The following is a 56,858-nucleotide window of genomic DNA, read 5'->3' on the forward strand; positions in this document are numbered from 1 at the left end:
GAAGGGGAGTGAAATAGATCCTGAAACCGTGTGCCTACAAGTAGTTAGAGCCCGTTAATGGGTGATAGCGTGCCTTTTGTAGAATGAACCGGCGAGTTACGATTACATGCAAGGTTAAGGTGAGAAGCCGGAGCCGCAGCGAAAGCGAGTCTGAATAGGGCGAATGAGTATGTAGTTGTAGACCCGAAACCAGGTGATCTACCCATGTCCAGGGTGAAGGTAAGGTAACACTTACTGGAGGCCCGAACCCACGCACGTTGAAAAGTGCGGGGATGAGGTGTGGGTAGCGGAGAAATTCCAATCGAACCTGGAGATAGCTGGTTCTCTCCGAAATAGCTTTAGGGCTAGCCTCAAGAAGAGAATCCTGGAGGTAGAGCACTGTTTGGACTAGGGGCCCATCCCGGGTTACCGAATTCAGACAAACTCCGAATGCCAGTGATTTATACTTGGGAGTCAGACTGCGAGTGATAAGATCCGTAGTCAAGAGGGAAACAGCCCAGACCACCAGCTAAGGTCCCCAAATATCCGTTAAGTGGAAAAGGATGTGGCGTTGCTTAGACAACCAGGATGTTGGCTTAGAAGCAGCCATCATTTAAAGAGTGCGTAATAGCTCACTGGTCGAGTGACACTGCGCCGAAAATGTACCGGGGCTAAACGGATTACCGAAGCTGTGGATGGACATCGTAGATGTCCGTGGTAGGAGAGCGTTCTAAGGGCGTTGAAGTCAGACCGGAAGGACTGGTGGAGCGCTTAGAAGTGAGAATGCCGGTATGAGTAACGAAAGACGGGTGAGAATCCCGTCCACCGAATGCCTAAGGTTTCCTGAGGAAGGCTCGTCCGCTCAGGGTTAGTCGGGACCTAAGTCGAGGCCGATAGGCGTAGACGATGGACAACAGGTTGATATTCCTGTACCACCTCCCCGCCGTTTGAGTAATGGGGGGACGCAGAAGGATAGGGTGAGCGTGCCGTTGGTTGTGCACGTCCAAGTTGTGAGATGAGAAACGAGGCAAATCCCGTTTCTATATACATCAAGCAGTGATGGCAAGAGGTTTACCTCAGAGTCCCTGATTTCACACTGCCAAGAAAAGCCTCTAGCGAGGCGGGAGGTGCCCGTACCGCAAACCGACACAGGTAGGCGAGAAGAGAATTCTAAGGTGAGCGAGTGAACTCTCGTTAAGGAACTCGGCAAAATGACCCCGTAACTTCGGGAGAAGGGGTGCTCTGGTAGGGTGTTAAAGCCCGAGAGAGCCGCAGTGAATAGGCCCAGGCGACTGTTTAGCAAAAACACAGGTCTCTGCAAAACCGTAAGGTGACGTATAGGGGCTGACGCCTGCCCGGTGCTGGAAGGTTAAGGGGAGTGCTTAGCGCAAGCGAAGGTGCGAACCGAAGCCCCAGTAAACGGCGGCCGTAACTATAACGGTCCTAAGGTAGCGAAATTCCTTGTCGGGTAAGTTCCGACCCGCACGAAAGGCGTAACGATCTGGGCACTGTCTCAACGAGAGACTCGGTGAAATTATAGTACCTGTGAAGATGCAGGTTACCCGCGACAGGACGGAAAGACCCCGTGGAGCTTTACTGTAGCCTGATATTGAATTTTGGTGCAACTTGTACAGGATAGGTAGGAGCCAGAGAACCCGGAGCGCCAGCTTCGGGGGAGGCGTCGGTGGGATACTACCCTGGTTGTATTGAACTTCTAACCCACAAGCCTTAGCGGCTTGGGAGACAGTGTCAGGCGGGCAGTTTGACTGGGGCGGTCGCCTCCTAAAGAGTAACGGAGGCGCTCAAAGGTTCCCTCAGAATGGTTGGAAATCATTCGCAGAGTGTAAAGGCACAAGGGAGCTTGACTGCGAGACGGACAGGTCGAGCAGGGTCGAAAGACGGACTTAGTGATCCGGTGGTTCCGCATGGAAGGGCCATCGCTCAACGGATAAAAGCTACCCCGGGGATAACAGGCTTATCTCCCCCAAGAGTCCACATCGACGGGGAGGTTTGGCACCTCGATGTCGGCTCATCGCATCCTGGGGCTGTAGTCGGTCCCAAGGGTTGGGCTGTTCGCCCATTAAAGCGGTACGCGAGCTGGGTTCAGAACGTCGTGAGACAGTTCGGTCCCTATCCGTCGCGGGCGCAGGAAATTTGAGAGGAGCTGTCCTTAGTACGAGAGGACCGGGATGGACACACCGCTGGTGTACCAGTTGTTCTGCCAAGAGCATCGCTGGGTAGCTATGTGTGGCCGGGATAAGTGCTGAAAGCATCTAAGCACGAAGCCCCCCTCAAGATGAGATTTCCCATTGCGCAAGCAAGTAAGATCCCTCAGAGACGATGAGGTAGATAGGTTCGGGGTGGAAGCGTGGCGACACGTGCAGCTGACGAATACTAATCGATCGAGGACTTAACCAATAACTGAAATGCGTTTCCATAATCCAATGTCGATTTATCCAGTTTTGAAAGAATAAGATAATATTTTTCAAAAAAATGCTTGAAATAATCGGTATTATTGATATAATAAATCTTGTCTTTCAAATTAATACAGTCTAGTGATGATGGCAAAGAGGCCACACCCGTTCCCATCCCGAACACGGAAGTTAAGCTCTTTTGCGCCGATGGTAGTTGGGGGTTTCCCCCTGTGAGAGTAGGACGTCGCTAGGCTGGATATTATTCCGAAGTAGCTCAGTGGTAGAGCACCGCACTGTTAATGCGATGGTCGTAGGTTCGAGTCCTACCTTCGGAGCCAATTTTGGAGAGCTGTCCGAGTGGCCGAAGGAGCATGATTGGAAATCATGTAGGCGGGCAACCGTCTCAAGGGTTCGAATCCCTTGCTCTCCGCCAGTATCTTAAGCTCAAAATTAAAGGCCCCTTGGTCAAGCGGTTAAGACACCGCCCTTTCACGGCGGTAACACGGGTTCGAATCCCGTAGGGGTCACCATTTCATTTTCACGGAGGATTAGCTCAGCTGGGAGAGCATCTGCCTTACAAGCAGAGGGTCGGCGGTTCGATCCCGTCATCCTCCACCATTTCTTTCAAATTTACAAAGAGAAAGTGAAATATCATTATCGCGGGGTGGAGCAGTTCGGTAGCTCGTTGGGCTCATAACCCAAAGGTCGCAGGTTCAAATCCTGCCCCCGCAACCAAATGGTCCCGTGGTGTAGCGGTTAACATGCCTGCCTGTCACGCAGGAGATCGCCGGTTCGATCCCGGTCGGGACCGCCATTTTTATTATTAATATGGGTCAGTAGCTCAGTCGGTAGAGCATTAGATTGAAGCTCTAAGTGTCGGCGGTTCGATTCCGTCCTGACCCACCATATTTTTATCTCCATGCCGGAGTAGCTCAACTGGTAGAGCAACTGACTTGTAATCAGTAGGTTGAGGGTTCAAGTCCTTTCTCCGGCACCATTAGGTGGGGTAGCGAAGTGGCTAAACGCGGCGGACTGTAAATCCGCTCCTTCGGGTTCGGCAGTTCGAATCTGCCCCCCACCACCAGTTTTTAGGGGCATAGTTTAACGGTAGAACAGAGGTCTCCAAAACCTCCGATGTGGGTTCGATTCCTACTGCCCCTGCCATTTTTTAAAATTATATGTTGGCGGTCGTGGCGAAGTGGTTAACGCACCGGATTGTGATTCCGGCACTCGGGGGTTCAATTCCCCTCGTCCGCCCCATGATTTTCTTGAAAATTTTATTTCATACATAATAATAACGTGGCGGTCGTGGCGAAGTGGTTAACGCACCGGATTGTGATTCCGGCACTCGGGGGTTCAATTCCCCTCGTCCGCCCCAGTATTATTGGGGTATAGCCAAGCGGTAAGGCAACGGGTTTTGATCCCGTCATGCCCTGGTTCGAATCCAGGTACCCCAGCTTTTGCGGAAGTAGTTCAGTGGTAGAACGCCACCTTGCCAAGGTGGAGGTCGCGGGTTCGACCCCCGTCTTCCGCTCCATTATTTAGGCGGCATAGCCAAGCGGTAAGGCATGGGTCTGCAACACCCTTACCACCGGTTCGAGTCCGGTTGCCGCCTCCAAACTATTTTGCCGGCGTGGCGGAATTGGCAGACGCGCGGGACTCAAAATCCCGTTCCTTCACGGGAGTGTCGGTTCGACCCCGACCGCCGGTATCATGATCATCACTCTGCCAAGTGATGAAAGCTAAAACCCTCGACTTCAATAGTCGAGGGTTTTTCTTTTGAGCAATTAATGAAGAAAACAACCAGTGTGTATTAAAGGTAAGAAGTTTTTCAAAAAAATAACGTATACCCCTTGCAAAATAAACGATTTACTAATATAATAATAAATGTTCCTGAAAGCAATATGAAATGCTTTGGGAGTTAATTTTGCCGGCGTGGCGGAATTGGCAGACGCGCGGGACTCAAAATCCCGTTCCTTCACGGGAGTGTCGGTTCGACCCCGACCGCCGGTATCATAATTATTGCTCTGCCAAGCAATGAACAAAGTCCTGACATTTGTCAGGGCTTTTTTATTTGCATTGTCGCTAGCTTTTTTAGTAAAGCTTATTAATAGTAGAAGAGTTGCCGTCTTTTAGGAGAGGGGATATTTCTCTATATTCATGTATCAGAATTGGCTGAAGAACTTTTTTCAGGGCTGAGTGCTGGTAAAGCGCTGAGCTTGAAGTTTCCTTATCCGCGTTCCATTGAAAGACAGCTACTAATAGAAGTTGTCTTTTGGGTGTTCTAGAACATTTAAAGGCAGCAAAGTTGTTTTAAATTGAATACGGTAAGGCACGTGCAAACTATTCAAAATGATTAATTGTAATTTTTTTCAAATAGTCTTATGGTGTGTTAATATATGTGTGATTAATATCCCTAGCGATTCCAGTTGAATGGATCTTGTATTCATATAGATCCTATTTGATTTCTGCAATAGGTATGAGCTGGTTTTATGGGAACGTAAGGGTCTTGCTCTTATGAAGCTATTCAAGACGATTTAAGAAGATAGACTTCAGGAAATGATGAAGAGCCAGCCCGTCATTTAAAACGCGTTAAATGCCTTCTGGTACCTGATTAAACGGCAGTAGATTGCGAGCTAGAGGTATTAAGGCGAGAAGCTCTGTAATGAACGGCTTCAGAGAATATTAAACTGAACCGTAAGTCTTTTTTAATAAAGTGACTTGTATCGTTTTGAAAAATTGGTTTAGTTCAGTTTTCGACTGCACTAGATTAGTGAATGTGATATTAAGTAAGCGTAGATGTGCTGATAGGGTTGAAAAATACAATGATCTTTAAAAATGAACTGAGTTGTTAATGGAGGAGAAGTTATGCGGAAGATACATAGTGAAGTCGTCGAATTTAGAGGCAGCCATTATGATTATGGAGTGATGCAGGGCAGTGCGCTCAAAGAGTCAATTACGCTGCAGAACCGCAGGGGTCAATGGAAGAGCAAGAGGCCGCGTTTTGCCATCGATCCATTAGAAGCTCAAGCTGCATTTAATGAATATGCTCCTAACTTGTGGGAGGAGTTGAAAGGCCTTGAGGACAGCCTCAAGTTGCCGACTGAAGAAGTGCTTCGTGATTTCGGCGGTTACCGAATCGACGCTCCACCATCGGGCTGCTCGATTGTCAGCGGTGAAGATTTTCTGGTGCGCAATTATGACTTTCATCCGCAGACGTATGAAGGCAGGTTCTGCTTATTTCAGCCTGATAAGGGAAATGCTATTATTGGGCCGAGTCAGCGCATCCTGGGCCGCATGGATGGTATGAACGAGCATGGTCTTGTAATGGGTTATAACTTTATGCACCGAAAAAATCCGGGTGATGGCTTTGTCTGTTACATGATCGGGCGCATCATTCTAGAGAGCTGCTCGACTGTCGATGAAGCTGTCGCTTTAGTCAAAGATATTCCGCACCGTGGATCGTTCAGCTACGTCGTGACAGATAAGAGCGGCGCGACAAAAGTTATTGAAGCGACACCGCGTAAAGTAGTGGTGCGCGATGCTTCGGCCTGTACGAATCATTTTGAAATTCAGCAACAAGAAAATCGCAATTATTTGAAAGACTCCTATGAACGATTATCGGTCATTGAGCGAAATGCGGGAGAAGTGGCGGAAGCCTATCGTGCCTACCGGCTATTTAATGACACTGGTCGAGGATTGTTTTCGGATCTCTACAAGAGTTGGGCTGGAACCATCCATACATCTGTCTATTTACCAAATGAGGGGGAAGTGTGGTTCGCCTTGGGTGGTGACCAGGAGCCTGAAGTGTTCCATTTTGAGAAATGGCTTGCCGGCAATCCTGTCCGTACTAAATCCATTCATGGACAAATCGATACCGGCATCGGGTTTGCCCATACCGATGCTTTGTTCAAATGAAAAACGGCTAGAGCACTCGCATGCTCTAGCCATTTTTTTGCTGTAATGAAGACAGGTCGTCAAGATATGGAAACGGAAAATGGGTATCGATTTTCCCGTTAATGCGTTTTGCTAGCAAGCGTTCGCCTTGAAGCCATTTTTGAAAATCGAACATGAGCGGCAAACGATCAGGACCGATGGCAAAGCCGACTTCTAGGCTGTTTGGGAAATAGGAAGCAGTATGCAAGGTGCCGGATGCGGTGCTGTATTTAGTAGAAAATACGCCTTGGTCCGAGTCGTTCAATAACCGAAATGCCGAATACGCATCGTTTGAAGTAGTAGTGTGAGTAAGCAGCGCATCTTCACGGCGTTTGGAATCGTCGATCTGGTAGCGGTTTTCTTCTGATAATACTTCAAAATGGTTTGTTGATACGGCTGCTTCCCGGACGATGACATTGCGCGGAGAAGTTTCAGCTACGACCGAACGCCCGCTCTTATCAAGCAATACATAGCTAAACGAGCGACGGTGGGGCAGCTCTTTCAATAAATCGACGGCTTCTTCGATGGTTGCGCAATGTTCAAGGATCAAGCGGCCGATCATATTGCAGATAAATCCGTCTGCGGAGTTGCGGCGGTTGATGAAATTATAGCCCATGGCGAGCCCTTTCTCGTTAAGTCCATCCGTCCGCCCGGTAATTTGCATGGACGGCCCGATGGATGCATAGCCCCCGTCAGTTGGTTCATATAAGGCGAACCTGCCTTCGTAGCCTTGTGGAGAACTATCGTAATTTCTGACTAGAAAATCGGAGCGGCTCAGGATCGAACAGCCACTTCGTGTATATTCGATATAATAGCCGCCGAATTCACGCAAGGCGTCGTAAAACGGCCATTTCAACGCATCGGCCAAGCCTTCGATTTCTTCCCAGATGCGCGGAGCAAAACGTTCGAGCATGTCGATGGCTTTGGTTTCATCTACCAACAGCTGCTTGCTGTTCTGGCCGCGCTGTATTTTTCGGTTCGGCAATAGCAGTGAATCTCTTAATAATTCTCCTTGATGGTAGCCGAAATCATAATGGCTGCCACGGAATTGAATAACGTCGCTATGGACTTTCTTCATGTCTCATCCCTCTTTTTTTATCTCAGTATCAAAAGAATACTAGAGTTTTCAGGAGAATAAAAAGAATCTGCCTGAAGCAGATGCTTCAGGCAGTTAAAGGACAAATAGTTGTGCTTCGCCGCCATTAATGCCAGTAAACATATTGCCGGCAGCAGTCAAAAGCTGGATGGCATTGTCACGGTTCATCGATGGACGGAGGTAAAATACATGTATGGCATCTGTTGTGTGAGGTGTCACAGCAGTCCGCTTAGAATCGACGTAAGGGCTGCCGAATGCGCCTTTTGCGTCGCGTGTGACGATGATTTTATCGAGTGTATTGTCGCGGTTATTCAAGCCTTCGTATCGGTCCTCTATGGTTCCGATCCCAATTTCGACGTCACCCTCGATCTGTGAGGCGTCATATAGGCCAAGTGGGATTTCGTATTGAAGCGACAAAAAGCTGTTCATGTCGATGGCTGAATTGACGGGGTCTAAATAGTTTTGCTTGCGCACCCTGCGGTACAAGGCTTCTGCAGACGGACGGTAGCGGCTCGGGTCGCCTCCAAGCGCTTTCCAGGCAAGTCTCCATTCAAGAAGACCAGGAAAATCAGTCAATTCCTTGTCATCCATGTCAAAGAATAATTGCTCTTGGAAGAGTTGGAGACGGCCTTTTAACATTTGAGGTGAATCCGAAACGGTGATATTGTTATAATGAATAATGCCGATTTTGAAATCAGGCAGGATCTCTGTCATTTCAGGGTTTACGTGGAAGTCCACAGCGACCATCCTTTCCGTGAATAATAGAATCATCTTACCATAAATTGGGGCAAGGAGTTATCAACATGAACTTGGATCAATTCCAACAACAACTAGTAGCGTATGCCGCGGAAATCGGAATTGACAAAATCGGCTTTGCTTCAGCCGAACCTTTTTTTAATTTAAAGCACCGGTTGATCCGTCAACAGCAATTGAATTTTCAGTCGGGTTTTGAGGAATCGGATGTGGAAAAACGGACGCGACCGGAATTGTTGATGGAAGAACCGGTTAGCATCATTGCGATTGCGATTGCCTATCCATCTAAAATGGAAGGGGCGACACCAGGCGTCAAAGGGGCAAGGCGCGGGATTTTCTCGCGTTCTTCCTGGGGCAAAGATTATCATGCGGCACTGCGCGACCGTTTGGCGTTGCTCGAATCGTTCATCGCCGCGCATTATCCGGAAGCGCGCATGAAATCGATGGTCGATACCGGCGAATTGTCTGACCGTGCTGTAGCAGAGCGTGCAGGTATCGGATGGAGTGCGAAAAACACCAATATCATCACACCGGAGTTTGGGTCGTATGTTTATTTGGGCGAGATGATTACCAATATTCCATTTGCCTACGATGAACCGATGGAAGACCAATGCGGCGATTGCCGCTTGTGCATCGATACATGCCCGACCGGCGCGATTGTCGAGGGCGGTCAGCTCAATGCCCAGCGCTGCATTTCGTTTTTGACACAGACGAAAGGCTTTCTGCCAGATGAGTTCCGGTCGAAAATCGGCAACCGGATTTACGGCTGCGACACGTGTCAGACGGTTTGTCCGAAAAATAAGCGCAAAGCCAATCGCATCCATCCGGAATTCGATCCGGACCCGGACATTGCCAAACCCTTACTTGAGCCGCTGCTGACGATTTCCAATAGGGAATTCAAAGAGAAATTCGGCCATGTGTCAGGTTCGTGGCGGGGCAAAAAACCAATCCAGCGCAATGCTATTTTGGCGCTTGCCCATTTCAAGGAACAATCGGCCGTGCCGACATTGATCGACTTGATGAAGGCAGATCCGCGACCGGTCATTCGGGGGACGGCGGCTTGGGCACTCGGCCGCATCGGAGTAGATGAGGGCAGACAAGCGTTAGAACACGCACGACAGCAAGAGATAGATGAAGAGGTGCTGGCGGAAATTGAAAAAGGCCTGACATTCTTTTCTGCAGAAACGAAAGGATAAGTGAAGAAATTTGGGAATACACATTGTGTTATATCAGCCATTAATTCCGGCGAATACCGGGAACATTGCACGCTCTTGTGCGGGAACGGGCGTCAGCCTTCATTTGATCAAGCCGCTCGGGTTTTCAACAGATGACAAAATGCTCAAACGGGCGGGGCTCGATTATTGGGAGCATGTCGATATTCATTATCACGATGGCCTCGATGAGTTGTTTGCAGCCTACCCTGAAGGAAAATACCATTACATTACGAAATTTGGGACTAAAACGTATAGCACGTTTGATTTCTCCGATACGGAAGAGGATTACTTCTTCGTCTTCGGGCAGGAGACGAAAGGCTTGCCGAGAGAATTGATTGATGCCAATTTAGAGCGTTGTTTGCGCATTCCGATGAATGAGCATATCCGTTCGCTCAATTTGTCGAACACGGCAGCGATCTTAATGTATGAAGCGTTGCGGCAACAGGATTTCCCGAATCTGAAATAAACGACAAAAAAGGACAGCGCGTGGGCGCTGTCCTTTTGCATTACAGATTATTGTCTTTTGTCTGTGCCTGGTTTGTCATCGTATCCAGCAGTGAAGATAGCTACCAAAAACGATACACAAATCCCCAAGATTAAGATCAAGTTCATGAATGACGACCTCCTTGAAATTTGCATCTGTGTTTAGTATAGCGTACGGCAGGGAAAAATGAAATATAGAACCCGCTCGAAAATATGGACATTTTCCGTCCATCCGACAAACTTGAAACTTTTTTGGATGTGATGCGTATATAGGGGTAGGAAGAAAAGGAAGGGATGAACTGATATGAAAATGAAGACATCCGTTGCATTGCTTTGGATTACAGGTCTTGCGGAGGCATTTCTGGCCATTCCGTTCATCGGGGGCGGATTTGTGATTTCCGCAGGCTATGCACCACTCGGCATCATGTTCGTGTTGCATGCGATTACGTTGTTCTTTTGCTTTAAAGAATATTCGCCGAAGTTCGGCTCGATTCTGGGGATCATCACGAGTGCACTCGCTTGGATTCCAGTAGTCGGCTGGGCTCTGCACTTATTGACAGCGATCGTGCTATTGCTGTCAGCGGCTATGTCCGGACGTTCAGCTAGAGCATAACAGCAAAAGCACCGAGAAATCGGTGCTTTTTGTGTGGGCAATTTTATCAAGCTATGCAAAAATCCTCCGCACAGAAGTGTACGGAGGATTTTTTAATGCGGTGCGATAAGGATTTGGATCGTGAACAGCACAGCGAAAATATACAGGATCGGGTGAACCGATTTCCATTTACCCTTAAAGATTTTCATCAGTGGGTAAGAGATGAATCCAAGTGCGATACCGGTTGCGATGCTTGATGTGAGCGGCATCGCAAGAACAATCAGGAACGCTGGGAACGCTTCGTCGAATTGATCCCAATCGATTTCTTTGACGGCACCGATCATCAGGCTGCCGACGATGATGAGCGCGGGAGCGGTGATCGCGGCGACGCCTGACAGGGAACCGACGAGCGGCCCGAAAAAGGCGGCTGCGATGAACAGAATCGCGACGGTCAAAGTGGTAAGCCCTGTGCGTCCGCCTGCAGCGACACCTGCAGAAGATTCAACATACGCACTGGTCGGGCTTGTGCCGACCATGGCGCCTGCACTGGCTGCGACCGAATCGGCGAGAAGCGCTTGGCGCACGCGCGGCATTTTATTGTCTTTCATGAGCCCTGCTTGTTTTGCCACACCGATCATTGTTCCCGTTGTGTCGAAAAGGGTAACGAGCAGGAATGAGAAGACGACGCCGTACAGCCCAAATTCGGCAACCAATAGGAAGGCTTCGATTGGATTCCAGACGATGATGCCTTCTGGAAGCGACGGCAATTTCATGAATCCTTCCGTAAAGCTCAATTGCCCGGTGAAAAAGGCGATGATGCCGGTTGCGATCATGCCGAAGAAAATTCCGCCATGAATATTCAAGGACATGAAGATGAGCGTGATGGCGAGCCCTGCGAGTGTCAATGCGACAGGAGGCGAGGTCAAATCACCAAGACCGACGAGATTGGCTTCATTGGCGACGATAAAGCCGCTGAGGCGCATGCCGATAAAAGCGATGAACAAGCCGATGCCTGCCGTGATGGCGTGTTTCAGGTTTTCCGGAATAGCCTCGATCAAGATTTTGCGCATCGACGTCAAAGACAAGGCAACAAACAGCAAGCCGGAAACGAAGACCGCGGCAAAGGCGGTCGTATAATCAATGGCACCGCCAGAAGCGAGCACCATAGAGGTGAAATATGCGTTAAGTCCCATGCCGGGTGCGATGGCAATTGGGTAATTGGCGAGTAGTGCCATCCACAATGTGCCGATAACCGAGGCAATGATGGTGGCGAGAAATACTTGGTCGAACGGAACACCGGCAGCTCCGAGAATTACCGGGTTGACGATAACGATATAAGCCATCGTCAGGAACGTCGTCATCCCGGCAGTAATCTCGGTTCTGACATCAGTTCCGTGTTCTTTTAACTGAAACATGGAAAATCCTCCCTCTAAACACGAACGTTTTAAAACAACATGTTTAATAATATTCGTTTTTAATAATGGGTGCAAGTGTTTTTTTAATCTGGTAGCGATTAGTCGAAATTCCTTGCCACTATTTGTACAATGAATAAGAATAGGAGGAGGATTTTGATGGATTTGACGATTGGCTCGACGAAGACTTTACATAATGGAGTGGAAATGCCGCGTTTTGGCCTTGGGGTCTACAAGATGACCGATAAGGAAGCCGCAGTCGAAGCGATGGTAAAAGCCATTCATACAGGTTATAAAGCGATTGATACAGCTACGGTCTACGACAACGAAGCGGAAGTCGGGGAAGCGGTACGGGCTGGCGGCGTGCCACGCGAAGAATTGTTCATCACATCGAAAGTGTGGAACACCGATCAAGGGTATGATCAGACTTTGCGTGCGTTTGAAGCTTCCCTGAAACGCCTGGATATGGACTATTTGGATCTGTATTTGACGCATTGGGCGATTCCTGAAACATTTGAGGAAACTTACCGGGCGATTGAGCGGCTGTACGATGAAAAATTGATCCGCGCGGCTGGCGTCTCGAATCACCAGCAGCATCATCTGGAGAAAATTCTGGCCAAGGCCAATACGAAGCCGATGGTCAACCAAATCGAATTGCACCCTCAATTGACACAAGAGCCGCTGAGAGAATTTTGCGCAGCCGAGGACATTGCGGTTACGTCTTGGTCGCCGCTTGCGAGGGGCCGCCTGCTCGATGATCCAGTGCTGTCGGAAATCGGCGAAACGCACGGTAAGTCGATCGCGCAGACGATTATCCGCTGGCATCTCCAGAATGACTTGATCGTCATTCCGAAGTCGGTGACACCGTCGCGCATCGTTGAAAATGCTGACGTGTTCGATTTTGAATTAAGCCAAGAAGAAATGAAACAGATTTCAGCGCTGAACCAGGAATGGCGCAGCGGAACCCATCCGGACGAAATCAAGCTCTAATAAAAAAAGGCCAGCGAATGGGTTCGCTGGCCTTTTTATTATTGTTTGGCTTCGAGTTCGATTGATTGTCCGGTAAACGGGTGTTTAAAAGCGACGCGGAAGGCGTGCAAGAAGTATTCCCCGTTGTCAGTCGGCGGGCCTCCGTATACTTCGTCTCCGATGATCGGATGCTTGACGTGCGACAGGTGGGCACGGATCTGGTGTGTACGCCCAGTCTCCAAAGTTAGATGAAGCAGGGAGCGGCCATCTGCCCGGTTAATGACCTGGTAATGCGTCACAGCACTTTGCCCGTTTGGCGAAACGCGGCGGCGCGTGGCGTGGTGGCGGTCTCGGCCGAGCGGGAAGTCGAGCGTCCCGGACTGTCCGCGGACGAGGCCTTTAACAAGCGCTTCGTATTCACGCTGCACAAGTTTTTGTTCAACCATGCGGTCCATGACGTTTTTGGCGACCGGGTGTTTAGCCAATAGCAATAAACCGGAAGTGCCTTGGTCAAGGCGGTGGATGTGTTCAATATATGAACTGCCAGATTGTTGGACGTAAGCGATCAAGCCGTTGATGAACGTATCGTCTTGAGAGTTATCGTTCGGATGCGTGGCGAGCCCTTTTGGTTTATTGGCAATGATGAAATGCTCGTCTTCAAATAAAATTTCCGGTTCGATTGACGGGTTCGGCCGGTACGGCGACTCAGCTTGTGGAATCGTAACGATCAGTTTCGTCCCTTTATCAAGCGGTTCTTGCCAGCGGGGTTCTGTGCCGTCTTCAAGACGGACACCTTTAGCCATGCGCAGTTCGTGCACCGTCTTTTTGCCGAGGCCCCATTCGTTTTTTAATAAGTCCGTAACGGTCATGCCTTGTTCTGGGATTTGGTAAGTCCAATTCATTGTTTAGTCCTCCATAAAAACGGGATCATGCGCGCGGCACATGATCCCGTTTTAGTTTATTTTTTCACGACTTCCTGGAAAAATTGTTCGATGTTCTCTTTCGGCTGTGCGCCAGTCCAGCGGGCGACTTCCTTGCCGTCTTCATAATGAACAAGTGTCGGGGTTGCTTCTATTGCATAATCCGACCAGCCTTGTTCATATTCGAGCAAGTTGTACTGCAGCACATCGACTTCCATATCTTCTGCTACAGGCATCAAGATGGGCGTTGTCTGTTGGCAGAACTGGCAAGTTGGGCTAAAGAAATAGACAGTTGTCGGCTCGCCGTTTTGGATTTGTTCGTTGACATCTTCAGGCAACGCGATGTTCTGGTAGTTTTCATCGTCGAGTTGATCGATGGTGGATGGTTCCAAATCATCTGTGCCGTAAGGGTTGTTTGCCAGTTTCTCATCTTGCGATTGATTGGTCAAAAAGACAATCAAGGCGAAAATGGCAAGCACGACGCCGGCGATAATCAGCAATTTTTTCATTTTATTGTTCCTCCTTCAATGATTTCCACAGATAAACACTCGTTCCAGCAATCAAAGCGAAGGCGATGAGTGCGAGAAACGGGATGGTGATAAATCCGAGGTAATTAATATATTCCCCTGTGCACGGCACTTGTCCGCATGAGGGTGCCGAATCCGACAAGAACCGGAGTTTTTGAATGCCGTAATGATACAGCGAAACCGACCCTCCGATAACGGATAGCACGAGCGAAGTCATAGCGATGCGCGGGTTTTTCTGCACATAGGCCACGCCAAGCACAAAGACGAGAGGATACATGAAGATACGCTGCACCCAGCACAGTTCACACGGGACGTACCCGCGCACTTGGGAGAAATACAGCGAGCCCAGCGTCGCAACGAGCGACACTGCCCACATGAATAGCAAACTGTTTTCTTGACGCTTCGTCATTTTTGTCCCTCTTTTCCACAAAGCTTTCCTTTTGAAGTATAATTCTTAACATCATACAAGTAAAATAATATCAACAACTCGGCGTATGGGCTATAATGAACTTTGACACTTTTGTGAAGGAGCGCGGTAACGTGGCAGAACAATTCGATTTATCCCATTTTGAAAAAAGCATGATCATCCGCGAGATGAGCTATGCTGATATACCTGCCATTCTGGAAATGCAGCAGCTTTGCTTTCCGGGCATGGAACCTTGGAAAGAAGAGCAGCTGAGAAGCCATTTAGGCGTTTTCGCACAAGGACAGATGGTTGCAGAACTCGACGGCAAAGTCATCGGCTCCTGCTCGAGCCTTTTGATCAACTTTGATGAATACGATGATCGTCATACATGGGACGATGTCACTGATGGCGGTTATATCACCAACCATAACCAAGACGGCTATAATATGTACGGCATTGAAGTGATGGTGCATCCTGAATACCGCCGCATGCAAGTCGGGCAGCGTTTGTACGAAGCGCGCAAAGAACTCGCGCGTGAACTGAACTTGAAGTCGATCATCATCGGCGGGCGCATCCCGAACTACCATAAACACGCAGACGAAATGTCGCCGCGTGAATACGTTGATTCGGTATCGCGCCATAAAATCTATGATCCCGTTTTGACGTTCCAATTGATGAACGGTTTCCAGCTCATGCGCATCAACCCGGGCTATTTGCAGGACGATAAAGCCTCAGGCAAATACGCAACGCTTATGGAATGGAACAATGTCGATTACAAACCGATCTCGAAGCGCCATTTCAAAACGAGCTTGCCGGTACGCATCTGTGTCGTGCAATACTTGATGCGCGCCATCAATTCATTCGACGACTTGGCGAACCAAGTCGAGTACTTTGTCGACGTGGCGTCTGATGCCCATTCAGATTTCGTCGTGTTCCCGGAAATTTTCACGACGCAATTGATGTCGTTTTTGAATGAACCATCGCCAAGCCAAGCGGTCCGCAAATTGACGGAATTCACGCCGCAGTATATCGAACTGTTCACGGATCTCGCTGTCCGCTACAATGTCAACATCATCGGCGGGTCGCATTTCGTCAAAGAAGAAAACGACGAAATTTACAACATCGCGTATTTGTTCCGCCGGGATGGCTCGATCGATAAGCAGTACAAAATCCACATTACGCCGAACGAACGCAAGTGGTGGGGCATTTCTGCAGGCGACTCCGTGCGCGTATTCGATACGGATTGCGGCAAGATCGCCATTCAAATCTGCTACGATATCGAGTTCCCTGAACTGGCCCGCATTGCGACGGACATGGGCGCGAACATCATCTTCTCGCCATTTTGTACAGAAGACCGCCAAGGCTATTTGCGCGTCCGTTATTGCGCACAAGCACGCGCAGTCGAGAATCAAATTTATACGGTCATTTCCGGAACGGTCGGCAACTTGCCGCAGACGGAAAACATGGACATTCAGTATGCCCAGTCTGGTATCTTCGCGCCAAGCGATTTTGAATTCGCCCGTGATGGTATCGTCGGGGAGACCAATCCGAACCTGGAGATGGTTTTGATTGGGGATGTCGACCTTGAAATTCTTAGACGCCAGCGCCAAGACGGCACGGTCAAGCAATTAAAAGATCGCCGCCATGATGTATACCGTGTGGAATACAAACAAGATTAACGCCAGCCGCTCCGAATAGGGGCGGTTTTTTTGTGGGAAATTTGGTAAACTGATAAGTAATTGGAGGGATGAACCATGGAATGGAAACAGCGAATGCAAAAATGGCTCGGACACGAGGGGCTTGATGTCAACACGAAACAACAACTGCAAGTCTTATCGGAAGACGCGCAGCTGGCAGAAGATGCGTTTTATCAAGATTTGGTGTTTGGGACGGGAGGCATGCGCGGAGAAATTGGGCCGGGCACGAACCGAATGAACGTCTATACCGTCAGAAAAGCATCAAAAGGCATTGCTGATTACATTGAAAGCTTTGGCGCTGAGGCAATGAACCGAGGCGTAGCGATCGCGTTCGATAGCCGCCGCATGTCACCGGAATTTGCAGAAGAATCGGCGCGCACATTCGCAGCAGCGGGCATTCGTGCGTATGTCTACGAAGCGCCGCGGACCACACCTCAATTATCGTTTACGGTACGTGAGCTGAATGCATTCATGGGCATCGTCATCACCGCAAGCCACAACCCGCCTGAGTACAACGGGTATAAAGTATACGGCGAAGACGGCGCGCAATTGGATTTAGAGGCAGCGGACCAAGTCATTGGCTTTGTCAGCCGTGTCGAAGATGAGTTGGCCATCAATAACGAAACCTACGATTCTTCCTTATTAGAAGTGCTCGGTGAAACGCTCGACCGTGCTTATCTCGATCAGGTTTTGACTGTGCAGGAAGCGAATGTTGAGCCGATCAGCGCGATTTTCACACCGCTCCATGGGGCATCAGGGACGACCGTTCGCCGAATATTCGATGAAGCGGGCTATAGCGGAATCAGCTATGTAGAGGAGCAGATGGCACCAGATGGTGAATTCCCGACAGTGGCATCGCCGAATCCGGAAGAGTCATCGGCATTCGACCTTGCTCGCCAATACGGCGAACAACAAACCGCTGATCTGTTGATTGCCATCGACCCTGATGGCGACCGAGTGGGAGCAGCAGTTTGGACCGGCACGCAGTATGAACTATTAACCGGCAACCAAACCGGCGGTATTTTGCTGGAGTATTTATTGCATCAGAAAAAAGCCAAAGGGGAATTGCCAGCAGACGGGCGCATCTTCAAGACCATCGTGACTTCCGGATTTGGTGAAGCGGTTGCTAGAAGTTATGGTGTTGAGAGTGAAGATGTGTTGACGGGCTTTAAATTTATCGGCGAGAAATTGCGCGAAAACGACGAAAACCATGCCTTTACGTTCTTGTTTGGGTATGAGGAAAGCTACGGCTATTTGATTCGTGATTTTGCCCGCGATAAAGATGCAGTGCAAGCAACATTGCTATTGGTTGAAGCAGCTGCATACTATAAGAAGCAAGGCAAAAACCTCTACGGCGTATTGACCGAGTTGTATGAGCGCCACGGTTTTTACCGCGAATCGCTCGTTTCGGTGACGAAAAAAGGCATTGAAGGCGCGCGCGAAATTACCCAGCTGCTCAGTGGCTTACGGGAATTGCCGCCCGAGTCGATCGCGGGCATCAAGGTAGTGAAAATCGAAGACTACGACAGCCGGACACGGACATTGGTCGATATGGGGACAAGTGAAGCGATCATCTTGCCTCAGTCGAATGTCTTGAAGTATTTCTTAGAAGACGGGTCGTGGGTTTGCGTTCGCCCAAGCGGCACTGAACCGAAAGTGAAATACTACCTCGGCGTCAAAGCGGACAGTCAGCAGGAAAGCGACGAAAAACTGGAATTATTGAAAGAATCATTTCTCGACATCGTTGCGAACCGGTGAAAAATGCTCCCCATAGAGGGAGCTTTTTCATTCGAAAGAATGAGGCAAGCGTGCGGTTCTTACGGTTACAATAGCAACTAGGAGGGGTCAGCCCATGGTGCCTGAGCAGCATTCGGATGTTGTGTTATTAAAGGAAATCGCAGAGTTGTTGAATGAAGAAACGAATATGGAACGCATGCTGAATGGTGCGATCAACAAACTGTTACAGAACTCCAATTTCGAGACGGCGTGGATCTTTTTCATTGACGAAAAAGGCAAGCACCGTCTGGTAGCACAAGCCAATTTACCAGATGCCCTTCAAGAGCGGGAATGCCGTCATTTGACGAAAGGCGGCTGCTGGTGCGTCAAACGCTACCATGACGGCGATTTGGAAAAGGCGTCGAATATCATCGCCTGTCAGCGCATTGAAAATGCTAAAGCGGCGCATGGCAAAATCGATAGCATCACGCACCATGCGACCGTGCCGCTGCAGTCGGGCAAGGAAAAATTTGGTTTGCTCAATATCGCGGCAGCGGATACGGTGCGCTTTTCAAAAGATGAATTGGCTTTATTGGAATCGGTTGCGTTCCAGATCGGTTCCGCCATCAAGCGCATCGTCTTGACCAAACAAGAGCAAGAGCTGGCACTCGTTAAAGAGCGCAACCGGCTTGCGCGGGATCTGCACGATTCCGTCAATCAACTGCTGTTCTCGGTCACGTTGACGGCGAGGGGCGGCATTGAAATGGCGGAAGACGAAGCGCAAAAAAGCACATTTCGCGATATTAAGCATCTCAGCCAGGAAGCGCTCAATGAAATGAGGGCATTGATTTGGCAGCTGCGGCCAAAAGGACTCGAGAGCGGTTTAATCGACGCCATCAAAGCTTACGGGGAAATGCTCGGACTGTCGATGGAAGCAAAAGTGACGGGCGTCATTCAATTGCCGTCGCGCACAGAAGAAACTTTGTTCCGGATTGCCCAAGAGGCGCTGAATAATGTGCGCAAGCATGCGGGCATAAGCGCTGCCCAAATCTATGTAACGATAACTCCGACAGATGTCTTGTTGGTCATCAAAGATGAAGGGCTCGGCTTTTCTCCCGCATACGGCGAGATTCCATCGATTGGCATGCAAAGCATACGAGACCGCGCAAAAGCAGAAGGCGGGACGGTTGACTGGTCGAGCGAGATCAGCAAAGGAACGGAAATCCTGGTACGGATTCCGTATTAAAGGAGTGTCACGATGAGAGTATTGATTGCGGATGATCACCACGTAGTAAGAAGAGGGCTGCTGTTTTTCTTGAAAACGCAAAAAGACATTGAAGTGGTGGGGGAAGCGGCGAATGGCGTCGAGGCTGTCAAAATGGCAGGTGAGCTGCAGCCGGATATCGTCTTGATGGATCTCGTCATGCCGGAAATGGACGGCATCGAGGCTACTCGGAACATCAAAGCGTCTTATCCGGAAATCATCGTCTTGATGCTGACAAGCTTTTCAGACCGCGATCACATCCTGCCGGCAATTGAGGCAGGGGCAGCTGGTTATCAGCTAAAAGACATCGAACCGGATGAACTCGTCGAATCGCTGCGCAGTTTGATGCGCGGGGAGAATACGCTGCATCCGAAAGCGTCCTCGGAACTGGCAAAAGCGCCGGAAGCCCCGCCGCCTCATGTGCTGCATCCGTTGACGCCAAGGGAAGCGGAAGTGCTTGCGGAGTTAACGAAGGGGAAAAGCAACCGGGAAGTGGCGTCTGCTTTGTTCGTGACGGAGAAGACAGTGAAGACGCATATTTCCAATATCTTTATCAAACTCGAAGTCCAAGACCGGACGCAAGCAGCACTTTATGCAGTGAAGCACGGATTGACAGAATATGTTAACTGAAGGAAATAAAAAAGACTGCCGGATTTTCCATCCGGCAGTCTTTTATCTCTTCTTGATGGGGCGGCTGCGGTATTCTTTCGTGCGCTGTTTCCACACTGCCCGTTCTGCCTGTTGTTTGGCAGCGTCACTTTTTCGTTCGATATAGTCGAGTTCACGCAGTAATTTCAAATAGCTCGCATAGCGGTCTTCCGGCAATTCACCGGAAGCGAGTGCCGATTGAATGCGACAGCCGGGTTCTTGCTGGTGGCTGCAATCACGAAAACGGCATTCGTCGGCAAGGCTCGTGATATCTTGAAAGCTTGCCTCAAGCCCGTCAGCGGAATCGCCGAGCTGGAATTCACGCATGCCTGGTGTATCAATCAGTAAGCCGCCGCCTGGCAGCAACACCAGTTCGCGATGTGTCGTCGTATGGCGGCCTTTGCTGTCGTCTTCCCGGATCTCCTGCACGGCCATTTTATCGCTATGAGTCAAAGCATTGATCAGCGAAGATTTGCCGACCCCTGATGAGCCAAGCAACGCACCAGTTTTGCCATTCGTCAAATAGCGGTCAAAAGCTTCCATGCCCGCTCCGGTTACAGCCGACACGGCAAACACATCGACGCCCAAAGCGGTATCAGCAACTTCTTTTAAGTAAACCGAAGGGTCCTCGCATCGGTCGCTTTTTGTCAGCACGACGACCGGCATGGCACCTGAATCCCAGGCAGCGACCATATAGCGCTCCAGACGCCGGACATTGAAATCGTGATTGAGCGACATAACCAAGAATACATAGTCGAGATTGACGGCGATGGTCTGCATGTCGGACGTTTCCCCGGCCGCTTTTCGGGTGAATCGTGAACTTCTTGGCATGAGGTGATGGATAATGCCTTTGTCTTCTCCAGGCATTTGTTCGAGCGCCACCCAGTCACCAACACAAGGGAATTCATCGGGGTTATGGCTATGGCGGTAAGTTCCGGATAAAGTTGCCGGCCATTCACCGAAATCGGTTATAACGCGGTAGCTGCTTTTGTGTTCGAGAATGATGCGACCCGGTATTTTCTGTTCAGGCAATGTTTGTGCGAATGATTCGTTCCATCCGTATTGGGTAATAATTGACAATGTAACTTCCTCCTATAAAAACGCATAATAAAAAACCATGGCTGCAATAATGCTTGCCATGGTTTCCGCGCGTTAGGAAAAAAGCGTATCGTCAGCGATACACAGAGGGAGACACCATAGCAAACACTATTAAGTTACGGGTTGCACGAACTGAAATAGCCACCATAATACCTCACCTCTTTCCATTAGTTACACCCATCATACCGGTAAATAAATGGCAGGTCAACGTTTTTTTAGAGTATTACGACAATGAAGTGACAAGCGGGCGCTTTCCACCAGCAAGATCACATGGACAGGCAGAGCTGATGGGCTGCGATGGCGCGTGGCCAGCGTTTGTACCAATTAGAATAAGGGAACAGGGTAATAGGCCATTATTTTATTAAGGGGGGAAGTCATGAAAAAAATCTTCTATAATTGGCGGGAAAAGCTCTGGGTGACTCCTGCTATCTATAGCTTCCTTGCCATCTTATTATCCATCGCCTTTTTTTATGTGGATTTATTGCTAGTCCAGCAATACCAAGAATTCATTCCGGATATTTTGTTGACGAATGTGCAATTGGCCCAGACGATCATGGGAGCGCTCGCAGGTGCGTTATTAACGATGACAACCTTTACGTTCTCTACCATACTCGTCGTCTTGACGATGTATTCCTCTCAGTTCTCACCGCGAACCTTGAAAAATTTCGTCCATGATCGGCTGACTTGGCGCGTATTGGGTGTGTTTTTAGGCGGGTTTATCTACAATACGCTGTCATTGATGTTCATGCGAGACGCGCTCTATACACATGATGTCATCTCGACTTTCGTCGGCATTGTCATTGCGTTTTTCTGTCTGTCGACGTTCGCTTATTTTATTCACCATATTGCGACGAATGTGCAAGTCGAGAAGTTGATTCAAGAGCTCGAGGAAGATGCTGAACGGATTATCGACAGTTATGGTGAAAAGCAGAAGCAAGAAATGGAAATTGAATCGGAATGGAATCCAGACGGTTTTGTCGAGACAATCACGGCTGAAAATGACGGCTATATTCAGTTTCTGTATTTCGACAAGCTGACAGACTATGCCGTAGAACACAATCTGGAAGTGGAAATTTTTCATGGCATCGGTTCCTATGTTCATGAACAGACGGCTTTATTCCGTGTTTATCAACGTGAGCAGGACGAAATTGACCTACACCGATTTATCACGATCGGCACCGAACGGACGACCGATCAAGACCTCGACTTTGCCATTCAAAAAATGGTAGAAGTTGCACTCAGAGCCATTTCGCCAGGTATCAATGACCCGAACACGGCGAATGGCATCATCATCCGTATCGGGCGGCTGTTAGGGAAGGTCAGCCATTTGGAGACAGGGGCCATTACCATCACAGACGATCAGCAAAAAGATCGCATACGGTATCCCTTCTTTACTTTCGACCAGTTTCTGTATCTGACATTCCATCAACTTATTCATTATGGCAAGGAAGATGTTTCGGTAGTGGCGGCTATCTTCGAAGCATTGACAAATGCTGCGCAAATATCGGAAACGGCGCGCCATGAAGCCATTTGGGAAACGCAACTGCATGTTCTGGAACATTTAGAGGGCTCACCTTTTAAACGCTTGGATCGGCGTTTTATCCAAGGGAAAATGGACATACTGGCACAAGTGATGGACCGTCGTCCTGTTCTGCTAAGTGATTACCTGCTTGATCAGGAAGCATAAACAGAACTTATGCCTTTTGAATGCTGCAGGAAAAGGAGGGAATTATGAAAGATTGGCGATGGCTTGAAGGGATTGACGTTTTGAAGGACTTGTCCGTAGCCGAATTTTTTCTGTTTTTTTTGTATTTAGTGTGTATAGTAATCGGGAAATGGCTAGCCCAATTTATTTTAAAACGAGTGATCAGCCATAAGGGCTACCAAGAGAGAGTTTATCCCATTGTTGAAGATGTATTGAATTGGTTGGCCTTTTACGCTGGCATTTTATTGTTCTTGTTCTATTTTTGGGAAGAAGAGTGGCTGAAGACGCCTTTTTATGAAACGGAAGGGGTAGACGTCTCTATTCTCCTAATTGTGGTCGCGATCATGATCGTTACTTTTTCTAGCCGTGTCGTCAAAGCATTCAATCGGTTTGTCATGCCTTATGTTTACGGGCAGTTCGATGTAGAGCTTGGCACGAGCTATACGATTAATCGGCTCATTTACTACACCGTCATGTTCTTAGCGATTGCCATCAGTTTTACACTTGTCGGCCTGGATCTGCGGGCGGTCGGCGTGGTCTTCAGTGTGCTCGGCATCGGTATCGGTTTTGGTGTCCGCAATATTGCCGCGAACTTTGTATCGGGCATTATCATTTTATTCGAACGGCCGATGGAAGTCGGCGAAATGGTCGAGATCGATAAAAAAATTGGGCGCATCACCAAAATCAAATTGCGTTCGACTGTCGTCGAAACGCTAAAAGACGGCACACTTGTCGTACCGAATCAGTATTTCATCGAGCAGATCGTTAAGAACCGTTCGGGAGCGAAACTGTTCGCCCGTGTCGTCGTCAGCGTCGAGTACGGCTTCGATACGGAGCTGGTGGAGGAGTTGCTGGTGCAAGCGGCGGAACGCGGCATCCTAAAAGTCGACGGCGTGCCGGATGAAAAGCCTGACGCCCAGTTTATCGACTTCCACAATTCCTCGATGGATTTCCAAGTGGAAGCGCGTGTCTTGGATGTGGAAATGAAAGACCTATTGGAAAGCCGGATTCGCCACGCCATCGCTGCCTTATTTGTGGAACATGGCATCCGCCTCGCGTCATGGCCTGGCGAGCGAACTGAATAAAAGAACCGCAAAAAACGCCTGATCACAAAAAATCAGGCGTTTTTTCTGTATCAAGGGGATTGGATTCGGGTGTATATCCCGCCAGCTGTTTCCACGCGACGGGCCAAGGAGCTGTGCATTTCAAAAATCCGTCCGCCAGAGAACTCGAGCACGCTGCCGTCGTGGAAATAATAAGCGACAGACTCAATGGAACTGGCTCCATCTTGTTGGTGAAGGCGCTCTTCGACGCGTTCGAATTCATCCCATGTGTAAGTAGAGGAGACTAAAGACAAAGGAGGGTTGTACGTGAAGCGCTCGCTCGTCATGTAATAATAATCCCCGATCGATAAAGCGATCGCCACAAGCCCAATCGCTGCAACAGCGCATGACAACAGCCAAGACTTCAGCGGCTGCTCGATTATCGCTGCGATGAATAACGCAGCAGCCAGCAAGACCATGCCGCCCCGCCAAGCACGAGCGACCAGAAGGAAGTGCCGACGAGTTCCGCCTCCGGTGTAATGAAAGCGACTTTTGCAGGGTAAAACACGGCTGCTGGGACAAATACAGCAGATAGCAGCAGAATGATGCCAAGCGTAATCAAAACGATTTTTTTCTGATCGTAAAAATCAACCATCCTCTTCGTCCTCCTCAATCGAGTAATCCGGTTCTATATGTACGAGGACGACACAATTCGGTTTCACTTTTTGGATTTTCCGCTCAATCTCTTCGGTGATCCAATGACTTTCAATGACATTCAAATAAGGCGCGACGCTGACAGTCAAATCAATAAACATAACATTTCCATGTGTACGGCCTTTGAAATCACGCAAGTCCAATACGCCTGGCACACGACGAATGACAACTGAAAGCGATTCGACAGTTTCTTCGTCGAACGCATCAGTCAAGGTCAAAACCGATTCACGGAAAATGTCCAAAGCTGTTTTGATAATGATCAGTCCGACAAGAAAGGCCGTGATTGAATCGATCAGTGGCGCGCCGAAAATGGCCGCGATGATGCCGATTCCGGCTCCGATGCTGACAAGTGCATCGGAACGATTGTCGTAAGCAGCTGCCCTGACTGCAGCACTTTTGATTTCGTTGCTCAACTTCAAATTATAGCGGTAGACGCCATACATGATGGCTGCCGACAAAAACGCGACGACAGCGGTCAGTGGAGACGGCGGGATGAGAGAGGGATTGAACACCGTTTTCACTGAATTTAACAGCACTTGCAGCCCGATGACCGCCATGATGAACGAAGCCAAGAGAGAAGCGATGGTTTCGGCCTTTAAATGGCCATAATGGTGATTGTCGTCGGGTGGTTTTTGGGAAATTCGCAAGCCGATTAGCACAGCGACAGAAGCGACGATGTCAGTGACATTGTTTAGTCCGTCCGCTTTCAGCGCTTCGGATCCGCCCCAAAATCCGGCGCCGAGTTTGATGGCGCTTAAAAACAAATAAGCCCCGATGCTGAGCCAAGCGCCTTTTTCTCCTTTGCGAAGGTTATCGTATAATTCCATTGCCATTCACCTCCAGATTGGATTGTGGGAAAACGGAAACGACCCTCCAAAAGAGGGCCGTATCGCATCAACTATTATACAGGAAGATCTTCATCAGGTGCTTTTTGAGCTTCTAAATAAAGAATATGGTGGCCATCGACTTCCCGGATGCGGAATTCGTAGCCTTGTTCAATGATTTTCTGGCCTTCGACTGCATCGAAATCCATATCCATAAACCAGCCGCCGATCGTATCGATGTCTTCTTCGTCGATATTGATTCCAAGGATGGCGTTTACGGTGTTGAGCAATAGTTTGGCATTGAAAATATAATGGTTGTCGCCAAGCTTTTGGACATCGGGGGCTTCGTCGACGTCAAACTCATCCTGGATATCGCCGACGATTTCTTCGAGTATGTCTTCGATGGTGACAAGACCGGAAGTGCCGCCGTATTCATCACGCAAGATGGCCATGTGGATGCGCTCGCGTTGAATTTTCAATAACAACTCATTGACAGGCACTGTTTCAATGACTTGAATCACCGGCTGAATAAAAGCGGAAACCGGCAGATTCCCAGTATCGGGATTTTTCACGTAAGCGCTCAGCAAGTGCTTCATGTTAACGACGCCAAGGACATGGTCTTTGTCGCCGTCCGTAATCGGGTAGCGGGTAAATTGCTCGATGCCTTCTAATGTAAACACTTCGCGTAAACTCACATCGTGGGCGATAGTGCTCATCTCCATCCGCGGCACCATGATTTCTTTGGCGATGCGTTCATCGAATTCAAAGATGCGATTGACGTAATCGTATTCAGATGCATTGATCTCTCCGCTCTTCAAGCTTTCAGACAGCAACAATTTCAACTCTTCTTCAGTATGGCCCATTTCGCTGCGTGATAATTTTTGAATGCCGAACAATCCCGAAATCAGGCGGGCGATGGCACTGAAGAGAAAAATAAAAGGGAACAACAGCCAGTAGGTAGCAGCGAGCGGTGCGGCGAACATTAAAATAGCACGCTCCGGGTTGCGAATGGCAAAGGTCTTCGGAAACAGCTCGCCGAACACAACTAATAGCAAAGCCACAGCTAGAAATGCCGTCAAAAAGCTAATCCATCCAGCGCTTGTTGAAGCACCGGGGAAGTTGGCGGCAACGGGCACGAACATTTCCTGTATAAGCGCATGGCCGAGCCAGCCAAGCCCAAGCACCGATAAAGCCATGCCGACTTGACAGGTAAACAGATAGGTATCGGCATGTGTGGCAATTTTTATGGCGGCTTGAGCTTGTTTTTTGTGTTCAGCAATCGTTTCATCGAGACGGGATTTGCGAACATTGACAATGGCGTATTCACAAGCGGAAAAGAAAGCGGCAGAACTGATCAAAGCGGCGATTGCCGCTATTCGTATGGGAATGTCCAAATGGCTCCTTTACGCCGTTCCACTTAGGGAAGGGCGCAAAGTTTGCACCTCCTGAAAATGAAAGATGAAATAATCATGGCAATTCCGAATGACAAGGGCCTGTCGGACTCAAGGCTCGGTTCCGCGTTTTGAAAGCGCAGTTCCAGCTTTACATTAGTATATCATTAAAAAGATTAATTATTCAGTGAAAAAGAAAATGGATATGAAGTGATCACAAGCGATAATCAACGAGCTGCTCGTGCATACTCGTGAAACGTGATATTTACATATTGCCTATGCACCGCTAAAAGAAAGTCCGGCTATTTTGTGAGGGAAGGTGGATGTCATTTTTCCGTTAGGATATCCTTAGCCCGCCCGGCTTCTCCATTGCGACTGGTACCTTCGGAATGGTAATCTAGTTGAAACAAGCTCTGGTAAAAAGCACCTTGATTGGGTGCTGGCTATGTTCTATAGAAATGGAGAGATGCGATTTGGATACGGCAATTCGGAAAGACCAACAAGATCCACTGGCTAAATTCAAGGAACAATTTTTTGTAGAACCAGGAACGATTTATATGGATGGGAACTCACTCGGCCTGATGTCAAAACGAGCTGAAGCGAAGCTGGTGGAGCTGATGGAAAGCTGGAAACAGTTTGGAATTGAAGGCTGGACAGAAGGCGAGCATCCGTGGTTCACGCTTGCGGAATCGATGAGTGAACAAGCGGTGCCATTATTCGGCGCGAAAGCACATGAAGTCATGGTGACCGGATCGATCACGTCAAATATCCATCAGATGTTGTCGACGGTCTATGCACCAACAGATGAGCGTTTCGTCATTTTGGTCGACGAGCTGAATTTTCCGTCTGATATTTATGCCGTAGAAAGCCACCTGCGCCTCCGTGGACAAGATCCTGCAGTGGCAATGCGCAAAGTAAAAAGCCGCAATGGCTATACGCTCGAAATGGAAGATATCGTGGCGGAGCTACAAGACGATGTCGCCGTGTTGTTATTGCCATCTGTCCTGTACCGAAGCGGGCAATTGCTGCCGCTCCGCGAAATCACCCAAGCGGCGCATCAAAAAGGCATTATCGCCGGATTCGACTTGGCCCACTCGGCGGGTGCGATGCCGCATGAGCTGCACGCGGACGGCGTGGATTTTGCTGTATGGTGTCATTATAAATACATGAATTCCGGCCCGGGCGGTACGGGAGGCTTGTATTTACACGAGCGTCATCACAATTTGAATCCTGGCATTGCCGGATGGTTCGGTTCGGACAAGGCCAAGCAATTCGATATGGACCATAGCTTCACGAAAGCGGAAGGTGCGGGTGCTTACCAAGTCGGCACGCCGAATATTTTCAGCATGGCGCCATTGATCGGCAGCTTGGAACTATTCGAGGAAGCAGGAATCGATCAAATCCGCAAGAAATCATTAGAATTGACGGCGATGCTGCGTGAAAGGCTTGCGGAGTTAGTTCCTTCTTTGATAGACGTCACGCCTCAAGCAGATGATGACAGAGGCGGCCACATAGCGCTTGCACACAAAGAAGCGGCACGCATTTGCAAAGCTTTGAAAAAAGCAGGGATCGTTCCGGATTTCCGCGCGCCGGATATCATCCGTCTGGCACCGGTCGCTTTTTACACGAGCTTTGAGGATGTGGAAAAAGTGGCGCTTGCCTTGCAGGAAATTATTGATCATGAACTTTATAAAGAATTCAGCAACGAACGAAATGTGGTGGCGTAAATGAAATCCATCATTGATATTTCCATGACGCTTGATGCCGCCACTCCGGAATGGCCAGGAGATACACCATTTGCTTATCGCTTATCGGTAACAAAAGAACAGAGCGGTTCGGTGAATATTGGGGAACTCCAATCGAGCACACATATCGGTACGCACATCGATGCGCCATTTCATTACGATGAACAGGGCTTAAAAACCGACGAGCTGCCGCTCGATGTCTATTTGACGACAGCGCAGGTGATGGAGGTGACGGGGCATGAGCACGTGAAGCTGAGTGATTTGGATGAGCTTAGACAAGGCGTCAGCGCTGTGCTTTTAAAGACAGCCTCTTGGCAAAATCGCAGCAAATTCCCTGGCGCTTGGCCAACTTTTGACCCGGAAATCGCGGAATGGATGAAAGACCACAATATCCGACTGCTCGGCGTCGATGTGCCATCAGTAGATCCAGAGACGAGCAAAGAACTGCCGATGCACCACGCCATGAATCGTAATGAGCGATTCATTTTGGAAGGCATCGTTTTAGATGGTGTCGCAGCTGGAGTTTACCAGTTGGCGGCATTGCCCCTGAAGATCCGCGGCGGGGAAGGCAGCCCGGTTCGCGCAGTGCTTTATACAGAATAGAAAAAGACGCCATTCAATTTGAATGGCGTCTTTTTTTAGTATCTTTTTCATTGTGTAGGCTGTGACCTGAGAAGTGGTTCCATTTGTTTAATATTCATCGCGATGGCATCGCAGACTTCCTGGTATAAAGCCCATTTTTCGTCTTTGTCTGTGCTGCGGATTTCCGGATTCGGGATATCCCAACGGACCAGTTTTTGCATGGGCAGATCATCTGGGATATCAGCCTGCTCGAATTCTGCATCGTGCAAAGCGATAATTAAATCCGCTTGTTGGACTTCTTCTGCATTGTATAGACGTTGTTCGACTGGCGGAATTTCCATGATGATTTCTTTCAGCACTTCAATCGGAATGTCATTGAAAGATGGTTGATTCCATGCCGCACTTCTGATGTCCCAGTCCTGCAACATTAAACGGCTCGCCCAAATTTCAGCCATCAGCCCGCGATGTTGATGTGATGATAGAAAATATACAGTATGTCTCGGCATGGCTGATCCCTTCTTCCTTTGTTATTTCCCAGCTGGTTCAATTAGTATTCTTTACCCATATAGGAAAGTAGGCAAACAGATAAATATATGATATTCATTTAATTATGTCAAAAATATGTCATAAAAATAAACATCCCCCCTTAGAGAGGGGGATGTCCGCGCTTAAGGAGGATTATTTCACTACAAGAACGGTGCAATTTGAATCTTTGATCAGCTTACTGCTAATGGAACCGACGAAAAACTTCTGCAACCCGGATTTTCCGCTATTGCCGACAATCAGTAAATCAATATTCTGTTCGTCGATAAATCCAGTAATTGTTTTGATGACCGGACCTTCAAGTGCCAGTACCGATGCTTCTGCATTTTTAGCGTCGAGCTGCTGCTGGATGGAGTTGTGCATATGCTTCGAGTATTCTGATGCACGGGCTGTGTCCACTTCTCGCGGTGGCCGGTAGCCATCGTCGCCAATTCCCTGCGGCATGAACTGTGCATAGGAACTGTCGACATTTGCAGAAGTGACCGGCGCGGAAGCATGTCCAACGTCCATATAGCCCGTGCGTTCTTGCGCTTCTTCGTTGACATAAAGTGCTGTCAATTTGGATTCTGGAAGAATTTTGGAAAGTTCTATGCCTTTTTCAAGTGCTAGCCGGCTGCCTTCCGATCCATCGTATGCGATTGCAATGTTCTTATACATTTCTTTCACCGCCTCAATTTGCTGTTATTCTCTTGTTCCCCCAAATATGAACATTGCAAACCTTTCAGTCACAGGTGCGAACGCCAGTCAAGAGGTACGACTTTTGACTGAATTGGCCTTTTAGTTCAAAATAGCTTGACAATTCAAAAAAACGAGTGGTACTCTTGAACTAACAAATATATGGAAAAGGAGGTTTGGACAATGAAAAAAATTCAAAAGGCGTTAAACACCAATTGCATAGCATTGCCAGGCTCTCCAACTATTTTTCATTGATATTTACTTCGTGACTAGAAATATTCGGGTTGGGTCTGTGCACCCAGTCCTATTTTCAAGAGCGCATGCCTGAAAACGGGTATGCGCTCTTTTTGTGTGGTTTAACCAGCTAGGCTGCTTAAATAAATAAGTAAAATCGAGGGAGAGAAGCATTATGGGAAATTCTCATGTAAAAAAAGCACTAATCAAGGAATCGCTTGAAGGCGATTAGTCAAATTGAAAATGGAAAGAAGGCGTAACGAATGTTTGATGTTTTATGGAAATTAAAATGGTTTTTTAAAGAAAATTGGCTGCGCTACACACTGGCAGTCGTGCTATTATTCGTAGCAAATATTCTCGAAATTGTGCCGCCGTGGCTCATCGGTGTGGCTATTGATGCCATCGCCCAGCAGGAACTGACCGGTGAATTGCTGTGGCAGTATGTCATTGTGTTACTTGTCGCGATGGTGCTGGCGTATGTCATCAATTTCGTCTGGCAATATCAATTATTCGGAGGAGCTTATGTCATTGAGCGGCAATTGCGATCGAGCTTGATGGGACAATTTCTCAAGATGACTCCGACATTTTATGAAAAAAACCGGACGGGGGATTTGATGGCCCGTTCGACCAATGATTTAAAGGCGATTTCCGAGACGGCAGGATTCGGCATTTTAACGCTTGTCGATTCGACTTTATACATGGCAACGATCATCGTGGCAATGGGTGTGCTGGTTTCTTGGGAGCTGACTTTCCTGGCAATCTTGCCACTGCCGGTGCTTGCGATTGTCGTTCAATTGCTCGGCAAAAAAATTCACGAGCGCTATACGTTAGCACAAGACGCGTTCGGTGATATGAACGATAGTGTCCTGGAATCGGTCGGAGGTGTCCGTGTCGTCAGAGCGTATGTACAGGAACGTTCGTCTGAAAAGGAATTTCAGGACATGACGCAAGATGTCTACGACAAAAACATGGCAGTCGAGCGCATCGATGCCTTGTTCGCGCCGGTTACGAAAGTGCTGACAGGCATCAGTTATGTCATTGGCCTCGGCTATGGTGCATTTCTGGTTTCTGAAGGAACGATGACTTTGGGCGATTTGGTCGCCTTCAATGTTTATCTCGGCATGATCGTCTGGCCGATGTTTGCCATCGGGGAATTGATCAACATTCTGCAGCGCGGCAATGCATCAATTGACCGAGTCAATGAAACCTTGGAGTACGAGGAAGATGTCGTCGACCCGAAAACGACAAGAAACATGGGGCAACCGGAACGCATTGGATTCCGCGACTTCGGCTTTACGTATCCGCAATCGACAGCGATTAATTTGCAAGGCATCAACTTGTCGATGAACAGCGGACAGACGCTCGGCATCGTCGGCAAGACCGGAAGCGGCAAGACGACTTTTGTTAAGCAACTGCTGAAGGAATACCCGACAGGAGAAGGCTCTTTGACGATGAACGGCATCGAAATCAATGAGTTGAGCAAAGCGCAACTTCGCGATTGGGTCGGCTATGTGCCTCAAGACCATGTGTTGTTTTCACGAACCATCTTAGAGAACATCTTGTTTGGCAAAGCAGATGCGACACAAGAGGAAGTTGCCGAAGCCATTAAGCTGTCTTATTTTGAAAAAGATTTGGCGATGCTGCCGAATGGCTTAGAAACGCTAGTCGGTGAAAAAGGTGTCGCATTATCAGGCGGCCAAAAGCAGCGCATTTCAATCGCGCGGGCAATCATCAAGAATCCGGAAATTCTTATTTTGGACGATTCCTTATCGGCAGTCGATGCCAAAACGGAAGCAAAAATTATCGAGAATATCCAACGCGAGCGTTCAGGCAAGACGACGATTATTACCACACACCGCTTGTCTGCTGTTAAACACGCTGATTGGATCGTTGTGCTCGATGATGGCCGCATTATCGAAGAAGGCACACATGAGAAGTTAATCGCAAAACAAGGCTGGTATCACGAGCAATTCCTCCGCCAGCAAATCGGGGAGGTGCAATAATGGGAACAGGAAAACGATTAACGAACTATGCATTGCAATTTAAGAGCGTTATCATCTGGGGCTTGGTGTTTCTGGCGATTGCGGTAGCCGCCGATCTAGCAGCGCCTTTGATCGCTATGGAAATTATCGATGAACACATCTCAGGTGCTGGAGCCATTGAATTTGGCCCGATTGCACAGCTATTGGCCTTGTTCTTCGGCTTATCGATCGTTACGGCCGTGTTTCGCTACCTGCAGTATATTTTGCTGCAAAAAGGTGCGAACCGCGTCATCCGTAAAATGAGAACCGATGTTTTCGAACACGTCCAACGCTTGCCAATCAGCTATTTCGATAATTTGCCGGCAGGAAAAGTGGTCGCGCGCATCACCAATGACACCGAAGCGATCCGCGAGTTGTTCGTCACGGTGCTTGCGCAATTTGCGACGAGCTTCATGTATATGGCCGGTATCTATGCTGCTCTTTTCTATCTGGACTGGCGCATGGCGGCGATTGCCTTTGTCCTTGTGCCGCTATTGTACGGCTGGATGCTCATTTACCGGAAATACGCATCGAACTTTAACCACATCGTCCGTGAAAAGGTCAGCGAGATGAATGCCATGATCAACGAATCGATTCAAGGCATGAGCATCATCCAGGCGTTTCGCCGCGAGAAACAGATGAAAGGCGAATTTGAGGAGCTGAACCAAAAGCATTTTAAGTTCCAGCAGAAATTATTGGTACTAGAAGCAGCCGCATCACATAATATGGTCGGCGTCTTGCGCTCGATAATCTTTGTCTTGTTCATCTGGTACTTCGGCGGGGCATCAATGACTGGCAATACAGTGGTTACAGTCGGGGTGCTGTACGCATTTGTGGATTACATTATCCGTCTATTTAATCCGATCAGCGGCATCGTCAATCAATTCAGCCGTCTAGAACAATCACTCGTGGCAGCGGAGCGCGTCTTTCGCTTGCTCGATCGTCCGGGTGAAGCGGTCAGCGACGAGCGGGTGGAACGCTACCAAGGCAATGTCCGTTTTGAACACGTCTGGTTTGCTTATAAAGATGATGAGTATGTGTTGAAGGATTTGTCTTTCGAAGCGAAACAAGGGGAGACGGTTGCGCTTGTCGGCCATACGGGATCTGGGAAAAGTTCGATCATGAACTTGCTATTCCGTTTTTACGACGCAACGAAAGGGCAAATTTTAATCGACGGCGTCAACGTCAACGATCTGCCAAGGCAGGCAGTTCGTGAACATATGGGGATCGTGCTTCAAGATCCGTATTTGTTTACGGGAACAATCGAATCCAATATTACGCTTGGAGACGAACGTGTCAGCCGCGAAAAAGCAGAAGCGGCACTTGCAGCAGTCGGCGGGGAACGGGTCACGAAACATTTGCCAGCTGGCATCGATGAACCGGTCGTGGAAAAAGGCAGCACACTTTCTTCTGGCCAGCGCCAGCTTGTGTCCTTTGCCCGCGCCTTGGCATTCGATCCGGCGATTCTGATCCTGGACGAAGCGACATCGAACATCGACACTGAAACAGAAGAGATCATTCAGCATGCGATGGATGTCTTGAAAAAAGGGCGGACGACTTTCATCATCGCCCACCGCTTGTCGACCATTAAGAATGCGGACCGCATCTTGGTGCTCGACCACGGAGAAATCGCGGAATCCGGCACGCATGATGAATTGATGGAACACGGCGGCATTTACCGCCAAATGTATCGCATCCAATCAGGGATGGCCACTACCCAGAACATCGGGTAAGGGGCCGCCCTTTTTTTTGTTTGGATGGAGCAATTCGCTATGGTTGTGAAACCGGCGGCTCTATCTTTATAATATAGCTACAGCTCATGACAAAAATAAAAAAGCGCCGGAACTTTGCCGGCGCTTCAATCGTACACGTGATAGAGCATTAGCTCATGGACCATTTTTTTGATGGCTTCTTCATCCTGTGGCGGTGCAGATTGCCAGACAATCGAGCCGTCCGGATGATACTCGCCGCGAATGCGTTCATTGCGGTAAAAGAATGAGATGTTCCAGCCGGGCAGCCGGCTGTCTTCGAACATCGGCTTGAATTTAAAATGCTGCAGCATCAGAATCCCCCTTTGATCGTCTCTTCCCATTATAGGGGAAGCGGCGCAATAGACAAAGAAGAAATGAGTGACCTTAGTTGAATATTCTACTGACATTAACATTAATGGCCTTTATCGGCGCTTTGATCGGTGGCATGACGAACCATTTGGCGATCAAAATGCTGTTTTGGCCTTACGAAGCGAAATATATCGGCAAGTTTAGGCTGCCGTTCACCCCGGGGCTGATCCCGAAGCGGAGAGATGAATTGTCGCGCCAGCTGGGCCGTACGGTTGTTGAACACTTGTTGACACCGGAAACCTTCAAAAAACGCTTTTTCAATGAAGCGATGCACAAGAAAACCGAAGCTTGGCTCAATCGTCAATTGGATCTGCACCTGTTTTCTTCAACGCGCACATTCAATGACTGGCTAGATCTCGCCAATCAACAAGGCGTGGAACGCAAGCTTGAAGCACAGCTCGACGGCTTGGTCGATCGCAACCGGGAGGCAGTCGAAACTTATGTAGCTGGGAAATCCGTTCGTGAATTGCTGCCGGATGCCTGGAAGCCAGGAATTGAAGAAAAGATTTTCAGCGGCGTCAAATACGCCATTGACAGGGGTTCGGATTATTTTGAATCGCCTGCGGGGCGACAGACCGTTAAAAGCCTATTGGATGAATTTTTGGTGTCGCGCGGACGTTTCGGCACAGTGCTCCATAATTTATTCGGCGATTCGCAGTCCATCACGAACAAGACCCAATCGGAAATCATCAAATTCCTCAACTCGCCAAAAACTTTCGAGCTGCTGGGCACATTGGCATTCCGCGAATGGGAAAAGCTACAGGACAAGCAGGCAGATGAACTCTTGAAGGAATTTGATGCAGAACCGGCAATTGCAGCCATCAAGCAATATGTCCGCGATCAAGCGGGCATTTCCGCGAGGTTAGACACATCACTTGCAGAGACATGGCCTCGGGGGTTAGAATGGACGAGTGTCAATATTACGCCTCTTGTTACGGACTTTGCGTTTGAAATGGGAGAGCAGAAGTTAGAAGAGACCATATTGAAAATCGACATGGAAAATATGGTTAAACAGCAAGTCGATTCTCTGCCGCTCAGCCGATTGGAAGAATTGGTGCTCGGGATTTCACGGAGAGAATTCAAGATGATCACGGTACTGGGCGCATTTCTGGGGGCTTTATCGGCATACTCCAGGGTTTGCTCGTCACGGTACTGAATTTAGGGTAGAGGAGAGATTTACATGGCAGTAAACATTTATGACGACATCAACAAATTGGAATCATCGTTCCGCACAACAGAGGAATTTCAAAAACTTCAAGAAGCGGTTGCACAAGTAACAGCAGATAGCGAAGCGAACGAATTGTTCAAGAAATTCCGCGATCTACAAGTTACATTGCAGCAAAAACAACAGCAAGGCGAAGAGATCACAGAAGAAGAAATGATGGGTGCTCAAGCGACAGCGCAAGCAGCTCAAGAAAACCCGAAAATCTTGTCTATGCTCGAAGCTGAAATGGCACTTAGCCAAATGATCGAAGAAGTAAATCGTGTTTTGATCAAGCCTGTACAAGAACTTTATGAAAGCATGTAATTCCTAACAAAAAAGGATTTTCGAAAAAGACACCGAATACGTAAAGATGAATGCTAATTCATTTTTACGAAGGGGTGTCTTTTTCTTATGTATCAAACGATTATGTTGAAAAAAGATGGGCGTCTGGCTTATTTGGTGTTAAACCGTCCAGATTCGATGAATGCGATGAACGCGAAAATGATGGGGGAACTCGCGGACTGTTTTGAAACTCTGAAGAACGACTCATCGATACAGGCGTTGATCATTTACGGAGCGGGGCGGGCGTTTTCTGCCGGAGGCGATATTAAAGAAATGGTCGACCCAAAAAATCCGATGAATATTGATGTGGTCATGAAAGACGTCAGTCGCTTAGCAAAAGCGCTGTATACGCTGCCGCAAGTCACCATTTCGGCTATTCACGGGGCATCGGCGGGGCTTGCTTTTAGCATGGCGCTTGCCTGTGACCACGTGGTGGCAGAAGAAAGTAGCAAGCTGGCGATGAATTTTATTGGCATTGGGCTAATCCCGGACGGAGGCGGTCATTTCTTCTTGAAAGAGCGCGTAGGGGTGCCGCGGGCGAAGCAATTGATCTGGGCAGGGCAAGTGTTAAAAGCGCATGATGCTCTCGCCAAAGGCTTGATCGAAGAAGTGACCGCTGAAGGCAGAGGCTTGGAGCAGGCGGAGAAATACGCTTATGAAGTGCTCGCCTCTCCGGTAGCGTCGATGCTGAAGTCCAAAGAAATCCTTCATGGCCTGAAGCTTGGGGAATTGGATGAAGTGCTTGCTGGCGAAGCGTCAGGCCAATCGGCTATGCGCAAAACGGCTGACCATATCGAAGGCATTCAAGCGTTTGTCGAAAAGCGCAAGCCCGCTTTTAAAGGGGAATGAAAAAGACTGGCGGGCTTCCGCCAGTCTTTTTTTGCTGAAAACGGGCATAAGAAAAACACGGCCGCGGCCGTGTTTTTTTAAGTATGGAACAAAAGCAATTTGCCCGCTGGAGATGCAAGCCGGTGGGTTTTTTCAGTTAAGGATTTTTCTTCGAGCAATACCAGCCCTTTTTCTTTTGCTTCCTCATCTGTCTCGGCAGTGAAGGTTTCTTCCTCGATCAATTTGCCGGTTTTTTCATATGCAGTCAATTTATAAGTTCTCATGTTCGGCACCCCTTTCTGAACGGTTATTCAGTTTCAGTATAAAGGGTTTAGGCAGAAATGTCCTGTAGTTTTGAAACATTTCGGTTTGGCTGTCGTATAGTACTAAGGAAAGGGGACGTGAAAAATGACTTTATCGATTAAAAACGCAACAAAACAATTCGGCGATTTCACTGCAGTCGATGATATTTCCCTCGATGTCGCTGAAGGGCAGATGCATGGCTTTCTCGGGGCGAACGGTGCGGGCAAGACGACGACTTTTCGTATGGCATTAGGTCTTCTTACACCGACACAAGGCGAGGTGCTGTGGCAAGGGCGCCGCATCAGTTACGCGGACAGTCCGGATATCGGTTATTTGCCGGAAGAGCGCGGCTTGTATCCGAAGATGAAAGTGCAAGATCAGCTCGTTTATTTGGCACGGCTTCGCCGTATGGGCAAAAAGCAAGCGGAACAAGGCGCAACTGAATGGCTCGAGCGCTTTGAAGTGCCTCATTATGCCAATAAGAAAGTCGAAGAATTATCGAAAGGCAATCAGCAAAAAATCCAATTGATTGCATCTCTCCTACATAACCCGAAATTACTGATTCTGGACGAGCCGTTTTCCGGTTTGGATCCAGTCAATGTGGAAATGCTGAAAAAAGCGATCCTGGATTTTCAAAAGCAAGGGGCGACCATCGTGTTCTCCAGCCACCGCATGGACCATGTCGAGGAATTATGCGACGACATGAGCATCTTGGACAAAGGAAAGCTGATCGTCCACGGATCGATCCGAGAAGTGAAACGCACATTCGGCAAGCAAAACGTGCGCATCCATAGCGATTTCGATATCACCGCGCTGAGCGCAGTGCCGGGTGTCGAGAAATTCACGGCACAGCGAGGCGGCGGCGTGTTCCGCGTTGCCGATGAAGCGGTCGGGCAACATCTTCTCGCCCGCGCTTTGGAGATCGGGCCGGTGCGCCAGTTCGCGCTAGAAGAGCCGAGCCTGGAAGAAATCTTCATCGAAAAGGTGGGGCGTGCCCATGTATAGTTTCTGGATCATTTTCAAACAGGCATTTAAAACGAAAGCGATGACGAAATCATTCATGATCACGACACTCGTCGTGGTCGCTTCCTTTTTCCTTTTGGCCAATTTGCCGTCGATCATCGAGTCGGTCAGCGGCGATGACGACTCGCAGCAAACGCTTCAAGTGTTAGACGGCACAGGACAGTCTACCGAAGCCTTGCAAGCGCAGCTCGACCAGCAAGATAGCGCCATTCAATTAGAAGCGAGCGAGCTTGATGAACAGCAGTTGAAGGCGGATGTGGAAGAAGGAAGCATCGATGCTTATCTTGTGCTGGAAGACGAAGGCCAACTTTCCGCTCGCTACGTAGCTGAATCCGCTACTGACTCAGCTGAAGCCGCAGAACTCGAAAATGCGCTTCAAAATTTGCAGACAGCGAGAGTTGCTGAGCAGTTAGAGCTCGAGGAAACCGAATTGGCCAGGTTGTTTGCGCCCGTTGCAATGGAGCGGGAAGCACTTGCCGAGTCGTCCAAATCGCAAGAGGAACTAAGCCAGGCTAGAGGCCTCGTCTATATTTTGATCATGGTCATTTACATCGCGGTCATTTATTACCCGAATATGATTGCCATGGAAGTGGCGAACGAAAAATCCTCCCGCGTCATGGAAATTTTGATTTCGAGTGTATCGCCGGTCAAGCATATGTTTGCGAAGATTGTCGGCATCGGCTCGCTCGGCATTTTACAGATGATGGTATTTGCACTGGCTGGATATTTGGCGATCCAAAGTTCAGGCTCGGATTTGACTGAAGGCATATTTAGCGTCATGGGCTTTTCCGAAGTGAAGTTTAGCACGTTCTTCTATGCCATCTTGTTCTTTTTGCTGGGCTATTTCCTCTATGCCGTGCTCGCAGCATTGCTCGGATCGCTCGTCAGCCGGACAGAAGATGTTCAGCAATTGATGCTGCCGATGATGATTTTGATCATTATCGCATCGTTTATCGCGTTCTCGGGGATTTCTATGCCGGAAGCGACTTATGTGACGGTCGCTTCCTATATCCCATTTTTCGCACCACTCGTCATGTTCTTGCGTGTCGGCTTGCTCGACATTCCGTTATGGGAGCCATTATTGTCAATTGCGATTATGCTGCTGACTATCGGCCTACTCGGTTGGTTCGGCGCTCGTGTTTACCGCGGGGGCGTCTTGATGTATGGATCTTCGCAATCCTTAAAAGACATCCGCCGGGCAATCAAACTGGGCAACGAGAAATAACGAAAAACTGCTTGTGGGAAGTTTCCGCAGGCAGTTTTTTTTCGTTTGTGAAAATGGTAAGATAAGAACAAATATTCGCTTTCGAAAAGGGGATTACGATGGCAAGCATTCGATTTATCCACAGCGCTGACCTGCATCTAGGCAGTCCGTTCAGCGGCATGAAAGGGCTCGGCGCCGAGCAATGGAAAAGGCTTCAAAACAGTACATTAGAAGCATTTGAACGACTGATTTCCTATGCGCTTGAAACGCGCCCGGATTTTCTATTGATCGTCGGAGACGTTTACGACGGGGAAGACCGCAATTTACGCGCGCAGCATAGGTTTCAGCAAGGCATGGAACAATTGCAAGAAGCGGGTATTCCGGTTTTTTTAAGTCACGGCAACCACGATCATTTAGGCGGTAACGCCGCGAGTTTCAAGCTGCCATCAAATGTCCATGTCTTTCGTGACAGCGTTGAAAATGTGGAATTGCCAGTAGGCAGCGCCATAGTGAATATTGCCGGATTTAGCTACGGTCGTCGCCATGTAACCGAACCGATGATCGATCACTATCCACAGAAACAAGGAGGCGTCCTCCAAATCGGCATGCTTCACGGATCGGAAGAAAGCGATACAGAACACGCGGTATACGCCCCGTTTCGAAAAGAGCAATTGTTGGCCAAGAACTACGATTATTGGGCGCTCGGCCACATCCATAAGCGCCAACAGTTATCGATAGACCCTCCGATTGTTTACCCTGGAAACCTGCAAGGGCGTCATCGGAAAGAGTCAGGCCCAAAAGGCTTCTATGAGGTCTCGTTAAACGATGGCCATGCCGAATTGGAATTCATCCCGGTGGAAGCGGTACGTTTTGAGCGAATCGAACTTGATTGCAGCGGTATCGAGCATATGAATGAGTTGTTCAGTAATGCCAAACAACAGCTCGAGGCGCACGAATCGGGAGCGCTCGTCGCAGAATTGGAGCTGCATCATTTAAGCGAGTCGGCAATCCACATGCTTCGGGACATCTCATCTGTTGAACTTTTAAACGCTTTACGCGAAGCGCTTAGTGAATTGGATGACTTTGTCCATGTTTCAAGCGTACAGCTCGTTACGGATGGACTATCTGCGGAGACATCGCCTTTTGGCAAACAGCTCGCGAGCAGGTTGGCAAGCTGGGAGACGGATGACTGGAAGCAGGTATTGAAGGAGCTTTATAACCATCCAAGAAGCGGGCGTTTCCTGCCACAATTTGACGAAGGGCTGCAAGAGGAATTGCAGGCAGAAGCACAATCGAAAATCCGTAAAATGATGGCATTGGAGGACCAGCGATGAAAGTAGAAAAACTGATTATATACGGGTTTGGCCGACACGAAAACAGAACTATCGAATTGAACAAACCCATCGCTGTTTTTTACGGAATGAACGAAGCGGGAAAAACGACGATTCAGCAATTTATCCTGCAAATGCTGTTTGGATTTTCAGCACGCAGCCAGCCGCATAAACGCTATGAACCCAAAGCTGGCGGCAAATACGGAGGCCAACTGCATGTAAGCGATCCTGTCTACGGACAGGTTGTGATCGAACGGATAGCCGGCAAATCAGCAGGCGATGTAAGGGTTTGGTTTGAAGATGGACGCCGCGGGAGCGAGGTGGAGCTTGCTGAGTTATTAAGAGGATACGACAAAGCTTCTTACCAAGCGATTTTTTCTTTTTCCGTTCACGAATTGCAGAATCTGGATCAAATGACCGAACAAGAGCTAACGCGCACTCTTTTGTCATCCGGCACAGCCGGCGTCGATCATGCTGGGAAGATGGAAAGCCAGCTCGAGCGGGAAATGGCTGAGCTGTTCAAGAAGGCGGGGAAACTGCCATTAATTAATCGCTTGACTGAGGAAGTGCGAGAACTCGAAACAGCCTTGCGCGAATACAAACAGCGGGCGGAAACCTTTCGCCCTACGACCGAGCGGCTAGAACTTATCAAGCAGCGTTTGGCTGAAGTGGACCATGCCGAGAGGAACGTTATCCAAGACATCAACGAAGCTGAGAAATGGCAGCAGTCAGCTCCATTGCTTTCAAAACAACAACAACTTGAACATGTACTGGAAAAGGGGCCGGTCGACTTTCCGGAATCTGGCATCCGGCAGTACGAGCGTCTGCTCGATCAGCACAATGAATTGCTGGCCGAATCCGCCTTTTTGGAAAATGAAATAGGTCGCTTAGAGCCGGTAGGTGAACTGCCTGAAACCGGAGCTTTATCCGATTTGCTTAGTCGCGAAGCCGAGTGGCATCAAATTAATTCATTCCTGAATGCGAAACAAGAAGAGCGTCGCCGGTTGCAAGACGAAGTTGGGCGTTTGTTGAAACTATGTGGCATGACACAAGAGCAGGCGCTACTAGCGGATGCCTCGCTTGAACAAGAAGAGCGGCTGAAAATGGTTTTGGAAAAGCTCCAAATCGCTGAACAGGAGCAAGCTTTCCAACAGCGCCGATTGTCTGAAGAGCGGGAGCGGCTGGCAGAAGCGGAATATGCTTTCAAGCAATATCTCGAAGCGGAACCGCCCGAACAAGAGCGGAAGCGCGCAGAACAATGGGCTGAGATCGAGCCACAGCTAGCGCTCTCCAAAGCACAGCAAAAACGGCAAATGGGAGCGGCTGCGAATAACCGGACGGCCCAGTTCCTGCTTGGGGCCATCGGAATTATTGGCCTGGCTCTCGCGGTGATTTCTCTAGATGCTTTCACCGGGCTGCTTTCTACCCTGGCGCTTGGCGCAGCATTGTGGCTCTGGCTACGTGACAAAAAGTCGCCAAACGACACTACGGACGATCTGGTGGAGCGATACGGCGGTCAGGAAGCGGAATATGAAGCTTTGCTCACGAAGCTAGCAGAATACGATAAAGGGCTGGATGAACGATTTGATGCGATTGAAGCGAGCAAGCAGAAAATTGCTTCATTGCCACAAAAAGATAGCCATAAGGAATTGCGGGAATACCGGGAATTGCTGGAATCGCTCGGTTTTCCGGCAGAAAGCTCACGCGCAACTATCCTGACACTTTTCGATAAATTACGTGATGTGCATGCAGCCACGGGGCGCCTTGAACGCCTATTTGAAGACATTGAAAAACTACAAGGCGATCAACAAGAGTGGCTGACTCAAGCTCAGCTTGCATGCGGCAAGGCTGTTTCAACAAGTACAGTCATCAGCCTGTTACGAGCGGAGTGGGAACGACGAAGCCATAAGCTCGGACATGCTGAAAAAACAATCGAAAAAACCGAGCTGCTAAAACAGCAAGCGCGAAAATGCGAAGAAAGTTTAGCCAAGATTTCCTCAGCGAAAAATGAGCTATTTGAACGGGCAGCGGTAGCGGATGAAGATTCTTTTTACCGAGCAGCTGATTTGGCGCAACAGGTGCGCTCTGCTCAAGAGCAATTGGCCATGGTTCAATCGCAGCTAGTTGCTATCGGGAAAGTGAACAAGCCAGAGGCGCTCGTTGAAGAAGAAAGCGCACAATCATTTCTTGACGATTCTCGGCATGAGCTTACTGAATTGCAGGAGGAACGACACTCTTTATGGGAAGAACAAGCAGAAAAGCTTCAGTTGACGAAGCATTTGTTGACAGATGAAGGCCATTCGATGAAACTTCAAGAGTTGGAAGTGAAAAAGGCGGAGTTTCAGGAAGCGGCTAAAGAATGGGCCGTCAACCGAGCGATTGTCGAAGTGTTCAAGCAAACGATGGATGAGTTAAAAGAAACAAAGCTGCCGGCAGTGCTCGAGCGTTCAGAAGCGTACTTTAGCCAATTAACTGGCGGTGAGTACATGCGCATATTGCTTAGCCAGGAAGGTCATTTTGAAGCGCTGCGGCGAGACGGCTTGCGTTTCCGCGTGATCGAGCTAAGCCAGGCAACAAAAGAGCAAGCCTATTTGGCGCTGCGGTTTGCGCTCGCCTCTTCTTTGAAAGAATCCCATCCGTTTCCAATCATCATGGATGACCCATTTGTCCATTTTGATCGCCTGAGAAGCCAGCAAGTGATAAAATTAGTGGAAGAGCTGCAGCGAGACCATCAGTTCATTTATTTCACCTGTCACGAAACGATGCGGCATGCTTGGCCTGATGCCCAGCAAATCGACGTGGCGAATCCTGAAAGGAGCATCCAAGCATGACAAAAGGAATTACAACCCGTGCTGTCGGGGAGACAGTCGATGATTTTCTACTAATCAAGCAATCGGTCAAAGGCGTCACGACGACCGGCAATCCATTTATGTCACTCGTCCTGCAAGATAAGAGCGGGGACATCGAAGCAAAGTTATGGGACACGAAAGACGAACATGAACGGATGTATGCGGCAGAAACGATTGTCAAAGTCGGCGGAGAAATCCATAATTATCGCGGCAAAAACCAATTGCGCATCAAAAGCATTCGCCCGGCGAAGCCGGAAGAAAACTTGACGATCGCTGAATTTTTGCCTTCAGCCGCTCAAAGTGCGGATGAATTGCACGAAGAAGTAACCAAGTTCTTATTCGAGATGGAAAATCCGCAAATCCAGCGCATCACACGCCATCTCCTCAAGAAATACCAACAGCAATTCCTGACCTTCCCGGCCGCGACGCGCAATCACCATGATTATGTATCGGGCCTTGCGGATCATGTCGTGTCGATGCTCAAGCTCGGGAAAGCGATTTGCGAAGTGTACCCGAGCCTGGATAAGGATTTATTGTATTCGGGAATCATTCTTCACGATATCGGCAAAGTGTTTGAATTGTCTGGCCCGATCGCAACAACTTATACAATAGAAGGCAATTTACTTGGTCATATTTCCATCATGGTGACCGAGATCGCCAAAGCTGCTGAAGAACTCGGCATTGAAGGAGAAGAAGTGATGCTCCTTCAACATATCGTCTTATCGCATCACGGCAAAGAAGAGTGGGGCAGCCCGAAAAAGCCGATGGTGAAAGAGGCGGAAATCCTCCACTATATCGACAATATCGACGCGAAAATGATGATGCTTGACCGCGTGCTTGGGAAAACAAAAGAAGGCGAGTTTTCAGAACGCGTCTTCGCGCTCGACAACCGCTCTTTCTACAAGCCGAAATTATAAGCAAAGAAAACCCCCGACAAAGATGTCGGGGGTTTTGTTTTGCTTATTCAGCTGGAGTTTCTTCTGTTTCTTCAGTTGGTGCTCCTTCTTCTGGAGCCGGTTCTGTGTTGAGAATTTCATCAAGCGCGCCTTCGAGTTCTTCGTCTTTGATGTCAATATTTGCTTCTTCCATCAAAGCCGCGACTTTCGGAAGCAACGTGGATTGGTCTGCTTTAGCCATAGCGATTTCAGAACGCAAAGCGTCTTGCTGGTCTTCTAGCGGTTTTTGTCCTTCCACTTCACGAGTTTCGGTTACTTGGATAATGTGGAAGCCATGTTGTGATTGAACTGGCTCGCTGATTTCGTCGACTTCTAGGGAGTAGGCAGCGTCTTCGAATTCAGGCACCATCATGCCTGTGCCAAACCAGTCAAGCGAGCCACCGTTAGCAGCAGAACCCGGATCAGTGGAATGTTCTTCCGCTACTTCCGCAAAATCTGCACCTTCGTCAAGTTCCGCTTTTAATTCATTAGCGGTTTCTTCATCCGCGACCAGGATATGGCGCGCATTCAGTTCCGTTCCTTGACGTTTGTATTGCTCTTCGATTTCCTCATCTGTTACTTCAACATCTTCCGTCAAAGCTTTTTCCTGAAGCAAGTTCAGGCGGATGACTTTTTTATAGCTTTCTTCTGTATGGTTGTTCTGAGTGAGAAATTCCTCGAAATTTTCACCCATCTCTTCTTTATTGCTCTCAAGTTCTGCCTCGACTTCTTCGTCAGACACCTCGTAATTTGCTCCCAATACTTTTTCAATCATCAAGATTTGGATAGCTTGGTCGCCGACAGACGTTTTCATTTCTTGGTATAGCTCTTCTTTGGTTACGTCTCCGGCATCAGAAGTGACGAGCACTTCGCTATCGGAACCGTTGTCGCTGCATGCGGAAAGGGCAAGAACCGCTGCCGCGATAGAAAGGGTAAAGGCTGATTTCTTCATTAATGTTCGCTCCTAACTTTCTTTCAATCTAAGTTGAATGTAATAGGTGTAGGCTGTTGATTTTCGCAAAGAAATGAGAGCCACAAACATATTGCAGCAGACGGTCTTTGCGTTTGTTTTCAATAGATGCCGTAGTTACTATATCATAAACGAATGAAAAAATAAAAAGTTCCAAAAAATTGCGAATTCGTTAGAAAGTGGGGCTGTTCTAAACGATGCCATAGAAAAAGCACTTGCTCGGGCAAGTGCTTACGGAGTGAATTCCACACCAACGTATAAGGTGAGAAGTAAAATAAGAATTAGTATATTAATCGTACGAAAAATCTTTTCGTGGTTTTCTTCAGGAATTTCCCGGGATGTGACAAGTGCTAACGTCATCCGGTTAATCTGGAACACGTAAAACACTGAAAAAATGACAACTAACGCGACTATCATGAGTTTCCTCCCCTCTGACCTTAACTTCCATTATAGCAAAATGGACAGAAAAAAGCAGGTCAGGCAATTGGCTGCGGCACCAAGATCTCGAATCCTGTATCCGTTTCTTCGATAAGGGCGTGCCGCGGCGAGCGCGCCAAATTACGGATATAGATTAAATCCGTTACGGATAATGCGCTATGGTACGCAAGCAAAATGGCGAAATAATGGCTATAGGCCGGCCAAATGATGCTTAGCGCGACAATGGCCGTGTTAATGACCGCAAACGGTGCGACAAGCGCGAGCATGAAACGTGATTTCCGGACCGGTTCTTTAATATATAAAGAAATCGTCGGGCACAGCTTCAATTGCTTGCGCATGCTGATCTTCAAACATTTGCGGCTTCCCAGTAAGGGCATCAGGTGCAAAAGTTTATGGATCGGGTAGATCGCCAGCATGCCGATCATGAACAACAGAAAGTTTTGGTCGGATAGCGGGTCTGCGTACATGATAGCCAGCAGCATGTAATAGCTGGTGAAAACTCCAGCGCCGATCAGCGCGGAGATGAAGAACAGGCGGTCAGAGCCGTATTGTTTTTTAACGTTGATTGTTTTCCAGCAATGCATATGCGTATCTCCCATTGATGTATAGTGTTGATGAGCCGATACATACAATACAACGTTTCCTGGGGGAATGCAAGCTTCTTCAGGGATATTTTTTTTGGAGTTTTTTAAGGGTTTTTGTTCTCCGTCAAAACATGGTTTTCTTCATTAAAGCGATTCTCAATGTTCTTGAAAGAGGCTTCGAAAATCTCCATGAAATCATCGCCGTAAATGTTTCGGATAATTGCCATGACATCCATGAATTCTGGGAATTTTCCGTACAGATTGCGAAGGGGAAGAGAGCCGTCCACGACTGAATGGGGCGTGTCATGATACCGTTCGATCATTTCTTGCATCAATTCTTCGCCTTTTTGGGTCAACTCTACATATGTATTACGTTTGTCGGTATCGCGTTTTGAGAACGACAGCAATTCGCGTTCTTCGAGTTTTTTTGAAAAGTTGAAAGCTGTAGAAACGTGCATGACCCCGAACTTAGCTACATCAGAGATGGAAGCTCCTTTCAAATGGTAGGAAATCCATAAAATGTGATGTTCATTAATATTCAGGTCATAAGGTTTTATCCACATCTGCCAATCTTTCTCGACCGCTTTCCATAATGCTTTTGATAATTGCCCAATTCTTTGACTGTATAGCATTGCTTCTTTCATTGTATATTCTTTATCATTCACGCGAGCACCAACTTTCACCGGAAATATTTTCTTTATTATAGCAATAAAGCAAAGTGAATTAAAGTGAGAATAGTAAAATAATTTAGTCAAAAAAAAACAACCTGACCAGTAGTGGTCAAGCTGTCTCAGAATCATCTTTGTTTTTCGCTAGTTTTGGGTCGATTTTTGTCGGCCTGTCATTCTTTTTTTCTTCTTCATCTTTGTCTTTGCTGATGCTTGCTTGCAGCTGCTCGATGGAGTTTTGAATCGCTTTGATCTCGAGCTGCAAATGCTCTTTGGCTGGAGCTGTGTCTTCCTGCCACGACTGGAGTGAGGCTTTCAAGCCATCCACCGCTTCTGGTACTTGAGTTTTCGATTCTTCTGTCAGGTGGTTGATGGAGTCTTTTAATTCATTAATGCGGGCTTTCAGCTCGTTCATCGACTCTTTCCATTCCGAGCCGCTTGATTTGATGGACGTTCGCAGTTCCTCACCGGATTTCGGAGCGGAGAGGATGGCTGTCACGGCACCGGCAATGAGACCGGCACCAAGGCCGGCAAAAAAATTCGAAACTTTCATAAGTGTAAGCGCTCCTTTCGTATCTATCTTTCTTTTCCTTTATTTCACTTAATTAAAACATGGAATGAATGGCTATTCAATAAAAAATGCCTTTCCCGGTAAATGGGAAAGGCATTTTAAGCATTAGCGCGCGTTGGCGGGTGAAGCGCTTTGGAAGTTTGAGCGCTTCATGAGCCCAGTGACAATCGGGAACATGACCGCAAAGGCAACACCGTTCATGATCGTGGCCGGCACGACTACCGTTGCAAGCAGAAGCGTGAACGGAATATCGGCCCCCAGGATGAAGATCGCGGCCGACAGGAAAATGGTTCCTGACAACACCGTTCCGATTGCAGTGAGCGCAATGCCAACCGGCAACTTAGCTGCATGTTTTCTCAGTAACGACACAAACGCGAAAAAGACGAATGCGGTGATGAACTTATCAATGATGTTCGGGAAAAAGCCTCCCGGGAAACTTGAAAACAATCCCGAAATGATTCCGGTGGTAACAGCAAGCAAAAAGACGCTTTTTACATCGCGGAATAGCAAGATGCCGATAAACATCATCGTTAGCATAAAGTCGGGTTTCATCCCGCCGTTGATGCCTGGAATCACCACATACAAGGTTGCGCCGACACTGACAAGCAGCGCCATTAATACAAGATTTTTCGTTTTCATTTCTCATCTCTCCTCAGCTCAAGCTAGTTTCTTTTTCCCGGACGTGCCCTCATGGCCGCCGGCGAAAAACGTAATTCGATCTTATCTTGTGCCGTGCAGAAAATCAAGCCTCAGAGGTTAGTTTCACCTTGACCTGTTCGGCAAGCTCCTGGATTTTCTCGGTAGTGTATTCTTTTTCCTTGGTCATCCACTTGGCGCCAAATCCATCGCTCGCATCGTAGCGCGGGATGAAGTGCAAGTGGAAGTGGAAGACGCTTTGCCCAGCTTTTGGACCGTTGTTGTTCAATAAATTCATGCCTTCCGGTTCGAAGGTTTCCTTAAGGGCACTGGCGATTTTCGGCGCAACACTGAACAATTGGCCAGCTTCATCCGGCGTCATATCGTAAACAGACGCACGGTGGGTTTTCGGGATTAGCAGCGTATGGCCTTTCGATAAAGGCATGATGTCCATAAAGGCATAGACGTGCTCGTCCTCATACACCTTGACGCTCGGGATATCTCCATTAATGATTTTACAAAAAATGCACTCGCTCATAAACTCATCCTTCCTGTAATGGGGTGGCCGTTCTAGTTTCAGTTTACCATATTCCTAGCGTGCCTCATCCTTAGCAGGGAACGAGTTGTTGAAAGAATTCGCCGCGCAGTTTTGATACAATAGAAAACGAAGAAAGAGGTGTTGACAGTGGCAATATTGGAAGTTGAAAATTTGACGGGTGGCTATACGAGAAAGCCCGTATTGCAAGATGTGAGTTTTTCGATTGAAAAAGGTGAATTGATTGGCTTGATCGGCTTGAACGGTGCAGGGAAGAGTACGACCATCAAACACATCATCGGCATTATGCAGCCGAAATCGGGTGCGATCCGACTCAATGGCCAGACCTTCTCGGAAGATATCGATGCTTACCGTTCCGCTTTTTCCTATATCCCAGAAACGCCGGTACTATACGAGGAGTTGACCTTGCGCGAGCACTTAGAGCTGACGGCAATGGCTTATGGGTTAGAACAAGAAGTATTCGAACAACGCTCCGCAGCTCTATTGAAGGAATTTCGCATGGAAAAGCGACTGAAATGGTTTCCTTCCCATTTCTCGAAAGGGATGCGCCAAAAAGTCATGATCATGAGCGCGTTTCTCGTTGATCCGGACCTTTATATTATCGATGAACCGTTCGTTGGGCTGGACCCGCTTGGCATCAAATCGCTTCTCGACCAAATGGAACAGCAAAAACGCAATGGGGCATCGGTTTTGATGTCTACACATATCTTGTCAACTGCAGAACGCTATTGCGACCGCATTATTTTGCTCCACAACGGGCGCGTACGGGCAATCGGTACGATGACTGAGCTGCGACAGGCTTTTGGCATGCCAGATGCCTCACTCGATGACCTATATATTGCGATGACCGAGGATGACGACAATGAAGAACCTGCGTGAAGTGTGGGACAAGCGGCTCCGGCGTTATACGGCCGAAGTCCAGAACTATTTAAAATTCATCGTCACAGGTCATATTGCAGTGGTCATGCTGTTCGCGATCGGAGCCGCCGGGTACGCCTATAGCGAATGGGTACAAGATGTGCCGCCGGAGTTTCCGGCAGCGCTGTTGATGGCGGTCTTGTTTGGTGCGCTTTTGTCTTATAGTCCACCCGTGACTTTATTAAAGCAGGCGGATGGGGTTTATCTATTGCCGCTTGAAAGCCACCTCGACAGCTATTTAAAGCCAGCGTTGCGTTGGACTTACGCCTCGCAACTGTATTTGCCTGTCGTGGTCTTCGTCGTCTCCTTGCCGCTCATCAACGCTTTATATGGCTTGCCTTCTTCTTATTTGATTGGCTTTCCGATTCTGTTGCTGCTGGTGAAATGGTGGAATGTCACGAGCGAGTTCTACTGGCGAAAAGCAAGCGAAGGCCATCGGGTTTGGCTTGAGCGTGCCGTGCGTTTTTTGTTTGTTGCCGGCTTTGTGTGGTCGTATATCGACGGTATGATTCTTATGGCAGCGGTGTTTTTGTTCGCCATGATTTTTTACGGCAAATGGCTTGAACGCCGCGCCTCAGGAAAAGCATTTCCTTACGGGCATTTTATCGAATTGGAAGAAAATCGCATGCTGCGTTTTTACCAATTCGCCAATTATTTCACCGATGTGCCGCATTTGAAAGGGAAAGTAAGAGAGCGCAGATGGCTCAATCCAGTTTACCGGTTGATTCAGAGCAAAGCTTCGAATGCCCATCTGTATTTGGTGAGCCGGACGTTCATCCGTTCTGACGAGTTGTTCTTTCTATGGCTGCGGTTAACGCTGATTATCCTCGTGGGAGCTTGGCTTATCCCGTTTCAAATTGCCATCACTTTGTTTGCAGGGGCTTTGGCCTTCGCTTCAACCATCCAGTTATGGCAAGGCTTGAACCAGTCCCAGCATTTCCGCATGGATCAATTATTCCCGCTGAGTACGCATAGCCGCGAAAAAGCGGTATGGAATTGGGTGCTTGCGGTTCAATTGATTCAGGCAGTATCGGCATTGATCCTGCTGCTGGCACTCGGCCAGTTTGCGACAGCGCTAATTGTCACAGCCGTCTTAGCTATTGTTTCGGTTGTCACACTTGCAGGCGCCAGAAAAAAGTCAGCACAGCTTAACAACCGATAATAAATATAAAAAGGGGCTGTCCCAAAAGGTCATGAAAAGTGACTTTTAGGGGTAGTCCCTTTTCGTCTTCTAAAGAAAAGGCTGATTTCCATTTCGACGGACGCTTTCCGCGGGCACGGCCTTAGCCGCTTCCGTCGCTTCGCTCAGTCCAGGGTCTTCGGCTCGCGTCGCTCCTTCGCTTAGCTCAGTCACTGCTCCCGCTGGAGTCGCCGTCTCCATTCCCATCAGCCGGCTACTCTCAGGTGCCTCACCGATAAATCAAAAACAGACAGAGAAAAAGAATTTTTTCTCTGTCTGTTTTATTTTAGGGACTTATGAGATAGCCCCTTTTGTTTTATCATTTATTCGTGGCAAGTGACCGCAGCTTTGCCAAGCGTTTTCGCAGCGATTAGCATCGCTTCTTCTTTGAAATCAAATTTCGGATGGTGGTGGGGGTAAACTTCCCCGTCTGGCATGGCACCCGTGAAGAAGAACGTGCCCGGGATTTCTTCTAGATAATAGGCGAAATCCTCTCCGCCCATTTGCGGCGGGCAATTGAATACTTCCGTCACGCCTGGTACATCTACAGCGAGGTCTCTCAGAAATTCGGTTTCTTTTTCATGAGTGACGACCGGTGGATAGCCCCGGTGGAATTTGAAGTCGATGGCGCTATTGGTGGCAATCGCCGTTCCGTTGGCGACGCGTTCCATTTCCTGTTCCATAAGCGTACGCGTCTCTTCTGTGAACGACCGGACCGTGCCGTTGAGTTTGGATTGGTCGGCAATAATATTAAATGGATTCTCTGCGATAAACGAAGCAATCGTTAGGACTGCCGATTCAAGCGGATCGACGCGGCGAGCGACAAGTTGCTGCAGATTGGTCACTAGTTGTGCGCCTGTGACGACGGCATCAACAGTTTCGTGCGGCATCGCACCGTGACCGCCGCGCCCTTGCACGGTGATTTCAAAACGGTCTGCCGCTGCCATGATCGGCCCCGTGCGGTAATCGATGCGGCCAAATGGCGTCGTCGACCAAAGATGGGTGCCGAAAATGACGTCGACGCCTTCTAGCGCACCGTCTTCGATCATCGGTTTGGCGCCGCCTGGGGCTAGTTCTTCTGCATGCTGATGTATGAGTACGTACGTGCCGGGCAGTTCATCGCGCAAGCTGTGAAGGATCTTGCCAAGCACTAGCAAAGTCGCCGTATGGCCGTCATGGCCGCAAGCGTGAACGACGTTCGGCACGGTCGATTTATAGCTCGTTTCTTTTTGATCCTGGATGGGAAGAGCGTCAAAGTCAGCGCGTAAGGCGACGGTCTTGCCAGGCTTGCCTCCTCGGATGGTCGCGATGACGCCGTTGCCTCCGACGCCAAAACGGATATCTACACCGAGGTCTTCGTAAAAGTCGCGGATGTATTTCGCCGTTTTGGTTTCTTGGAATGATGGTTCCGGGTTCATATGTAAGTGGCGGCGAATATCTACCATCTCCGGATAGGCTTTATCGAGTTCAGCAAATATTTTTTCAATCATGGGCTCATATCCTTCCTAATTTTCTGTATTTTCCCTAGTCTAACATAGCAAAAAACAGAACGGGACTTCTCCCGTTCTGTTCAGTAGGTGAAATTCAGATAAGATGCAACGAAGTATAATAGCACGACCAAAATGGATGGCACGCTATATGCCCATGTAGAAGCGGTCTTCGGTCTATAAAGCGAGAACATGACGAGCACGCTCATGACGAGCACGGCGCTGGCAATGATGACATTGGCGCCTGATACGCCGCTGATGATCGACCCTTCCACATAGATCGGGTCTGACAAAGCTAAGATGACCATGTTGAAAATATTGCTTCCGAGAACAGCGCCGACCGCCATATTGACATTGGACAGACGCAGTGCGACGAAAACCGAAATCGCTTCTGGCAGGGAAGTGGCAGCGGCTACTAGGAAACTGCCGACAAAACTCGAACCAATTCCTGTCACCACCGCAATTTCATCCCCAGTGATCGACAGGGCGGTCCCAGCTGCCATAATAATTACAGCGACGATTGCGAAACGGATGCCCGCGTGTTTTGGTGATAAATGGGCACTCGGATTTTTCGGCGCCTCGGCATCGACTGGCTCATCGTCCATATCGATTGTATCCAAGTTCGGTAATTTATTGATGATCAGCATGCCCACTATATAGCTTATGCCGATCGCCAAGGAGTCAAGGCCGATCCCGAGGAAGGTGACGTCTGTGCGGAGCCATAAGGCCAGCAACAACAGCACCGTCAAAAAGATGCCGAGTAAAGAAGAGTAGGTATGGTCTTTAGATGCCCGTTCGAGCATGCGTCTGCGGTTCAGCAGCAAATCAAAACCGGCCAATATAAATAGATTAAACAAATTCGAGCCGATCATATTGCCGACTGCGATATCGGCATTGCCGATCGCTGCCGCAGAAAAGCTGGTGGAAATTTCCGGGAGGCTGGTTGCTCCTGCAAGAAGCAGCGTGCCGACCATCATGCCGCCCATCGCCGATTTTTCACTGATGACATCGGCGTACTGGGACAGTTTGATGGCAGCTAACACAGTGACGGCTGCAGCCAGCAAAAAATAAATGAATACCACTAGAGGTTCCTCCTAAGCAATTTTCTTCCGTATACACATTAAACAGCCGGGCTGTGCCGGCTGTTTTTTATTCGTCTTCAGGCTTTGCTTTGTACATGGTGACGTAAGACGAACCAGAGAAGATATTGGCACGAGGTGCTGTCGACTCTTCTTGTGGCTTCTCTGAATGCGCTTTGGCGAAAGCCTGTGATTCTTTCCATTTTTCATAGAATGCTGGCGATTCCCATTCAGTTAATACGACATAGGTGTCGGAATCGAGCGGCCGCAAAACACGGAAAGCGACATAGCCGGGCTCGTTTTCGATTGCGCCGGCGCGGTTCTTGAATCGGTGCTCAAATACGGGTCGCCCTTCATCGGCAACGGGGATATTGTTCATGACGAAAAATCCTTTTTCACGGAATTCGCCAGTACCATCGACCACTTCGTAGCGCCGTGGCGTTTGGAAAGTGGATTTTCCATCGGTTTCGTGCAACAACAAGGTGGTGTTTTCGCCTTGCATCAAGACCATCGTTTCATCTGCGTGCTTGTCACGCATTTTTTTCATAAATTCGTAAGTTCCAGTCGTCATGTAAATATTCATTAAAAGGCCTCCTAATAATCGGGTATAAGTTTCAAGTAACTACCCTACTTTTCCCTAAAAGCAAGCTCTTGAAACGGAAGGTGTCGAATCCGTGAAGGCATTCGGGTCTATTTTATGACAATTGCGCTGGGATTCTATACAATAGGGGGCGGAGCGTCTATAGTATAGACGGATAATGAGGATACACTATAGCCGCAAAGACTGAAGGGATGAGTAATTCATGACTTTTAATGATACGTACCTGCGCGCAGCGCGAGGGGAAAAGACCGACCATGTACCAGTATGGTATATGCGTCAGGCTGGGCGTTCCCAGCCGGAATACCGCAAGATCAAGGAAAAATATTCTTTAGAAGAAATTACACATCAGCCGGAATTGTGTGCCTATGTCACAAAATTGCCAGTTGACCAGTACGATGTCGATGCAGCGATTTTGTATAAAGACATCGTGACACCGCTCCCAGCAATTGGCGTCGACGTTAAGATCAAAGGCGGTGTTGGGCCGGTCATCAGCAATCCGATCCGTACGAAAGCGGATATCGATCGACTCGGGGAGATCAATCCCGAACAGGATGTCGATTATGTCTTGAAAACGATCAAATTGCTGACAGAAGAGCAATTGAATGTACCGCTCATCGGCTTTTCCGGTGCACCGTTTACTTTGGCAAGCTATATGATCGAAGGGGGCCCTTCGAAAAGTTATAACAAAACAAAAGCAATGATGGTCTCAGAACCAGAGATGTGGTTTGCATTGATGGACAAACTGGCAGATACGATCATTCCTTATGTGAAAGCACAAATTCATGCCGGAGCTAAAGCCATTCAGATTTTCGACTCATGGGTTGGTGCATTAAATGTTGAAGATTACCGCATCTTCATCAAGCCGGTCATGGACCGCATCTTCAAGGAAATCGGCGAAGAAGGCGTACCGATGACGATTTTCGGTGTCGGCGCAAGCCATCTAGCAAATGAATGGCATGAGCTGCCGGTGGATGTTGTCGGTTTGGATTGGCGTTTGCCGATCACAGAAGCGCGGGACCGTGGACTGACGAAAGCCTTGATGGGCAACTTCGATCCATCTTATTTGTTGGCGGATTGGTCTGTCATTGAAGAACGCACCAAAAAGATATTGGATATGGGCATGCAGGATGATGGCTATATTTTCAATCTTGGACACGGGGTCTTCCCGGAAGTACAGCCCGATACCTTGAAGCGTTTGACGGCATTTGTCCACGAATACAGCGCAGCATACAAAAAACAGAACTAACAAATTTTTGACGAGGTGATTGTGATGAAAAAGACTATGGGATTATTGGTGATGGCTTATGGAACGCCGTATTCGGAAGATGACATCGAGCGTTATTACACGCATATCCGCCGAGGCCGCAAACCGAGCGAAGAAGCCTTGCAGGATTTAAAAGACCGTTATAAAGCAATCGGCGGCATTTCCCCGTTAGCTAAAATTACGGAAGACCAGGCGAATGGTTTGTGCAAACGCCTGAACGAATTGCAGGACGATATCGAGTTTAAAATGTATCTTGGTTTGAAACATATCGAACCGTTCGTCGAAGATGGCGTAGAAGAAATGAAGAAAGACGGCATCGAAGAAGCGATTTCAATCGTGCTGGCGCCGCATTTCTCTACTTTCTCCGTGAAATCTTATAACGGCCGTGCGAAAGAAACCGCCGATAAGCTTGGCATTAAATTGACATCAGTGGAAAGCTGGTACACCGAGCCGAAATTCATCCAATTCTGGAGCGAAAAAGTGAGCGCAACATTTGCTGAAATGTCAGAACAAGAACGTGCAAAATCGTGCTTGATCGTTTCTGCGCACTCATTGCCAGAGAAAATTATCGCAAACGGCGACCCGTATCCAGACCAATTGAAAGAAACAGCTGACTTGATCGCCCAAGCGGCAGGCGTTGAAAACTATGAAATCGGCTGGCAAAGCGCTGGGCAGACACCAGAACCTTGGATCGGGCCGGATGTTCAAGATTTGACGCGCGATTTGCATGAAGAAAAGGGCTATAATTCTTTCGTTTATACACCGGTCGGCTTCATTACGGACCATTTGGAAGTATTGTATGACAACGACTACGAATGCAAAGTGGTTTGCGACGAAATTGGGGCCAATTACCACCGTCCGGAAATGCCGAACGTGGATCCATTGTTTATCGACGGAATGGCCAATGTCGTGTTGAATAAATTAAACGAAAACTAAGTGTCCAATTAGTCTTTTAATGACACTGCACAAATGAAACGCCGCTCAGCAGTTAACTGCGGCGGCGTTTTTTGAATAACGTGGAAGTAACCGGTGAGTGGTTCTTCGCAAGGAGGAAATGATATGAAAAAATGGATCGCTCTGCTGTTGGTGTTGCTATTGGCGGCTTGCGGTGAAGAGGATTCATCGGCTGGGACCGGCGAGATGCCGCAAGAAGTGACAGTCGAATT

The 56,858-nt window shown here is 48.5% G+C and carries 53 protein-coding genes, 17 tRNA genes and 2 rRNA genes (2 of these 72 running past the window's edge); 47 read left to right on the plus strand and 25 right to left on the minus strand.

Annotated elements, in window-relative coordinates:
* The 20 genes from BBI11_RS05035 to BBI11_RS05130 form a co-directional block, all read left to right on the plus strand.
* Positions 1-2,397, plus strand: a 23S ribosomal RNA gene (locus BBI11_RS05035) (it extends 535 nt beyond the left edge of the window).
* Between the two features lie 133 nt (positions 2,398-2,530).
* Positions 2,531-2,646, plus strand: a 5S ribosomal RNA gene (rrf, locus tag BBI11_RS05040).
* Positions 2,647-2,656: 10 nt separating this feature from the next.
* Positions 2,657-2,731: transfer RNA gene (locus BBI11_RS05045), tRNA-Asn, on the plus strand.
* Positions 2,732-2,736: 5 nt separating this feature from the next.
* A tRNA-Ser gene (locus BBI11_RS05050) sits at positions 2,737-2,826 on the plus strand.
* A gap of 22 nt (positions 2,827-2,848) precedes the next feature.
* Positions 2,849-2,923: transfer RNA gene (locus BBI11_RS05055), tRNA-Glu, on the plus strand.
* Positions 2,924-2,935: 12 nt separating this feature from the next.
* Positions 2,936-3,011, plus strand: a tRNA-Val gene (locus BBI11_RS05060).
* Positions 3,012-3,051: 40 nt separating this feature from the next.
* Positions 3,052-3,128, plus strand: a tRNA-Met gene (locus BBI11_RS05065).
* Positions 3,129-3,131: 3 nt separating this feature from the next.
* A tRNA-Asp gene (locus tag BBI11_RS05070) sits at positions 3,132-3,207 on the plus strand.
* A 16-nt stretch (positions 3,208-3,223) separates the two neighbouring features.
* Positions 3,224-3,299 (plus strand) — tRNA-Phe (locus BBI11_RS05075).
* 15 nt (positions 3,300-3,314) lie between these two features.
* Positions 3,315-3,390 (plus strand) — tRNA-Thr (locus BBI11_RS05080).
* Positions 3,391-3,393: 3 nt separating this feature from the next.
* A tRNA-Tyr gene (locus tag BBI11_RS05085) sits at positions 3,394-3,477 on the plus strand.
* A gap of 6 nt (positions 3,478-3,483) precedes the next feature.
* Positions 3,484-3,557: transfer RNA gene (locus BBI11_RS05090), tRNA-Trp, on the plus strand.
* Between the two features lie 20 nt (positions 3,558-3,577).
* A tRNA-His gene (locus tag BBI11_RS05095) sits at positions 3,578-3,653 on the plus strand.
* 42 nt (positions 3,654-3,695) lie between these two features.
* Positions 3,696-3,771: transfer RNA gene (locus tag BBI11_RS05100), tRNA-His, on the plus strand.
* Between the two features lie 7 nt (positions 3,772-3,778).
* Positions 3,779-3,850: transfer RNA gene (locus BBI11_RS05105), tRNA-Gln, on the plus strand.
* A 5-nt stretch (positions 3,851-3,855) separates the two neighbouring features.
* Positions 3,856-3,930, plus strand: a tRNA-Gly gene (locus tag BBI11_RS05110).
* 7 nt (positions 3,931-3,937) lie between these two features.
* Positions 3,938-4,011 (plus strand) — tRNA-Cys (locus BBI11_RS05115).
* Positions 4,012-4,020: 9 nt separating this feature from the next.
* Positions 4,021-4,104, plus strand: a tRNA-Leu gene (locus BBI11_RS05120).
* 218 nt (positions 4,105-4,322) lie between these two features.
* Positions 4,323-4,406, plus strand: a tRNA-Leu gene (locus BBI11_RS05125).
* Positions 4,407-5,261: 855 nt separating this feature from the next.
* Positions 5,262-6,311, plus strand: coding sequence for a C45 family autoproteolytic acyltransferase/hydrolase (locus BBI11_RS05130; protein WP_068461196.1), 1,050 nt, complete (start codon positions 5,262-5,264; stop codon positions 6,309-6,311).
* Positions 6,312-6,336: 25 nt separating this feature from the next.
* Here BBI11_RS05130 and BBI11_RS05135 read toward each other — a convergent pair whose 3' ends face one another.
* Together BBI11_RS05135 and BBI11_RS05140 are read right to left on the minus strand one after the other, a co-directional pair.
* Complete coding sequence (locus tag BBI11_RS05135) at positions 6,337-7,407, minus strand: C45 family autoproteolytic acyltransferase/hydrolase (protein ID WP_068461197.1); 1,071 nt, start codon at positions 7,405-7,407, stop codon at positions 6,337-6,339.
* A 93-nt stretch (positions 7,408-7,500) separates the two neighbouring features.
* The gene (locus BBI11_RS05140; protein WP_068461198.1) at positions 7,501-8,172 is read right to left on the minus strand and encodes a B3/B4 domain-containing protein; all 672 of its coding nucleotides are present in this window, start codon (positions 8,170-8,172) and stop codon (positions 7,501-7,503) included.
* 56 nt (positions 8,173-8,228) lie between these two features.
* On the opposite strand from BBI11_RS05140, the gene queG reads away from it, so the two are divergent.
* The 3 genes from queG (at position 8,229) to BBI11_RS05155 (ending at position 10,488) form a co-directional block, all read left to right on the plus strand.
* Positions 8,229-9,374, plus strand: a complete 1,146-nt coding sequence (gene queG / locus BBI11_RS05145) for a tRNA epoxyqueuosine(34) reductase QueG (RefSeq protein WP_068461199.1) — start codon at positions 8,229-8,231, stop codon at positions 9,372-9,374.
* 10 nt (positions 9,375-9,384) lie between these two features.
* Positions 9,385-9,858 carry a tRNA (uridine(34)/cytosine(34)/5-carboxymethylaminomethyluridine(34)-2'-O)-methyltransferase TrmL gene (trmL, locus tag BBI11_RS05150; RefSeq protein ID WP_068461200.1) on the plus strand — a complete coding sequence of 158 codons (474 nt, stop codon included), beginning with the start codon at positions 9,385-9,387 and terminating at the stop codon, positions 9,856-9,858.
* 321 nt (positions 9,859-10,179) lie between these two features.
* Positions 10,180-10,488, plus strand: a complete 309-nt coding sequence (locus tag BBI11_RS05155; RefSeq protein ID WP_083389016.1) for a hypothetical protein — start codon at positions 10,180-10,182, stop codon at positions 10,486-10,488.
* Positions 10,489-10,580: 92 nt separating this feature from the next.
* Here BBI11_RS05155 and BBI11_RS05160 read toward each other — a convergent pair whose 3' ends face one another.
* A complete protein-coding gene (locus BBI11_RS05160) occupies positions 10,581-11,882 on the minus strand; it encodes an NCS2 family permease (protein ID WP_068461203.1) in 1,302 nt (433 codons plus the stop codon).
* A 156-nt stretch (positions 11,883-12,038) separates the two neighbouring features.
* On the opposite strand from BBI11_RS05160, the gene BBI11_RS05165 reads away from it, so the two are divergent.
* Positions 12,039-12,869, plus strand: a complete 831-nt coding sequence (locus BBI11_RS05165) for an aldo/keto reductase (protein WP_068461205.1) — start codon at positions 12,039-12,041, stop codon at positions 12,867-12,869.
* Between the two features lie 38 nt (positions 12,870-12,907).
* On the opposite strand, the gene BBI11_RS05170 is transcribed toward BBI11_RS05165, so the two are convergent.
* From BBI11_RS05170 to BBI11_RS05180, 3 genes are read right to left on the minus strand one after another with little or no spacing between them, the layout of a single operon-like run.
* A complete protein-coding gene (locus tag BBI11_RS05170; protein WP_068461207.1) occupies positions 12,908-13,750 on the minus strand; it encodes an RluA family pseudouridine synthase in 843 nt (280 codons plus the stop codon).
* 56 nt (positions 13,751-13,806) lie between these two features.
* On the minus strand, positions 13,807-14,277 hold the full coding sequence (locus BBI11_RS05175; RefSeq protein WP_068461209.1) for a thioredoxin family protein: 471 nt from the start codon (positions 14,275-14,277) through the stop codon (positions 13,807-13,809).
* Position 14,278: 1 nt separating this feature from the next.
* A complete protein-coding gene (locus tag BBI11_RS05180) occupies positions 14,279-14,704 on the minus strand; it encodes a disulfide oxidoreductase (protein WP_068461211.1) in 426 nt (141 codons plus the stop codon).
* A gap of 131 nt (positions 14,705-14,835) precedes the next feature.
* Between BBI11_RS05180 and BBI11_RS05185 the strand changes: the two genes are divergently transcribed.
* From BBI11_RS05185 to BBI11_RS05200, 4 genes are all read left to right on the plus strand, one after another.
* Positions 14,836-16,380: a carbon-nitrogen hydrolase family protein gene (locus BBI11_RS05185; RefSeq protein ID WP_068461213.1), complete on the plus strand. Its 1,545-nt coding sequence runs from the start codon at positions 14,836-14,838 to the stop codon at positions 16,378-16,380.
* 75 nt (positions 16,381-16,455) lie between these two features.
* Positions 16,456-18,156 carry a phospho-sugar mutase gene (locus BBI11_RS05190; RefSeq protein WP_068461215.1) on the plus strand — a complete coding sequence of 567 codons (1,701 nt, stop codon included), beginning with the start codon at positions 16,456-16,458 and terminating at the stop codon, positions 18,154-18,156.
* A 94-nt stretch (positions 18,157-18,250) separates the two neighbouring features.
* Complete coding sequence (locus BBI11_RS05195) at positions 18,251-19,360, plus strand: GAF domain-containing sensor histidine kinase (RefSeq protein ID WP_068461217.1); 1,110 nt, start codon at positions 18,251-18,253, stop codon at positions 19,358-19,360.
* Between the two features lie 12 nt (positions 19,361-19,372).
* The gene (locus BBI11_RS05200; RefSeq protein ID WP_068461219.1) at positions 19,373-20,008 is read left to right on the plus strand and encodes a response regulator transcription factor; all 636 of its coding nucleotides are present in this window, start codon (positions 19,373-19,375) and stop codon (positions 20,006-20,008) included.
* Between the two features lie 42 nt (positions 20,009-20,050).
* On the opposite strand, the gene rsgA is transcribed toward BBI11_RS05200, so the two are convergent.
* Positions 20,051-21,106: a ribosome small subunit-dependent GTPase A gene (rsgA, locus tag BBI11_RS05205; protein WP_068461220.1), complete on the minus strand. Its 1,056-nt coding sequence runs from the start codon at positions 21,104-21,106 to the stop codon at positions 20,051-20,053.
* Between the two features lie 394 nt (positions 21,107-21,500).
* Between rsgA and BBI11_RS05210 the strand changes: the two genes are divergently transcribed.
* The gene (locus tag BBI11_RS05210; protein WP_068461221.1) at positions 21,501-22,811 is read left to right on the plus strand and encodes a DUF2254 domain-containing protein; all 1,311 of its coding nucleotides are present in this window, start codon (positions 21,501-21,503) and stop codon (positions 22,809-22,811) included.
* A gap of 44 nt (positions 22,812-22,855) precedes the next feature.
* On the plus strand, positions 22,856-23,914 hold the full coding sequence (locus BBI11_RS05215) for a mechanosensitive ion channel family protein (protein ID WP_068461222.1): 1,059 nt from the start codon (positions 22,856-22,858) through the stop codon (positions 23,912-23,914).
* 50 nt (positions 23,915-23,964) lie between these two features.
* On the opposite strand, the gene BBI11_RS05220 is transcribed toward BBI11_RS05215, so the two are convergent.
* The 4 genes from BBI11_RS05220 to BBI11_RS05235 form a co-directional block, all read right to left on the minus strand.
* A complete protein-coding gene (locus BBI11_RS05220; protein WP_068461224.1) occupies positions 23,965-24,351 on the minus strand; it encodes a hypothetical protein in 387 nt (128 codons plus the stop codon).
* Positions 24,312-24,527 carry a hypothetical protein gene (locus BBI11_RS05225; RefSeq protein ID WP_068461226.1) on the minus strand — a complete coding sequence of 72 codons (216 nt, stop codon included), beginning with the start codon at positions 24,525-24,527 and terminating at the stop codon, positions 24,312-24,314. The genes BBI11_RS05220 and BBI11_RS05225 overlap by 40 nt, the downstream gene beginning before the upstream one ends.
* Positions 24,520-25,413 carry a cation diffusion facilitator family transporter gene (locus BBI11_RS05230; protein WP_068461228.1) on the minus strand — a complete coding sequence of 298 codons (894 nt, stop codon included), beginning with the start codon at positions 25,411-25,413 and terminating at the stop codon, positions 24,520-24,522. Before BBI11_RS05230 ends, BBI11_RS05225 begins: the two co-directional genes overlap by 8 nt.
* A 74-nt stretch (positions 25,414-25,487) precedes the next feature.
* On the minus strand, positions 25,488-26,804 hold the full coding sequence (locus BBI11_RS05235; protein WP_237150321.1) for a hemolysin family protein: 1,317 nt from the start codon (positions 26,802-26,804) through the stop codon (positions 25,488-25,490).
* 455 nt (positions 26,805-27,259) lie between these two features.
* Between BBI11_RS05235 and kynU the strand changes: the two genes are divergently transcribed.
* Together kynU and BBI11_RS05245 are read left to right on the plus strand one after the other, a co-directional pair.
* Positions 27,260-28,528, plus strand: a complete 1,269-nt coding sequence (gene kynU, locus BBI11_RS05240; RefSeq protein WP_068461229.1) for a kynureninase — start codon at positions 27,260-27,262, stop codon at positions 28,526-28,528.
* A complete protein-coding gene (locus BBI11_RS05245; protein ID WP_068461231.1) occupies positions 28,529-29,149 on the plus strand; it encodes a cyclase family protein in 621 nt (206 codons plus the stop codon).
* 47 nt (positions 29,150-29,196) lie between these two features.
* Here the strand turns inward: BBI11_RS05245 and BBI11_RS05250 are convergent, their stop codons facing one another.
* Complete coding sequence (locus BBI11_RS05250; protein ID WP_237150322.1) at positions 29,197-29,583, minus strand: phosphatase; 387 nt, start codon at positions 29,581-29,583, stop codon at positions 29,197-29,199.
* Between the two features lie 223 nt (positions 29,584-29,806).
* Entirely contained in the window at positions 29,807-30,328 is a 522-nt protein-coding gene (locus BBI11_RS05255) for a universal stress protein (protein ID WP_068461235.1), read from the minus strand.
* 515 nt (positions 30,329-30,843) lie between these two features.
* On the opposite strand from BBI11_RS05255, the gene BBI11_RS05260 reads away from it, so the two are divergent.
* Both BBI11_RS05260 and BBI11_RS05265 read left to right on the plus strand, forming a co-directional pair.
* Complete coding sequence (locus BBI11_RS05260; protein WP_068461237.1) at positions 30,844-32,583, plus strand: ABC transporter ATP-binding protein; 1,740 nt, start codon at positions 30,844-30,846, stop codon at positions 32,581-32,583.
* Positions 32,583-34,334, plus strand: a complete 1,752-nt coding sequence (locus tag BBI11_RS05265; protein ID WP_068461239.1) for an ABC transporter ATP-binding protein — start codon at positions 32,583-32,585, stop codon at positions 34,332-34,334. Before BBI11_RS05260 ends, BBI11_RS05265 begins: the two co-directional genes overlap by 1 nt.
* A 125-nt stretch (positions 34,335-34,459) precedes the next feature.
* Here BBI11_RS05265 and BBI11_RS05270 read toward each other — a convergent pair whose 3' ends face one another.
* On the minus strand, positions 34,460-34,663 hold the full coding sequence (locus BBI11_RS05270; protein WP_058381306.1) for a YheE family protein: 204 nt from the start codon (positions 34,661-34,663) through the stop codon (positions 34,460-34,462).
* A gap of 77 nt (positions 34,664-34,740) precedes the next feature.
* On the opposite strand from BBI11_RS05270, the gene BBI11_RS05275 reads away from it, so the two are divergent.
* The 3 genes from BBI11_RS05275 (at position 34,741) to BBI11_RS05285 (ending at position 37,116) form a co-directional block, all read left to right on the plus strand.
* Positions 34,741-35,877: a DUF445 domain-containing protein gene (locus tag BBI11_RS05275; RefSeq protein WP_237150323.1), complete on the plus strand. Its 1,137-nt coding sequence runs from the start codon at positions 34,741-34,743 to the stop codon at positions 35,875-35,877.
* A 24-nt stretch (positions 35,878-35,901) separates the two neighbouring features.
* A complete protein-coding gene (locus tag BBI11_RS05280; RefSeq protein ID WP_068461241.1) occupies positions 35,902-36,249 on the plus strand; it encodes a YlbF family regulator in 348 nt (115 codons plus the stop codon).
* 87 nt (positions 36,250-36,336) lie between these two features.
* Entirely contained in the window at positions 36,337-37,116 is a 780-nt protein-coding gene (locus BBI11_RS05285) for an enoyl-CoA hydratase (RefSeq protein ID WP_068461242.1), read from the plus strand.
* A gap of 77 nt (positions 37,117-37,193) precedes the next feature.
* On the opposite strand, the gene BBI11_RS05290 is transcribed toward BBI11_RS05285, so the two are convergent.
* Complete coding sequence (locus BBI11_RS05290; RefSeq protein ID WP_068461244.1) at positions 37,194-37,379, minus strand: YhzD family protein; 186 nt, start codon at positions 37,377-37,379, stop codon at positions 37,194-37,196.
* A gap of 124 nt (positions 37,380-37,503) precedes the next feature.
* On the opposite strand from BBI11_RS05290, the gene BBI11_RS05295 reads away from it, so the two are divergent.
* The 5 genes from BBI11_RS05295 to yhaM all read left to right on the plus strand — a co-directional run bounded on the left by BBI11_RS05295 (position 37,504) and on the right by yhaM (position 44,722).
* The gene (locus tag BBI11_RS05295) at positions 37,504-38,403 is read left to right on the plus strand and encodes an ABC transporter ATP-binding protein (RefSeq protein ID WP_068461246.1); all 900 of its coding nucleotides are present in this window, start codon (positions 37,504-37,506) and stop codon (positions 38,401-38,403) included.
* A complete protein-coding gene (locus BBI11_RS05300) occupies positions 38,396-39,646 on the plus strand; it encodes an ABC transporter permease (RefSeq protein WP_068461248.1) in 1,251 nt (416 codons plus the stop codon). The genes BBI11_RS05295 and BBI11_RS05300 overlap by 8 nt, the downstream gene beginning before the upstream one ends.
* A gap of 98 nt (positions 39,647-39,744) precedes the next feature.
* Positions 39,745-40,959, plus strand: coding sequence for a metallophosphoesterase family protein (locus BBI11_RS05305; RefSeq protein WP_068461250.1), 1,215 nt, complete (start codon positions 39,745-39,747; stop codon positions 40,957-40,959).
* Entirely contained in the window at positions 40,956-43,787 is a 2,832-nt protein-coding gene (locus tag BBI11_RS05310; protein WP_068461253.1) for an ATP-binding protein, read from the plus strand. The genes BBI11_RS05305 and BBI11_RS05310 overlap by 4 nt, the downstream gene beginning before the upstream one ends.
* Positions 43,784-44,722, plus strand: coding sequence for a 3'-5' exoribonuclease YhaM (yhaM, locus tag BBI11_RS05315; protein WP_068461255.1), 939 nt, complete (start codon positions 43,784-43,786; stop codon positions 44,720-44,722). Before BBI11_RS05310 ends, yhaM begins: the two co-directional genes overlap by 4 nt.
* Before the next feature lie 43 nt (positions 44,723-44,765).
* On the opposite strand, the gene BBI11_RS05320 is transcribed toward yhaM, so the two are convergent.
* From BBI11_RS05320 to BBI11_RS05350, 7 genes are all read right to left on the minus strand, one after another.
* The gene (locus BBI11_RS05320) at positions 44,766-45,692 is read right to left on the minus strand and encodes a peptidylprolyl isomerase (RefSeq protein WP_068461257.1); all 927 of its coding nucleotides are present in this window, start codon (positions 45,690-45,692) and stop codon (positions 44,766-44,768) included.
* Positions 45,693-45,941: 249 nt separating this feature from the next.
* Positions 45,942-46,127: a hypothetical protein gene (locus BBI11_RS16600; RefSeq protein ID WP_068461259.1), complete on the minus strand. Its 186-nt coding sequence runs from the start codon at positions 46,125-46,127 to the stop codon at positions 45,942-45,944.
* 59 nt (positions 46,128-46,186) lie between these two features.
* Positions 46,187-46,732, minus strand: a complete 546-nt coding sequence (locus tag BBI11_RS05330) for a DUF3267 domain-containing protein (RefSeq protein WP_068461261.1) — start codon at positions 46,730-46,732, stop codon at positions 46,187-46,189.
* Positions 46,733-46,836: 104 nt separating this feature from the next.
* Complete coding sequence (locus tag BBI11_RS05335; protein ID WP_068465618.1) at positions 46,837-47,397, minus strand: HTH-type transcriptional regulator Hpr; 561 nt, start codon at positions 47,395-47,397, stop codon at positions 46,837-46,839.
* Between the two features lie 115 nt (positions 47,398-47,512).
* Positions 47,513-47,953, minus strand: coding sequence for a YtxH domain-containing protein (locus BBI11_RS05340; protein WP_068461263.1), 441 nt, complete (start codon positions 47,951-47,953; stop codon positions 47,513-47,515).
* A 123-nt stretch (positions 47,954-48,076) separates the two neighbouring features.
* Positions 48,077-48,610: a tryptophan transporter gene (locus tag BBI11_RS05345; RefSeq protein ID WP_068461266.1), complete on the minus strand. Its 534-nt coding sequence runs from the start codon at positions 48,608-48,610 to the stop codon at positions 48,077-48,079.
* Between the two features lie 103 nt (positions 48,611-48,713).
* Entirely contained in the window at positions 48,714-49,145 is a 432-nt protein-coding gene (locus tag BBI11_RS05350; RefSeq protein WP_068461267.1) for an HIT family protein, read from the minus strand.
* Between the two features lie 147 nt (positions 49,146-49,292).
* Here BBI11_RS05350 and BBI11_RS05355 point away from each other — a divergent pair, with 147 nt between their 5' ends.
* Complete coding sequence (locus BBI11_RS05355) at positions 49,293-50,042, plus strand: ABC transporter ATP-binding protein (RefSeq protein ID WP_068461270.1); 750 nt, start codon at positions 49,293-49,295, stop codon at positions 50,040-50,042.
* Complete coding sequence (locus tag BBI11_RS05360) at positions 50,026-51,243, plus strand: ABC transporter permease (protein ID WP_068461271.1); 1,218 nt, start codon at positions 50,026-50,028, stop codon at positions 51,241-51,243. Before BBI11_RS05355 ends, BBI11_RS05360 begins: the two co-directional genes overlap by 17 nt.
* Positions 51,244-51,584: 341 nt before the next feature.
* Here BBI11_RS05360 and BBI11_RS05365 read toward each other — a convergent pair whose 3' ends face one another.
* From BBI11_RS05365 to BBI11_RS05375, 3 genes are all read right to left on the minus strand, one after another.
* Positions 51,585-52,751: a M20 metallopeptidase family protein gene (locus BBI11_RS05365; RefSeq protein WP_068461273.1), complete on the minus strand. Its 1,167-nt coding sequence runs from the start codon at positions 52,749-52,751 to the stop codon at positions 51,585-51,587.
* Between the two features lie 80 nt (positions 52,752-52,831).
* The gene (locus BBI11_RS05370) at positions 52,832-53,830 is read right to left on the minus strand and encodes a sodium:calcium antiporter (RefSeq protein ID WP_068461276.1); all 999 of its coding nucleotides are present in this window, start codon (positions 53,828-53,830) and stop codon (positions 52,832-52,834) included.
* Between the two features lie 67 nt (positions 53,831-53,897).
* Positions 53,898-54,410, minus strand: a complete 513-nt coding sequence (locus BBI11_RS05375; RefSeq protein WP_068461278.1) for an antibiotic biosynthesis monooxygenase family protein — start codon at positions 54,408-54,410, stop codon at positions 53,898-53,900.
* A 220-nt stretch (positions 54,411-54,630) separates the two neighbouring features.
* On the opposite strand from BBI11_RS05375, the gene hemE reads away from it, so the two are divergent.
* From hemE to BBI11_RS05390, 3 genes are all read left to right on the plus strand, one after another.
* The gene (gene hemE, locus BBI11_RS05380) at positions 54,631-55,674 is read left to right on the plus strand and encodes a uroporphyrinogen decarboxylase (RefSeq protein WP_068461280.1); all 1,044 of its coding nucleotides are present in this window, start codon (positions 54,631-54,633) and stop codon (positions 55,672-55,674) included.
* 21 nt (positions 55,675-55,695) lie between these two features.
* Positions 55,696-56,628: a ferrochelatase gene (gene hemH, locus BBI11_RS05385; protein ID WP_068461282.1), complete on the plus strand. Its 933-nt coding sequence runs from the start codon at positions 55,696-55,698 to the stop codon at positions 56,626-56,628.
* Positions 56,629-56,751: 123 nt separating this feature from the next.
* Positions 56,752-56,858 carry the start of a FixH family protein gene (locus tag BBI11_RS05390; RefSeq protein ID WP_068461284.1) on the plus strand. 346 nt of this gene lie beyond the right edge of the window, so only the first 107 of its 453 coding nucleotides appear in the window; it begins with the start codon at positions 56,752-56,754; its stop codon lies off the right edge, out of view.

It is taken from the genome of Planococcus maritimus, assembly GCF_001687625.2.
Classification (GTDB): domain Bacteria; phylum Bacillota; class Bacilli; order Bacillales_A; family Planococcaceae; genus Planococcus; species Planococcus maritimus.

Bases quoted from the DNA above. Each gene is read 5' to 3' on its own strand.
- BBI11_RS05130 (WP_068461196.1), top strand. From the start codon at position 5,262: ATGCGGAAGATACATAGTGAAGTCGTCGAATTTAGAGGCAGCCATTAT.
- BBI11_RS05135 (WP_068461197.1), bottom strand. From the start codon at position 7,407: ATGAAGAAAGTCCATAGCGACGTTATTCAATTCCGTGGCAGCCATTAT.
- BBI11_RS05140 (WP_068461198.1), bottom strand. From the start codon at position 8,172: ATGGTCGCTGTGGACTTCCACGTAAACCCTGAAATGACAGAGATCCTG.
- queG (WP_068461199.1), top strand. From the start codon at position 8,229: ATGAACTTGGATCAATTCCAACAACAACTAGTAGCGTATGCCGCGGAA.
- BBI11_RS05155 (WP_083389016.1), top strand. From the start codon at position 10,180: ATGAAAATGAAGACATCCGTTGCATTGCTTTGGATTACAGGTCTTGCG.
- BBI11_RS05160 (WP_068461203.1), bottom strand. From the start codon at position 11,882: ATGTTTCAGTTAAAAGAACACGGAACTGATGTCAGAACCGAGATTACT.
- BBI11_RS05165 (WP_068461205.1), top strand. From the start codon at position 12,039: ATGGATTTGACGATTGGCTCGACGAAGACTTTACATAATGGAGTGGAA.
- BBI11_RS05170 (WP_068461207.1), bottom strand. From the start codon at position 13,750: ATGAATTGGACTTACCAAATCCCAGAACAAGGCATGACCGTTACGGAC.
- BBI11_RS05175 (WP_068461209.1), bottom strand. From the start codon at position 14,277: ATGAAAAAATTGCTGATTATCGCCGGCGTCGTGCTTGCCATTTTCGCC.
- BBI11_RS05180 (WP_068461211.1), bottom strand. From the start codon at position 14,704: ATGACGAAGCGTCAAGAAAACAGTTTGCTATTCATGTGGGCAGTGTCG.
- BBI11_RS05190 (WP_068461215.1), top strand. From the start codon at position 16,456: ATGGAATGGAAACAGCGAATGCAAAAATGGCTCGGACACGAGGGGCTT.
- BBI11_RS05195 (WP_068461217.1), top strand. From the start codon at position 18,251: ATGGTGCCTGAGCAGCATTCGGATGTTGTGTTATTAAAGGAAATCGCA.
- BBI11_RS05200 (WP_068461219.1), top strand. From the start codon at position 19,373: ATGAGAGTATTGATTGCGGATGATCACCACGTAGTAAGAAGAGGGCTG.
- BBI11_RS05210 (WP_068461221.1), top strand. From the start codon at position 21,501: ATGAAAAAAATCTTCTATAATTGGCGGGAAAAGCTCTGGGTGACTCCT.
- BBI11_RS05215 (WP_068461222.1), top strand. From the start codon at position 22,856: ATGAAAGATTGGCGATGGCTTGAAGGGATTGACGTTTTGAAGGACTTG.
- BBI11_RS05220 (WP_068461224.1), bottom strand. From the start codon at position 24,351: ATGGTCTTGCTGGCTGCTGCGTTATTCATCGCAGCGATAATCGAGCAG.
- BBI11_RS05225 (WP_068461226.1), bottom strand. From the start codon at position 24,527: ATGGTTGATTTTTACGATCAGAAAAAAATCGTTTTGATTACGCTTGGC.
- BBI11_RS05230 (WP_068461228.1), bottom strand. From the start codon at position 25,413: ATGGAATTATACGATAACCTTCGCAAAGGAGAAAAAGGCGCTTGGCTC.
- kynU (WP_068461229.1), top strand. From the start codon at position 27,260: ATGGAGAGATGCGATTTGGATACGGCAATTCGGAAAGACCAACAAGAT.
- BBI11_RS05245 (WP_068461231.1), top strand. From the start codon at position 28,529: ATGAAATCCATCATTGATATTTCCATGACGCTTGATGCCGCCACTCCG.
- BBI11_RS05250 (WP_237150322.1), bottom strand. From the start codon at position 29,583: ATGGCTGAAATTTGGGCGAGCCGTTTAATGTTGCAGGACTGGGACATC.
- BBI11_RS05255 (WP_068461235.1), bottom strand. From the start codon at position 30,328: ATGTATAAGAACATTGCAATCGCATACGATGGATCGGAAGGCAGCCGG.
- BBI11_RS05260 (WP_068461237.1), top strand. From the start codon at position 30,844: ATGTTTGATGTTTTATGGAAATTAAAATGGTTTTTTAAAGAAAATTGG.
- BBI11_RS05265 (WP_068461239.1), top strand. From the start codon at position 32,583: ATGGGAACAGGAAAACGATTAACGAACTATGCATTGCAATTTAAGAGC.
- BBI11_RS05270 (WP_058381306.1), bottom strand. From the start codon at position 34,663: ATGCTGCAGCATTTTAAATTCAAGCCGATGTTCGAAGACAGCCGGCTG.
- BBI11_RS05280 (WP_068461241.1), top strand. From the start codon at position 35,902: ATGGCAGTAAACATTTATGACGACATCAACAAATTGGAATCATCGTTC.
- BBI11_RS05285 (WP_068461242.1), top strand. From the start codon at position 36,337: ATGTATCAAACGATTATGTTGAAAAAAGATGGGCGTCTGGCTTATTTG.
- BBI11_RS05290 (WP_068461244.1), bottom strand. From the start codon at position 37,379: ATGAGAACTTATAAATTGACTGCATATGAAAAAACCGGCAAATTGATC.
- BBI11_RS05295 (WP_068461246.1), top strand. From the start codon at position 37,504: ATGACTTTATCGATTAAAAACGCAACAAAACAATTCGGCGATTTCACT.
- BBI11_RS05300 (WP_068461248.1), top strand. From the start codon at position 38,396: ATGTATAGTTTCTGGATCATTTTCAAACAGGCATTTAAAACGAAAGCG.
- BBI11_RS05305 (WP_068461250.1), top strand. From the start codon at position 39,745: ATGGCAAGCATTCGATTTATCCACAGCGCTGACCTGCATCTAGGCAGT.
- BBI11_RS05310 (WP_068461253.1), top strand. From the start codon at position 40,956: ATGAAAGTAGAAAAACTGATTATATACGGGTTTGGCCGACACGAAAAC.
- yhaM (WP_068461255.1), top strand. From the start codon at position 43,784: ATGACAAAAGGAATTACAACCCGTGCTGTCGGGGAGACAGTCGATGAT.
- BBI11_RS05320 (WP_068461257.1), bottom strand. From the start codon at position 45,692: ATGAAGAAATCAGCCTTTACCCTTTCTATCGCGGCAGCGGTTCTTGCC.
- BBI11_RS16600 (WP_068461259.1), bottom strand. From the start codon at position 46,127: ATGATAGTCGCGTTAGTTGTCATTTTTTCAGTGTTTTACGTGTTCCAG.
- BBI11_RS05330 (WP_068461261.1), bottom strand. From the start codon at position 46,732: ATGCATTGCTGGAAAACAATCAACGTTAAAAAACAATACGGCTCTGAC.
- BBI11_RS05340 (WP_068461263.1), bottom strand. From the start codon at position 47,953: ATGAAAGTTTCGAATTTTTTTGCCGGCCTTGGTGCCGGTCTCATTGCC.
- BBI11_RS05345 (WP_068461266.1), bottom strand. From the start codon at position 48,610: ATGAAAACGAAAAATCTTGTATTAATGGCGCTGCTTGTCAGTGTCGGC.
- BBI11_RS05350 (WP_068461267.1), bottom strand. From the start codon at position 49,145: ATGAGCGAGTGCATTTTTTGTAAAATCATTAATGGAGATATCCCGAGC.
- BBI11_RS05360 (WP_068461271.1), top strand. From the start codon at position 50,026: ATGAAGAACCTGCGTGAAGTGTGGGACAAGCGGCTCCGGCGTTATACG.
- BBI11_RS05365 (WP_068461273.1), bottom strand. From the start codon at position 52,751: ATGATTGAAAAAATATTTGCTGAACTCGATAAAGCCTATCCGGAGATG.
- BBI11_RS05375 (WP_068461278.1), bottom strand. From the start codon at position 54,410: ATGAATATTTACATGACGACTGGAACTTACGAATTTATGAAAAAAATG.
- hemE (WP_068461280.1), top strand. From the start codon at position 54,631: ATGACTTTTAATGATACGTACCTGCGCGCAGCGCGAGGGGAAAAGACC.